The sequence below is a fragment of the Marinobacter sp. genome (assembly GCF_034669625.1).
GTDB lineage: Bacteria > Pseudomonadota > Gammaproteobacteria > Pseudomonadales > Oleiphilaceae > Marinobacter.
In genome coordinates this window covers 1-57,671 of sequence record NZ_JAXMOY010000016.1, presented here as the reverse complement: position 1 = coordinate 57,671, position 57,671 = coordinate 1, and the positions used below count along the sequence as shown (strand labels likewise).

53 protein-coding genes (1 of these 53 running past the window's edge) are annotated in these 57,671 nt (G+C 55.2%); 31 read left to right on the top strand and 22 right to left on the bottom strand.

Annotation, left to right across the window (positions count from 1 at the left end; all coding sequences use genetic code 11):
• The 6 genes from hpf to yjgA form a co-directional block, all read left to right on the top strand.
• Positions 1-76: the 3' end of a ribosome hibernation promoting factor gene (hpf, locus tag VOI14_RS13015; RefSeq protein WP_133004918.1), read on the top strand. 227 nt of this gene lie to the left of the window's left edge; 76 of the gene's 303 nt are visible here — the last part of the coding sequence; its start codon lies off the left edge, out of view; the stop codon is at positions 74-76.
• Positions 77-176: 100 nt separating this feature from the next.
• On the top strand, positions 177-647 hold the full coding sequence (gene ptsN, locus VOI14_RS13010) for a PTS IIA-like nitrogen regulatory protein PtsN (protein ID WP_323752478.1): 471 nt from the start codon (positions 177-179) through the stop codon (positions 645-647).
• A gap of 41 nt (positions 648-688) precedes the next feature.
• Positions 689-1,573 carry an RNase adapter RapZ gene (gene rapZ / locus VOI14_RS13005; RefSeq protein WP_323752477.1) on the top strand — a complete coding sequence of 295 codons (885 nt, stop codon included), beginning with the start codon at positions 689-691 and terminating at the stop codon, positions 1,571-1,573.
• Between the two features lie 6 nt (positions 1,574-1,579).
• Complete coding sequence (locus VOI14_RS13000; RefSeq protein WP_323752476.1) at positions 1,580-1,849, top strand: HPr family phosphocarrier protein; 270 nt, start codon at positions 1,580-1,582, stop codon at positions 1,847-1,849.
• An 86-nt stretch (positions 1,850-1,935) separates the two neighbouring features.
• Complete coding sequence (gene mgtE / locus VOI14_RS12995) at positions 1,936-3,297, top strand: magnesium transporter (protein ID WP_323752475.1); 1,362 nt, start codon at positions 1,936-1,938, stop codon at positions 3,295-3,297.
• 17 nt (positions 3,298-3,314) lie between these two features.
• On the top strand, positions 3,315-3,842 hold the full coding sequence (gene yjgA / locus VOI14_RS12990; protein WP_323752474.1) for a ribosome biogenesis factor YjgA: 528 nt from the start codon (positions 3,315-3,317) through the stop codon (positions 3,840-3,842).
• A gap of 13 nt (positions 3,843-3,855) precedes the next feature.
• Here yjgA and VOI14_RS12985 read toward each other — a convergent pair whose 3' ends face one another.
• The 7 genes from VOI14_RS12985 to VOI14_RS12955 are packed head-to-tail and all read right to left on the bottom strand — an operon-like array spanning position 3,856 to position 12,966.
• Entirely contained in the window at positions 3,856-4,677 is an 822-nt protein-coding gene (locus VOI14_RS12985; RefSeq protein ID WP_416361426.1) for a carbon-nitrogen hydrolase family protein, read from the bottom strand.
• Between the two features lie 18 nt (positions 4,678-4,695).
• Positions 4,696-8,415 carry a YhdP family protein gene (locus VOI14_RS12980; protein WP_323752472.1) on the bottom strand — a complete coding sequence of 1,240 codons (3,720 nt, stop codon included), beginning with the start codon at positions 8,413-8,415 and terminating at the stop codon, positions 4,696-4,698.
• A 42-nt stretch (positions 8,416-8,457) separates the two neighbouring features.
• A complete protein-coding gene (gene rng / locus VOI14_RS12975; RefSeq protein WP_323752471.1) occupies positions 8,458-9,939 on the bottom strand; it encodes a ribonuclease G in 1,482 nt (493 codons plus the stop codon).
• The gene (locus VOI14_RS12970; RefSeq protein ID WP_323752470.1) at positions 9,936-10,538 is read right to left on the bottom strand and encodes a Maf family protein; all 603 of its coding nucleotides are present in this window, start codon (positions 10,536-10,538) and stop codon (positions 9,936-9,938) included. The genes rng and VOI14_RS12970 overlap by 4 nt, the downstream gene beginning before the upstream one ends.
• A 6-nt stretch (positions 10,539-10,544) precedes the next feature.
• Positions 10,545-11,024: a rod shape-determining protein MreD gene (mreD, locus tag VOI14_RS12965; RefSeq protein ID WP_323752469.1), complete on the bottom strand. Its 480-nt coding sequence runs from the start codon at positions 11,022-11,024 to the stop codon at positions 10,545-10,547.
• Positions 11,024-11,926 (bottom strand): rod shape-determining protein MreC, encoded by a 903-nt coding sequence (gene mreC / locus VOI14_RS12960; protein ID WP_323752468.1) that lies wholly within the window; start codon positions 11,924-11,926, stop codon positions 11,024-11,026. The genes mreD and mreC overlap by 1 nt, the downstream gene beginning before the upstream one ends.
• Positions 11,923-12,966, bottom strand: coding sequence for a rod shape-determining protein (locus tag VOI14_RS12955; protein ID WP_133004906.1), 1,044 nt, complete (start codon positions 12,964-12,966; stop codon positions 11,923-11,925). Before VOI14_RS12955 ends, mreC begins: the two co-directional genes overlap by 4 nt.
• Positions 12,967-13,360: 394 nt before the next feature.
• On the opposite strand from VOI14_RS12955, the gene gatC reads away from it, so the two are divergent.
• The 3 genes from gatC (at position 13,361) to gatB (ending at position 16,641) form a co-directional block, all read left to right on the top strand.
• On the top strand, positions 13,361-13,648 hold the full coding sequence (gene gatC / locus VOI14_RS12950; protein WP_323752467.1) for an Asp-tRNA(Asn)/Glu-tRNA(Gln) amidotransferase subunit GatC: 288 nt from the start codon (positions 13,361-13,363) through the stop codon (positions 13,646-13,648).
• A 70-nt stretch (positions 13,649-13,718) separates the two neighbouring features.
• The gene (gene gatA, locus VOI14_RS12945) at positions 13,719-15,167 is read left to right on the top strand and encodes an Asp-tRNA(Asn)/Glu-tRNA(Gln) amidotransferase subunit GatA (RefSeq protein ID WP_323752466.1); all 1,449 of its coding nucleotides are present in this window, start codon (positions 13,719-13,721) and stop codon (positions 15,165-15,167) included.
• A 22-nt stretch (positions 15,168-15,189) separates the two neighbouring features.
• Positions 15,190-16,641 carry an Asp-tRNA(Asn)/Glu-tRNA(Gln) amidotransferase subunit GatB gene (gene gatB, locus VOI14_RS12940; RefSeq protein WP_323752465.1) on the top strand — a complete coding sequence of 484 codons (1,452 nt, stop codon included), beginning with the start codon at positions 15,190-15,192 and terminating at the stop codon, positions 16,639-16,641.
• A 115-nt stretch (positions 16,642-16,756) separates the two neighbouring features.
• On the opposite strand, the gene VOI14_RS12935 is transcribed toward gatB, so the two are convergent.
• On the bottom strand, positions 16,757-17,704 hold the full coding sequence (locus VOI14_RS12935) for a LysR family transcriptional regulator (protein WP_323752464.1): 948 nt from the start codon (positions 17,702-17,704) through the stop codon (positions 16,757-16,759).
• Positions 17,705-17,836: 132 nt separating this feature from the next.
• Between VOI14_RS12935 and VOI14_RS12930 the strand changes: the two genes are divergently transcribed.
• The 3 genes from VOI14_RS12930 to VOI14_RS12920 are packed head-to-tail and all read left to right on the top strand — an operon-like array spanning position 17,837 to position 21,759.
• Positions 17,837-19,252, top strand: coding sequence for an acetyl-CoA carboxylase biotin carboxylase subunit (locus VOI14_RS12930; protein ID WP_323752463.1), 1,416 nt, complete (start codon positions 17,837-17,839; stop codon positions 19,250-19,252).
• Between the two features lie 17 nt (positions 19,253-19,269).
• A complete protein-coding gene (gene oadA / locus VOI14_RS12925; protein ID WP_323752462.1) occupies positions 19,270-21,078 on the top strand; it encodes a sodium-extruding oxaloacetate decarboxylase subunit alpha in 1,809 nt (602 codons plus the stop codon).
• 18 nt (positions 21,079-21,096) lie between these two features.
• Entirely contained in the window at positions 21,097-21,759 is a 663-nt protein-coding gene (locus tag VOI14_RS12920) for a carbonic anhydrase (RefSeq protein WP_133004899.1), read from the top strand.
• A gap of 56 nt (positions 21,760-21,815) precedes the next feature.
• Here VOI14_RS12920 and rimO read toward each other — a convergent pair whose 3' ends face one another.
• Complete coding sequence (rimO, locus tag VOI14_RS12915; RefSeq protein ID WP_323752461.1) at positions 21,816-23,156, bottom strand: 30S ribosomal protein S12 methylthiotransferase RimO; 1,341 nt, start codon at positions 23,154-23,156, stop codon at positions 21,816-21,818.
• A 301-nt stretch (positions 23,157-23,457) separates the two neighbouring features.
• Here rimO and VOI14_RS12910 point away from each other — a divergent pair, with 301 nt between their 5' ends.
• From VOI14_RS12910 to VOI14_RS12895, 4 genes are all read left to right on the top strand, one after another.
• Positions 23,458-23,865, top strand: a complete 408-nt coding sequence (locus VOI14_RS12910) for a PilZ domain-containing protein (protein WP_323752460.1) — start codon at positions 23,458-23,460, stop codon at positions 23,863-23,865.
• Between the two features lie 173 nt (positions 23,866-24,038).
• Positions 24,039-24,953: a sulfate adenylyltransferase subunit CysD gene (gene cysD / locus VOI14_RS12905; protein ID WP_323752459.1), complete on the top strand. Its 915-nt coding sequence runs from the start codon at positions 24,039-24,041 to the stop codon at positions 24,951-24,953.
• A 1-nt stretch (position 24,954) separates the two neighbouring features.
• Positions 24,955-26,595, top strand: coding sequence for a sulfate adenylyltransferase subunit CysN (gene cysN / locus VOI14_RS12900; protein ID WP_323752458.1), 1,641 nt, complete (start codon positions 24,955-24,957; stop codon positions 26,593-26,595).
• A 167-nt stretch (positions 26,596-26,762) separates the two neighbouring features.
• A complete protein-coding gene (locus VOI14_RS12895; protein ID WP_323752457.1) occupies positions 26,763-27,779 on the top strand; it encodes a nucleoid-associated protein in 1,017 nt (338 codons plus the stop codon).
• A gap of 63 nt (positions 27,780-27,842) precedes the next feature.
• Here the strand turns inward: VOI14_RS12895 and trmH are convergent, their stop codons facing one another.
• Positions 27,843-28,577: a tRNA (guanosine(18)-2'-O)-methyltransferase TrmH gene (trmH, locus tag VOI14_RS12890; RefSeq protein WP_323752456.1), complete on the bottom strand. Its 735-nt coding sequence runs from the start codon at positions 28,575-28,577 to the stop codon at positions 27,843-27,845.
• A 345-nt stretch (positions 28,578-28,922) separates the two neighbouring features.
• Here trmH and miaB point away from each other — a divergent pair, with 345 nt between their 5' ends.
• The 5 genes from miaB to lnt all read left to right on the top strand — a co-directional run bounded on the left by miaB (position 28,923) and on the right by lnt (position 34,464).
• Complete coding sequence (gene miaB, locus VOI14_RS12885; RefSeq protein ID WP_323752455.1) at positions 28,923-30,269, top strand: tRNA (N6-isopentenyl adenosine(37)-C2)-methylthiotransferase MiaB; 1,347 nt, start codon at positions 28,923-28,925, stop codon at positions 30,267-30,269.
• A 359-nt stretch (positions 30,270-30,628) separates the two neighbouring features.
• The gene (locus tag VOI14_RS12880) at positions 30,629-31,615 is read left to right on the top strand and encodes a PhoH family protein (protein ID WP_323752454.1); all 987 of its coding nucleotides are present in this window, start codon (positions 30,629-30,631) and stop codon (positions 31,613-31,615) included.
• A complete protein-coding gene (gene ybeY, locus VOI14_RS12875) occupies positions 31,612-32,085 on the top strand; it encodes an rRNA maturation RNase YbeY (RefSeq protein ID WP_323752453.1) in 474 nt (157 codons plus the stop codon). The genes VOI14_RS12880 and ybeY overlap by 4 nt, the downstream gene beginning before the upstream one ends.
• Complete coding sequence (locus VOI14_RS12870; RefSeq protein ID WP_323752452.1) at positions 32,082-32,927, top strand: HlyC/CorC family transporter; 846 nt, start codon at positions 32,082-32,084, stop codon at positions 32,925-32,927. Before ybeY ends, VOI14_RS12870 begins: the two co-directional genes overlap by 4 nt.
• Positions 32,928-32,988: 61 nt before the next feature.
• Entirely contained in the window at positions 32,989-34,464 is a 1,476-nt protein-coding gene (lnt, locus tag VOI14_RS12865; RefSeq protein WP_416361425.1) for an apolipoprotein N-acyltransferase, read from the top strand.
• A gap of 3 nt (positions 34,465-34,467) precedes the next feature.
• On the opposite strand, the gene VOI14_RS12860 is transcribed toward lnt, so the two are convergent.
• Positions 34,468-35,022 carry a zinc ribbon-containing protein gene (locus tag VOI14_RS12860; protein ID WP_323752450.1) on the bottom strand — a complete coding sequence of 185 codons (555 nt, stop codon included), beginning with the start codon at positions 35,020-35,022 and terminating at the stop codon, positions 34,468-34,470.
• Positions 35,023-35,175: 153 nt separating this feature from the next.
• Here VOI14_RS12860 and leuS point away from each other — a divergent pair, with 153 nt between their 5' ends.
• From leuS to VOI14_RS12840, 4 genes are all read left to right on the top strand, one after another.
• A complete protein-coding gene (gene leuS, locus VOI14_RS12855) occupies positions 35,176-37,761 on the top strand; it encodes a leucine--tRNA ligase (protein WP_323752489.1) in 2,586 nt (861 codons plus the stop codon).
• Position 37,762: 1 nt separating this feature from the next.
• Complete coding sequence (lptE, locus tag VOI14_RS12850) at positions 37,763-38,341, top strand: LPS assembly lipoprotein LptE (RefSeq protein ID WP_323752449.1); 579 nt, start codon at positions 37,763-37,765, stop codon at positions 38,339-38,341.
• Complete coding sequence (gene holA, locus VOI14_RS12845; protein ID WP_323752448.1) at positions 38,338-39,345, top strand: DNA polymerase III subunit delta; 1,008 nt, start codon at positions 38,338-38,340, stop codon at positions 39,343-39,345. Before lptE ends, holA begins: the two co-directional genes overlap by 4 nt.
• Positions 39,346-39,603: 258 nt before the next feature.
• On the top strand, positions 39,604-40,239 hold the full coding sequence (locus VOI14_RS12840; protein WP_323752447.1) for an endonuclease: 636 nt from the start codon (positions 39,604-39,606) through the stop codon (positions 40,237-40,239).
• A gap of 109 nt (positions 40,240-40,348) precedes the next feature.
• Here VOI14_RS12840 and VOI14_RS12835 read toward each other — a convergent pair whose 3' ends face one another.
• The 8 genes from VOI14_RS12835 to bioB all read right to left on the bottom strand — a co-directional run bounded on the left by VOI14_RS12835 (position 40,349) and on the right by bioB (position 49,443).
• Positions 40,349-42,139: an acyl-CoA dehydrogenase C-terminal domain-containing protein gene (locus VOI14_RS12835; RefSeq protein ID WP_323752446.1), complete on the bottom strand. Its 1,791-nt coding sequence runs from the start codon at positions 42,137-42,139 to the stop codon at positions 40,349-40,351.
• A 226-nt stretch (positions 42,140-42,365) separates the two neighbouring features.
• Entirely contained in the window at positions 42,366-44,165 is a 1,800-nt protein-coding gene (locus tag VOI14_RS12830) for an acyl-CoA dehydrogenase C-terminal domain-containing protein (RefSeq protein ID WP_323752445.1), read from the bottom strand.
• A gap of 245 nt (positions 44,166-44,410) precedes the next feature.
• A complete protein-coding gene (locus tag VOI14_RS12825; RefSeq protein ID WP_323752444.1) occupies positions 44,411-45,130 on the bottom strand; it encodes a putative metalloprotease CJM1_0395 family protein in 720 nt (239 codons plus the stop codon).
• A gap of 16 nt (positions 45,131-45,146) precedes the next feature.
• Entirely contained in the window at positions 45,147-45,392 is a 246-nt protein-coding gene (locus VOI14_RS12820) for a flagellar basal body rod C-terminal domain-containing protein (protein WP_323752443.1), read from the bottom strand.
• Positions 45,393-45,443: 51 nt separating this feature from the next.
• Entirely contained in the window at positions 45,444-46,148 is a 705-nt protein-coding gene (gene bioD / locus VOI14_RS12815; protein ID WP_323752442.1) for a dethiobiotin synthase, read from the bottom strand.
• 5 nt (positions 46,149-46,153) lie between these two features.
• A complete protein-coding gene (gene bioC, locus VOI14_RS12810) occupies positions 46,154-46,987 on the bottom strand; it encodes a malonyl-ACP O-methyltransferase BioC (protein WP_323752441.1) in 834 nt (277 codons plus the stop codon).
• Positions 46,984-48,171, bottom strand: coding sequence for an 8-amino-7-oxononanoate synthase (bioF, locus tag VOI14_RS12805; protein ID WP_323752440.1), 1,188 nt, complete (start codon positions 48,169-48,171; stop codon positions 46,984-46,986). Before bioF ends, bioC begins: the two co-directional genes overlap by 4 nt.
• Before the next feature lie 213 nt (positions 48,172-48,384).
• Positions 48,385-49,443, bottom strand: coding sequence for a biotin synthase BioB (bioB, locus tag VOI14_RS12800; protein WP_323752439.1), 1,059 nt, complete (start codon positions 49,441-49,443; stop codon positions 48,385-48,387).
• A gap of 51 nt (positions 49,444-49,494) precedes the next feature.
• On the opposite strand from bioB, the gene VOI14_RS12795 reads away from it, so the two are divergent.
• On the top strand, positions 49,495-50,223 hold the full coding sequence (locus tag VOI14_RS12795; RefSeq protein WP_323752438.1) for a ComF family protein: 729 nt from the start codon (positions 49,495-49,497) through the stop codon (positions 50,221-50,223).
• On the opposite strand, the gene VOI14_RS12790 is transcribed toward VOI14_RS12795, so the two are convergent.
• The gene (locus VOI14_RS12790) at positions 50,220-51,329 is read right to left on the bottom strand and encodes an NAD(P)/FAD-dependent oxidoreductase (RefSeq protein WP_323752437.1); all 1,110 of its coding nucleotides are present in this window, start codon (positions 51,327-51,329) and stop codon (positions 50,220-50,222) included. The two genes, VOI14_RS12795 and VOI14_RS12790, sit on opposite strands and share 4 nt — an antisense overlap.
• A gap of 123 nt (positions 51,330-51,452) precedes the next feature.
• Here VOI14_RS12790 and VOI14_RS12785 point away from each other — a divergent pair, with 123 nt between their 5' ends.
• The 5 genes from VOI14_RS12785 to cmoB are packed head-to-tail and all read left to right on the top strand — an operon-like array spanning position 51,453 to position 55,050.
• Positions 51,453-51,875, top strand: a complete 423-nt coding sequence (locus VOI14_RS12785; RefSeq protein ID WP_323752436.1) for a hypothetical protein — start codon at positions 51,453-51,455, stop codon at positions 51,873-51,875.
• Positions 51,876-51,880: 5 nt separating this feature from the next.
• Complete coding sequence (locus VOI14_RS12780; protein WP_323752435.1) at positions 51,881-52,900, top strand: serine/threonine protein kinase; 1,020 nt, start codon at positions 51,881-51,883, stop codon at positions 52,898-52,900.
• Positions 52,901-52,919: 19 nt separating this feature from the next.
• Entirely contained in the window at positions 52,920-53,288 is a 369-nt protein-coding gene (locus VOI14_RS12775; RefSeq protein WP_323752434.1) for a kinase, read from the top strand.
• Positions 53,278-54,036, top strand: a complete 759-nt coding sequence (gene cmoA, locus VOI14_RS12770) for a carboxy-S-adenosyl-L-methionine synthase CmoA (protein WP_323752433.1) — start codon at positions 53,278-53,280, stop codon at positions 54,034-54,036. The genes VOI14_RS12775 and cmoA overlap by 11 nt, the downstream gene beginning before the upstream one ends.
• 21 nt (positions 54,037-54,057) lie before the next feature.
• Entirely contained in the window at positions 54,058-55,050 is a 993-nt protein-coding gene (cmoB, locus tag VOI14_RS12765) for a tRNA 5-methoxyuridine(34)/uridine 5-oxyacetic acid(34) synthase CmoB (RefSeq protein ID WP_323752432.1), read from the top strand.
• A 68-nt stretch (positions 55,051-55,118) separates the two neighbouring features.
• Here the strand turns inward: cmoB and VOI14_RS12760 are convergent, their stop codons facing one another.
• Both VOI14_RS12760 and VOI14_RS12755 read right to left on the bottom strand, forming a co-directional pair.
• A complete protein-coding gene (locus tag VOI14_RS12760) occupies positions 55,119-56,414 on the bottom strand; it encodes an adenylosuccinate synthase (protein ID WP_323752431.1) in 1,296 nt (431 codons plus the stop codon).
• 82 nt (positions 56,415-56,496) lie between these two features.
• The coding region (locus VOI14_RS12755; RefSeq protein WP_323752430.1) for an ATP phosphoribosyltransferase regulatory subunit at positions 56,497-57,671 on the bottom strand (1,175 nt) is incomplete at its 5' end.

Here is a 57,671-nt window from a genome sequence, read left to right as displayed (position 1 = left end):
CCTGGTCGACAAACTTGACCGCCAGATCCTCAAACATAAAGAAAAGACAGTTGCCCGGATGCAAGGTAACGGTTAACGCACGCTTTAGCGTGAAACCGAACCGGGCGTTTCAATAAGACGTGCTGCGGCAGGAGTATCCGGCCGCAGCCTTTTTTTTACGGAAATGAAGTCGATCTATGAGCGATTCATCCCTGACCATCGACAACATTCTGGCTCCAGAACTGACTCTGTGCTGTGTTGCGGCGTCAAGCAAAAAACGTGTACTGGAGTTTATCGCTGAACACATTCATCATCAGGATGAAAGTCTCAACGATACAGATATCTTCAACAATCTGGTGTCGCGAGAGCGCCTGGGCAGCACCGGCATTGGCGAGGGCATAGCCATCCCCCATTGCCGTCTGGACGGGCTGAATAGAGTCATCGGCGTATTGATGACACTGACCGACCCGGTTGACTTCGATTCCATCGACAACCAACCCGTTGACATAGTTTTCGCTCTGGTTGTCCCCAAAGAAGCGACTAGCGAACATTTGGAACTGCTCAGTCAGCTTGCTGAAAAGTTTAATGAAAGCTCTTTTTGCGAAAAACTGCGCCAGTGTCAGGATGCCGGCAGTCTGTATCAGGCCATGATCTCGAACCAGACCTGAAACGGGCGAAGCGAAACGCGCAGCATGAGAGGAATACCGTTATGAAGCTGATCATCGTCAGCGGCCGCTCAGGCTCGGGTAAAAGTACCGCACTGCATGTGCTGGAGGATTTGGGGTTCTATTGCATAGACAATCTCCCGATTGGCCTGCTCTTCCCTCTGACGCAAGAAGCCTCTACCCAAGACGCGACCACTCGCCTGCGTAAGATGGCGGTCAGCATTGACGCTCGTAACCTGTCCGGCGAGCTGGCGAATTTCGAGGCGATATACACGCAGCTGAAAAGCACCGGGATGGACGTCGAAATCATCTTTCTGGATGCCGACGAGCAAACTCTGCTGCAGCGCTTTCACGCGACCCGACGCAAACACCCGCTGAGCGACGAGAACACGTCTCTTCCGGAAGCCATTTCAAACGAGAAGACCCTCCTTGAGCCGCTATCCAGATTGGCCGACCTTTATGTGAACACCACCGGCCTGTCCATGTACGAGTTGCGTGACATGGTCAAGCAGCGGGTTGCAGGTCGGAAAGATCAGGAATTGGCTTTGCTGGTCCAGTCTTTTGGCTTCAAGCACGGTGTCCCGGTCGACTCGGATTATGTCTTCGATGTTCGGTGCCTCCCCAACCCTTATTGGGACACCAGCCTGAGAAAGTACACCGGCATCGACCAGCCGGTCATCGACTTTCTCGAGCGTGAGCCTTTGAGTCAAAAGATGGTCAACGACATCACTGGCTTTCTCGATTCCTGGCTCCCCTCGTTCGCCGACAGCAATCGCAGTTACATGACCATTTCCATCGGATGCACCGGCGGCCAGCATCGATCCGTGTACGTATCAGAACAACTGAAAAACCATTTCGCAAAAAAATACCGAAACGTACAAGTTCGCCACTCCGAGCTGCCCCATCTACAAGCCAGAGGGGAAATCTGATTCATCATGATCAGCCGCTCGGTCATAATCATCAACAAGCTCGGCTTGCACGCCCGAGCTACGGCGAAACTGGTCGCCACCGCCTCCGAGCACGACTCGCAAGTCTGGATCAGTCGCAACGACCGTAAGGTCAACGCCAAGAACATCATGCAAGTCATGATGCTCGCAGCCAGTCAGGGCACAACCGTCGAACTCATTGCCGAAGGTCCGGATGAGCAACAAGCCATCGACGCTCTGACCGCCCTGATTGCGGATTATTTTGGCGAAGGCGGCTGATTCTTCGCAATTCACCTACAACTCCCCCTCACCGAGGTCGCCTAACTCCGCTATAATACGGAGGTTTTCTGACCGTAGGTGGATCCATGTCTGATATTCTGGAACAAAGTCAGGCCCACCAGAGACTCCGCTCACTGAGCGAGGCTCTGGATAGTGGCGCGCTGAAGCAGGTTGCCCGCATCCTTAATGGCGGCCTCAGTCCCAGTGATATCGCTCACCTGCTGGAATCCTCTCCGCCCCGTCAGCGGGCGCTGCTGTGGAACCTGGTTGATAAACAACTGGAAGGTGAAGTTCTCCAGCACCTCGGCGACGACATCCGAGGCTACTTCCTGAGCAAATTTAACGCTCAGGAACTCGCGGACATCATTGAAGATTTCGAGTCGGATGACCTCGCCGACCTTCTTCAACAGTTACCCGACACGGTGATCCTGGAAGTTCTGGACACCATGGACGAACAAGACCGGCAACGGGTTGAGGAAGTTCTCTCTTACCCCGAAGACACCGCCGGCGGCTTGATGAACACGGACACCATCACGGTGCGCCCGGACATCAGCATCGACGTAGTACTGCGTTATTTACGGCGCCACCGCAGCCTTCCCCCCATGACAGACAGCCTGATTGTGGTTAACCGGCGGGATGAATTTATCGGCACACTCGCCATTACCCGGATGCTGGTATCCAACCCGGCGTCTACCGTCCGGGAAGTTATGGACACCGACATTGAGCCCATTCCCGTCACGCTGTCCGACACCAAAGTTGCCACCCTTTTCGAACGCTATGACCTGATTTCAGCACCGGTGGTCAACGAGCACAACAAGCTGCTGGGTCGCATCACCATCGATGACGTGGTCGATGTTATTCGTGAAGACGCGGACCACTCCCTGATGAGTTTGGCCGGTCTAGATGAAGACGAAGATACCTTTGCCCCGGTCATGAAAACCACCCGACGGCGCGCGGTTTGGCTAGGCATCAACCTGCTGACCGCCTTTACCGCCTCTGCAGTGATCGGCTTGTTCGAAGACACCATTGCCAAAGTGGTTGCCTTGGCGGTCCTCATGCCCATTGTTGCGAGCATGGGCGGCATTGCCGGCAGTCAAACCCTGACACTGGTTATTCGGGGCATGGCCGTCGGACAGATCAGCAGCGCTAACGTTGCGTGGTTGCTGAATCGAGAACTGCTCTCGGGTATCCTTAACGGACTTTTGTGGGCCGTTGTCGTAGCTACCGCGGCAATCCTTTGGTTCGGCGACTGGATGATCGGTGGCGTGATTGCGGCCGCTTTGGTGATTAATCTGGTTGCCGCCACCGTAGTAGGCACCGTTCTGCCCCTGTTCCTGAAGTCCCGTAATATTGACCCTGCCCTTGCCGGCGGTGTTATTCTGACAACGGTGACCGATGTTGTTGGCTTCATGGCCTTTCTGGGATTGGCCACCCTCTTCTACGCCTGACAGAATCGATAGACAACATGACTGACCATACTGATGACCAACTTCCAGAATATCTGGGGCCCAGCAAATCGCAATTGAAGCGAGACATGCATGAACTGCAGGATCTCGGCAAACGTATGCTGGAACTGAACGACGACCAACTGGCCACGCTGCCGATCAGCGACAGGCTTCAACGGGCGATTCTGGAATCACGCCGCATCACGCAGCGTGAAGCCCGCCGCAGGCATCTACAATACATTGGCAAGATCATTCGTCAGGAAGACGACCCTGAAAGCATCAGTAAAACCATCGATGCGTTTTATGCCGGCAGCGAAGAGCATACCCGCCGGCACCATCTCGCCGAGCGCTGGCGAGACAAGATGATTTCTGAAGGGGATTCAGTGGTCGGCGAGTTTATCGACTACTGCCCAAATGCAGAGGTTCAGCACCTTCGCAATCTGGTTCGGAACGCCCGTAAGGAAGTCGAAAAGCAGGCCCATACCGGGCAGGCGCGCAAGCTGTTTCGTGCGATCAGAGAATGGATTGACGAAGCCGAGCAGCACTAAAGCTGCCGGCCATTTATAAGCGCCGGTGCTCCCACACCGGCATACGAGTCCGCACTTGCTTCAAGTGATCCAGATTCAGATCCGCGAGAGCCACACCCGGGCCTTCGTCTATTTCGACGACCACTTTGCCCCACGGGTCACACACCAGACTATGGCCGTAAGTTCTTCTGCGGTCACTGTTCTGACCGCCCTGACCCGGTGCCACCATCCACACCTGATTTTCAATCGCCCTGGCACGAATAAGAGCATGCCAATGAGCATCGCCTGTCTGCCAGGTAAATGCACTGGGCAGACAAATCCAATCGGCCCCCTGCTCTCGAAGCGCCCGGAACAACTCTGGAAACCGCAGGTCATAGCATATGGCCATGCCTAAGCGACCCGCCGGCGTATCTATGGTGACAACCTGATCACCGGGCTCAAAAGCATTAGATTCCCGATATTGGCCATGGGCGTCTTCCACCATGGCATCGAAAAGATGAATCTTGTCATAGCGCGCGACCTCGTGCCCTTGATCGTCATAGACCAAACAGCATGCCCTCACCCGGCCTGAAATAACCGAGCCCTCCGGTCGGCGCGCCATCGGCATGGAGCCTCCGACAATCCAAAGCCCGAGCGTTCTGGCTTGCTCCGCCAGAAAATGCCTCACCACCGGGCTATCCCCGGCCTCCTGCTCACCGCAAGCTTGCATCTGGTTCGTGGCCAATATCGCAAAGTTTTCAGGTAACACCGCCACTTTGGCACCACGCTCGGCGGCTTCTTTGAGCAGGCGGGCGGCTTCCGCCAGATTGACGGCAATATCGTGACCACTGACCATCTGAATTGCAGCAACCTTCATCATATCCAGTCTCCCGAATTACTCACCTGTATCAAAAACACCTTTCAACTCAACCTTTGGTTCGCTCCAGTTACCTGTCACCGTATACGTGGCACTGGTCAGTTTGCTGAGCGGGTCTCCCAGTATCTTATCCAGAACAAACAAGGCCCCACCAATCGGAGCGCTGGCGCCCATCAGCAACGCAGCCAACGGCAGGTTCTGGGTGATCGGCAGCACCATCACCAAACGCATATTCAGATCTTCTGTCGCCATATTCGTGTTGCCACTGACTTTAAAGGCGCCAGAAGGCCCTACCAACTGTAGCTCAGGGTCCAGACTGAGCAAACCATTGGTAATGACGGCTTTGCCCGAGATGGCATCAAAGGCAACACCGGCCTCATAAAGATCCGAGAAATCCAAACTTAAGCGGCGCCATAACGTGTCAGTATTGAGGAGATTAAAAATCCGGAAGAGTTGCGCCGAGTTGTTTTGTTCGAGAATGACACCATCATCCAAACGCACACTGACGTTGCCACTAAGCTTTCCCAGTTCAAATTGGGCAAGACTGCCAGGCCAGTCAACATCCAGCTCGATCGTGGTTTCTTCATTGGTTAAGGGGATAGAGTTGCCTGTAATCGGCTCTAACCCCTTAAGCCCCCCACCCGCGAGCTGACCTTTAAACTGGGTCACTTCCCGGCCGTCGAGAATGCGCCAGGTCATATCGCCGGTCAACGCCAAAGACCCCACCTGCCCTTCAATGCCTGTTACATTTAACTGATGATCCTCAGGGCGGAGCTTGAACACCCAGCGCCCGGCGGGCTTACCGTCAACGGTCAAGGCAGAAATCTCGCCGTCTATGCTTGGCCAGCTGCCAATATCCAGCTCTCGGAAGGCCGCCAACTGCGCCTCCAGAGTCAAAAGCTCCGGTGCATCCTGTGATTCATCGTCTTCATTTTGCCGGTTCAAACTAAGTCTCTGAAAATCAACCTCAACAACGCCATCATTATCCGGAATAAGCACACGACCCACGGCTCGTTCAGATTCGGTATTCACAATCCAGCGATCACCCAAATCCAAAGCGCTTACCTGAATATCCGAAAGCCGGTGATTGCCAAGGTATAAATGGCCAAAGGTGAGGTCAAAGCCAGAGTCTTTCAGGTTCAAATTGAACGCCAGTCTATCCGCCCACTCGCCAATCACTTGCACGCCACCGTCTACGAAGGGATCAATCTGCACATCAAGTTGTGCGGTATCTACGGCTTCTTTGCCATGGGGCTCTGGCCAATCCACTGCCAGCCCAAACAGGTCCGACGACACCGAAATCGGAGACACTCCGTCCGGACCCACCGTCAGTCTCGCGTTGTATTCCAGCGAGCCATCCAGCCCAAACGAGCTATCGCCGCCAAGGTCAAATTGATGCAAAAAGGAGGGTAACGGAAGATCGCCGCTTTGCTGGATGTGTAACACATCGTCCTGGTCGCTTCGACCAAACCAGAGATTCACCGCCTGCCCCAAAAACTCCGCAGCTACAGGCCCACCGGAAAAGCCGGCTTTAGTGTGATAAGTCAGATCTGTGCTGATGTTGCGCCACGTCAGCCCGGCGTCAGGAAGGCCAAATTCAGCCCCCTCAGTTTGCACGCGTGCCTCAACAGTAACGGGCAGTTCGCCGCTCAAGGGCAAATCGATATGCAGCCCTAGCTGGAATTGCCCAAGAATGTCGGCCTCCGCGAGGGCGGAACCTCCCAGTTCACCAAGCGGACTATTACCCATCCACCAGGACACCGCGTCTCCCGGTACAGGCGCCGAAGTATCAATCTGTATTCGGGCCGGCGCTTCCATATGCCCCGGTACAATCTGCACCTGAGCCTGATCAATCGCCAAACCTCCGGTGCGTCCCTGCCGGAGCGTTACCAAGGTGTCTCCATTCTGAACTTCCACCCGGCCGGCGACATCGCTCACTAATGGCCATCGATCATCGTAGCGGACCTTGCCATTCTCAAACTCATACCACATCGAAGAGACAAACGACCCGCGCGGCGCGTCAGAGCCAATCTGGCCGTGGCCATAGTACTCGCCACTTAGTATGTCCGCCTCCTGAATGCGGGTAGAAAGCCATTCATAGAGCCCTTGATCCACAGCATGAGCGGGTACGAATGCGGCAAGCATATCCGCTTTGCCATTTTCCACCCCGACCCGCAAACCGAGGCTATCTTCACCCTGGCCGTCGACTTTTAGGTCAAATGCACCGGTAATCACCGTATCCTGCTGAAAATCAAATTGAAGTTGGTCTGCAAATACCCGAATTAGCGATCCTTCCTTCAACCACGACACTCGCCCCGTCATCGCATCAAAGGCCCACTCATCAACGAACAACAAAGGAAAATCCAGAGTAACCGGATCCTGAGCATTTAAATCAACAAAGCCACCGTTTGCCGACAGTTCGAAATAACCCTCGAGCCCGGTCGCACCGGGCGCGCCCTGCCAGGCCTGCACGCCCACATCCCGCAACTGCCCCGACAAACTGAAGTTTCCCGCTTGCTCAGGCAACAGCAACAGCATGTCGTCGACGTAGCCTTGCGGGCGATAATGTTCTAACGCAAGATTAGCCACCTCGGGCAACAACTGCAGATTCAACACCAGCCTTCTGAGCGGTTCCAACGGCAGTGCATCGGCTACCAAAGCCAAGCCCGGGTCTTGAGGCTGAATTCTAAAACTGAAAGGTTGTACGAAATCTCCGGCCCACTGCCACTGCAGTTGCTGGAACATCAGTGCCTCACCGCGCTTCCAACCGAACCGGGCGTGGATATGTTCCAGCGGAGCCAAGGACTGACTGTTCACACCCAATTGCAAATAAGGTGTTTCAACCTGACCCTGAACCTGCAACAGCTCTCCCTGCTCGAAAGTCATCCAGGCTTTACCCCCGAGATCGAAACCTTCCAAACGAATGCCTTTCCAGCTCAGGTCATCGACCAGCCCGTCGAACAACCGCCCAGAGTCCACGTCCAGATAGAGCTGGCCGGTAAAGTCACCCCGAAAAAAACGCTGGCCCACCAACGCAAAGCTGGCCAACTGCGTGGCGGTTCCGCTCTGCATGGCGCGACCTGCAGCCTGAAACAGCCCACGACGATACAGCAAATCCAGTTGGGGAATATCAATGTGGCGCAAATGGTCTTTACCGTCATCGAGCGTCAGGCTGACCCGTGTAATTCGCACCTCAGGGTCCGACAGCCAGGTTCCGGCATAATCCAGCCACTGCTGAAAACTGCCGTTTTCTCTTGCGGGGTCTTGCAGCAACTCGTCTATTGGTTGGCTATCGCCATCGATCGCGGTTCGCTTAAGAACAAGCGAAAGCCCATCTGCTTCGAAATCTTCAAACACGATGCGGAAACGCATAAGGGAGGACAGAAAATCCAGCTTCGCACTCAAGTGATCGAGATCTGCTACTACCTCACCGGTGTCGGGATTCTGAACCGTGATATCGCTTGCGGTTATGGAGGGGTTAAGCCACTGCCAAGAGGAAGACAGGCGGCCAATATTGACCTCGAATCCCGTCTGTTCGGTGAGCATTTGCGCGGTGCGATCGGAGAAGCGATCAATATTGGCCGTCAGCTGCCGGCCAATACCCGCATACAGCGCCAGCAAAACCAGACAGATGAGCAAAGCCCACCATACGCATGAAGCAATGCCAGCCAATACACGGCCTAACAGCCCTCCGGGTGGCGGGTCTGCTTGGACACTGCCTTCATCGCGGATCGACATCGTTATCGGTCAGCCCCTCTGAAATACACGGCTGCTCAGATCTCAGAGCAGTACCACATCATACTGCTCCTGGCTGTAGAAAGGCTCAACCTGGAATCGAATGGTCTTTTTGATGAAGGTCTCAAGGTCCGCCACGTTATCGGACTCTTCGTCGAGCAATCGGTCAACCACGTGCTGGGACGCCATCACCAGATAACTCTCTGCCTCGTAGACCCGGTTTACCCGGAGAATTTCCCGGAAGATCTCGTAGCAGACGGTTTCGGAGGTTTTCAGAAAGCCCCGGCCGTCGCAGATCGGGCATGGCTCACACAGCACCTGCCCAAGACTCTCGGTGGTGCGCTTGCGCGTCATTTCCACCAAGCCCAGTTCAGAAACGCCGGTGATCTTCGTTTTTGCATGGTCACGCTCGAGCATCTTCTCAAGCATTCGGTGCACCTGCCGCTGGTGCTCCGTGTCATCCATGTCGATAAAATCGATGATAATGATGCCGCCAAGGTTTCGGAGTCTCAGTTGCCGACTGATCGATCTGGCCGCTTCAAGATTGGTTTTGAAGATGGTTTCTTCAAGGTTTCGGTGACCGACAAAGGCTCCGGTGTTGATGTCGATGGTGGTCATCGCTTCGGTTTGATCGATAATGACGTAACCACCGGATTTGAGCTGAACTTTACGACTCAACGCTTTTTGGATTTCGTCTTCAACCGAGTAAAGATCAAAAATGGGTCGCTCGCCCGGGTAATACTCGACCTTGTCGGCAAACTCGGTGACGAACTCATGCACAAAATCCATCACACGCTGATAGCTTTCCCGACTGTCGATGCGTACTTTTTCCGTTTGCGGCCGAATCAAATCACGAATCGTACGGATGAACAGCGGCAGGTCCTGATACACCGCCGAGGGTGCCGGCGCTTTGGCGATGCGTTCATGCACAGATTGGCTCAGACGGTGCAGATAAACCATATCAGCGATGAGTTCTTCAGACTGCGCGCCTTCGGCCGCCGTTCGGATGATGTAACCACCATCAACTTCCTGATGTTCGGCAGACGCTTCTTCAATAATCGACTTCAGTCGAGCACGCTCGCTGTCATCTTCAATACGCTGGGAGATGCCAATATGCTTAACCCCTGGCATGAACACCAGATAACGGGACGGCACAGAAAGTTGCGTGGTCAGGCGCGCACCTTTGGTGCCAATCGGATCTTTGGTGACCTGAACGACTAAGGATTGGCCTTCCCGCAGGAGCGTTCGAATATCCGGAACCACTCTTGGTCCGTCACCTTCTTCCTCCGCTGGAGGCTGACTGGCCACAACATCCGAAGCATGTATAAACGCGGCTCGCTCAAGCCCAATATCAACGAATGCGGCCTCCATACCCGGCAACACTCGCACCACTTTCCCTTTGTAGATATTACCGACAATCCCTTTGCGGCTGGTCCGCTCGATGTACGCTTCCTGCAGCATGCCGTTTTCGACCAACGCCACTCGGGTTTCCACTGGCGTTACGTTGATCAGGATTTCTTCACTCATCGTTTACTCTCCTTAGTGCTCGGCCAGAACTGCGTCACGGGATGGCCCGCTTGGGCGAGTAATGCTGAGGTTTCCTGAAGAGGAAGCCCCACGACCGCACTGTAACTACCCTTGATGGAACTGACAAAAATGCCCCCCAGCCCCTGAATGCCATAACTTCCTGCTTTATCCATGGGCTCGCCGCTAGCGACATAGGCGCGAATCTCTGCGGCCTCAAGTTCCCGGAACGTGACATCGGTGACCACAACACGGGACCAGCACTCAGAACCTTTGGCCAGCGCCACGGCGGTTAACACCTGATGGGTGCTTCCAGACAACGCCTGCAGCATGCCCACAGCTTGCTCGGTCGACTCGGGTTTACCCAGAATTTCCTCATTGTGTATCACAGAGGTATCGGAGCCCAGAACCAGTTTCTCTGGATGCTCACGCGCGATACACAATGCCTTTTCCCGAGCCAGCCGCTCAACGTAGTGTTCAGGAGTTTCAAGCGAAGCAGGCGTTTCATCAATATCCGCCGGCTGTACTTGAAAACTTAAGCCTATCTGCTGAAGCAACTCAGCGCGCCGGGGGGAGGCGGAAGCAAGAATCAGATCAGGCATAGTGATTTATCCCAGTTTTCGATTGATATGGTCCAGCACACTACTTAACAGGGGCCAGATCAAGGCACTGGTTAGCGCAGGCCACAGATAACTGAAGCCAGTATTTTCAGCACCTACTACAAGCTGCTTAAGAAAATGCACCAGCATCTGATTGATGCCCAGCAACAAGAACACCATAAGACATTGCTGAGGCAGCGGGTACATACGAAGGCGCTGGTGCACGGTCAAAACCAGAAACGCAATCAAAGCCATGCCCATCGCGTTAACACCTAGCGGCGTAGATTCCAGGGTATCCAGTAACAGGCCAAGGCACCACGCCAGGATCACGCCGAATTGAGCGGGCGCGCGGAAACTCCAATAAAACACCACCAGTCCCAACCACTCGGGCCGGAACTCAAACCAACCCACCGGAAACAGTGAAATACTCAATACCAGAGAGATCAGAACCGAGACTAAAAACAGTGGATAGCTGATGACTGACAGCATCAGGGCGCCTCCCCTTGATCCAAATCCGATTCACTCACCGGCTCTTCGTTTTGCCGGGATTCCGGTTGAAATACCACCAGCACCAGGCGGCTCTGATTCAATCGCGCTTTCGGCGCTGCACCAATCGTGACAAAAGGCTCGCCCGGTTCTTTAACAATCTCGGTGATCTCAGCGACGGGATACCCGGAAGGGAACCGGCCGCCCAGACCAGAGCTGACCAGCACATCGCCCTCGCGAATATCAGCCGTATCGGGAACGTGCACTAAATCCAGTGTATTGGGTTGCCCGCTGCCCAGCAGGATCGCTCGAAGGCCGTTGCGCAGAACTTCCACGGGAACCGCGTGGCTGCCGTCAGATACAAGCAATACACGGGAGGTGAACTGACTGGCCTGAACCACTTGTCCCATCAGGCCCTCGGCATCCAACACGGCCTGGCCAACGGTAATACCGTCACTCTGACCTTTGTTGATGACGATTTCGTGGGTATACGGATCGGGTGAAACGCCCACCACTTCGCCGACGATGACCCGGTCATCCAGCACTTCGGCAGAATTCATTAAACGGCGGAGTTCGTTGTTCTCAGAAGCCAGGGCGGCATATTTCAGAGCCCTGCGTTCCAGAATAAGCAGGCGGGTTTGCAGTTCTTCGTTTTTCTTCTGCAGATCTTCGCGGTCTTCGAACAGACCGTCAAACCAATCGCCAAAACGGGACGGCATATTGCCGAACCAATAGGCGGGCGCCAACCCGGTCTCAATGGAGCTCCGGACGATCGACAGCCTATCAGAACGGCTATCGGCAGCGATTAACGCTGCCGATAACAGAATAACGAGGAGTAGCCGGAAGCCGGGTACCGGCCCCTGAACGAAGATGGTTTTAATGGTGAGCTCCCCCCACGGGATCAACCCTCCTGGGAGAACATTCCGATGCCACCGCGATCAATCACTTCCAGCGCTTTACCGCCGCCACGGGCGACGCAAGTCAGTGGGTCTTCAGCAATGATAACGGGCAGTCCAGTTTCTTCACTGATCAGCTTATCCAAACCTGCCAGCAGCGCACCACCACCAGTCAGCACGATACCGCGCTCGGCGATATCAGAAGCCAGCTCAGGCGGAGACTGTTCAAGCGCACTCTTAACAGTCTGAACAATTTGAGCCAGTGATTCTTGCAGAGCGTCCAGAATCTCTTCGCTGTTCAGGGTAAATGCGCGGGGAACACCTTCGGCCAGGTTGCGACCACGGACATCGATTTCTTTAAGCTCAAGCCCTTCATAGGCGCAGCCGATTTCATGCTTGATGCGTTCAGCCGTTGAATCACCAATCAGGCTGCCGTAATTACGGCGGACGTAAGTCACAATCGCTTCATCAAACTTGTCACCACCCACGCGAACGGAATCTGCGTAGACGATGCCATTCAAGGAGATGATGGCGATTTCGGTGGTACCACCACCAATATCGACAATCATGGAACCGCTGGCTTCTTCTACTGGCAAGCCTGCACCAATCGCCGCGACCATGGGTTCTTCAATCAGGAATACTTCGCGCGCGCCGGCACCGAGTGCTGATTCACGAATCGCTTTGCGCTCTACTTGCGTGGATTTGCTGGGCACACACACCAGCACGCGAGGGCTTGGAGTGATGAAGCTGTTTTCGTGCACCTTGTGGATAAAATGCTGGAGCATTTTTTCGGTGACCACGAAGTCGGCGATCACACCATCTTTCATGGGGCGAATAGCGGTGATATTTCCAGGGGTACGACCAAGCATGCGTTTTGCTTCGGCACCCACCGCTGCAACGGTTTTCTGGGAGTTAGTAGTTCTGATGGCGACAACGGACGGTTCGTCCAATACGATGCCACGACCCCGCACATAGATGAGTGTGTTGGCGGTGCCCAAGTCAATGGACAGGTCGCTGGAGAATAGGCCTCGGAGTCTTTTAATTAACATTCGTGTTGTTTCAACCTGAGAGTTGCGGTTGCTAAGAAGGATGCGGCAACTTTATCAGTGGGGCCTTGTGCAGGCAAGGCGCCATCGGGGATGCTGGCTTACTATTTGCACATTTTATAGGTTGTTTCGGGGCCAATCGGTGGCAGGTTTCTGCTAATATATCCGGCTTGTTCCAACAGGCGCAACGATGCCTTGGGGAACTGCTTTCCAAAAACCGCTCCTTCGGCACTTCCATGTGGCGCTTCAGCTCCGCCACCCATGGCTCCGGAAATTTTTGGAAAGCAGTTCCCCAAGGCATCCCCGGACATCGCAAGAGCACCCTTAAACTGCCGTAGCCGAGCGTCCGGGCATCATTGCATTAAATTGTATTCACACATGCTTTATTGGAGGCAACATGAGCATTTCCCGCGCGGACATTGAAAAAGTTGCCGTGCTCGCCCGCATCAAAGTGGATGACGAGCAGGTTTCGGCTCTGGAGGAGGATCTGGGCAACATTCTGGATCTGGTAGATCAGTTAAGTGCGGCGGATACCGACGCGGTGGAGCCCATGGCGCACCCTCTGGATGCCGTTCAGCGATTGCGCGCAGACGAGGTCACTGAGACCAATCAGCGGGAAGCGTTTCAAGCGATTGCGCCGGCGACCGAGGATGGGTTGTACTTGGTTCCCAAAGTTATTGAGTGAACGGTTTCACGTTAAGCAGCCGCTGCCATTCATCCGGCAATTTTTCTGACCATCATAGATTTCAGGATTGATGATGCATAACAAGTCCGTAGCAGAGCTTTCCAAAGAGCTGGAGAGCGGGAAGATTTCTAGTGTGGAGCTGACGCAACAGCTCCTCGACCGTCTGAAGAACGAAGACGGCAAGTACAACAGCTTTATCACCATCTCCGACGAGCAGGCGTTGGCCGAAGCCAAGGCCGCCGACGAAATGCGGGCCGCCGGTAAGGCGACAGCTTGGACCGGAGTTCCCTTTGCTCACAAAGACATTTTCTGCACCAACGGCGTTCGCACGACGTGTGGTTCGAAGATGCTGGAGAACTTTGTACCGCCCTATGACGCAACCGTAACAGCGAATTTCAAAGCGGCAGGTGCAGTGTGTTTGGGCAAGACCAACATGGATGAGTTCGCCATGGGGTCTTCCAACGAGTCCAGTTTCTTTGGCGCTGTGACCAACCCCTGGGGCGACAAGCGGGTGCCTGGCGGCTCTTCAGGTGGTTCGGCAGCAGCTGTCGCCGCGCGCTTGGTGCCAGCAGCAACCGGCACCGACACTGGCGGCTCTATCCGCCAGCCTGCGGCACTGTGCGGCATTACCGGCCTGAAACCGACGTATGGTCGGGTTTCCCGTTACGGCATGATTGCTTTCGCTTCGTCCCTGGATCAGGGCGGCCCTATGGCGCGCACAGCGGAAGACGCGGCGCTGATGATGAATGTGATGGCCGGGTTCGATCCAAAGGACTCGACCTGCATCGACCGCGAAGTGCCGGATTACACCGCCACTTTGAACGAGCCATTGAAAGGTCTGAAGATCGGTTTGCCGAAGGAATACTTCAGCGAGCAGTTGTCGCCAGCGATGGAAGAACAGGTCCGCAATGCGGTGCGCGAGTACGAGAAGCTGGGCGCGACGGTGAAGGAAGTTTCACTGCCGAATGCCAAACTGGCCATCGCTGCGTACTATGTAATTGCTCCAGCAGAAGCCTCCGCCAACTTGTCCCGTTTCGACGGCGCACGCTATGGCTACCGCTGCGAAAACCCGAAAGACCTGATGGACATGTACACCCGCACCCGAGCGGAAGGTTTCGGTAACGAAGTGAAGCGCCGGATTCTGGTGGGCAGCTATGCCCTATCGGCAGGCTATTTCGACGCCTATTATCTGAAGGCTCAGAAAGTTCGCCGCCTGATCCAGCAAGACTTCATCAACGCGTTCAAAGAGGTGGACGTGATGATGAGTCCGGTGTCGCCTTCCCCCGCTTTCGTTCAGGGCGAGAAGACCACCGACCCGGTCACCATGTACCTGGAAGACGTGTTCACTATCGCCATCAACCTGGCAGGCATTCCGGCGATGTCGGTGCCCGCAGGTTTTGTCGACGGCTTGCCGGTTGGCTTGCAGATTATCGGGGATTATTTCTCCGAAGCCCGTTTGCTAAACGCCGCCCATCAGTTCCAGCAGGTGACCGATTGGCACCAGCGTGAACCTCAATAAGCCCGGATAAGGAGACGAACACATGCAGTGGGATATCGTGATCGGGCTGGAAATTCACGTTCAGCTTGCCACCAAAACCAAGATTTTCTCTGGCTCCAGCACCGCCTTCGGCGCCGAGCCCAACACCCAGGCCAACGCCGTTGATCTGGCCATGCCAGGCACGCTGCCGGTTCCTAACGAGCAAGCATTCCGCTATGCGGTGATGTTTGGCTTAGCCACTAATTCCGAAATCGGCCGTCGTTCGGTATTTGAGCGCAAAAACTACTTCTACCCGGACCTGCCCAAGGGCTACCAGACCACACAATTGGCCCAGCCGATTGTGGGGCCTGGCCATGTCGACATCGACTTGTCTGACGGCAGCACCAAGCGGGTACGCATTCACCATGCACATTTGGAAGAAGACGCCGGTAAGTCCTTGCATGAGGATTATCACGGCATGTCCGGTATCGACCTGAACCGTGCCGGCACGCCGCTGATCGAGGTGGTCACCGAGCCAGACATGAACAGCTCCGAAGAAGCGGTGGCCTTCGCCAAGAAACTGCACAGCTTAGTGACATCGCTCGGCATCTGCGACGGTGACATGTCTCAAGGCTCTATGCGTTTTGACGTAAACATTTCGCTCAAGCCCAAGGGCTCAGACACCCTAGGCACACGGACTGAAACAAAGAACCTGAACTCCTTCCGCTTCATGGAGCAGGCCATCGCGCACGAAGTAGAACGCCAGATGGACATCCTGGAAGACGGCGGTGAGATCACTCAGGAAACCCGCCTGTACAACGGTGACCGGGATGAGTCTCGCTCCATGCGGAGCAAAGAAGAAGCCAACGACTACCGCTACTTCCCCTGCCCGGATCTGCTGCCGGTAGAAATCGACGACACCTTCATCGAAGACGCCCGCTCGCGCCTGCCGGAGCTGCCGGATGCCCGTCGCGCCCGTTTCAAGGAACAGTATGGTCTGAACGATTACGATGCCGGCATCCTCTCTGCCGACGCTAAACTGGCCGGCTTCTTCGAGGAGACTGTGGAGCACGGCAAGGATGCTAAACTGGCTTCCAACTGGATTCAGGGCGAGTTTTCAGCACGCTTGAATGCAGAAGAAAAGTCGGTAGCAGACGCGCCGATCACTGGTGCTCAGCTGGGAGCTCTGGTGATCCGCATTGCAGACAACACGGTATCCTCTTCTGGCGCGAAGAAGGTGTTTGAAGCTATTTGGACCGGCGAGAACGATAACGTGGATGCGATTATCGAAGCCAAGGGACTGAAGCAGGTATCAGACACCGGCGCTCTGGAAACTATGGTAGACGAGGTCCTGGCCGGCATGCCGGATCAGGTTGCCCAGTTCCAAGGTGAGGAAGACCCGAAGAAACGCAAGAAGATGCTCGGCGGCTTTATGGGACCTTTGATGAAGGCATCCAAAGGTCAGGGCAACCCTAAGTTGTTCAACGAAATTCTTCTTCGCAAGCTTGGTGGTTAACGGCTAGCTTTGGCAGGGGTCTTTAACTTAGGCCCCAGCCTGAGAGATTATGGGGAGGGGGCGGCTTTTAGCCCCCTCCCCAAAAAACAGCAGGCTAGGACCGAAAGCACCAAAGTCAGGAACCCATACGCCGAAACAGGTTATCGAACTCTGCAATATTCCGCTGAATGTAATCAATAAACGCCTTCATAGCCGGAGTCGGGTGCCGACCTTGCGGATGCACCACACACCAACTGCGCCGTAGCGGGAAATCGTTGATATCAAGGGCCATAAGAGAGCCTAAAGCCAACTCCGACAGAATACTCAGTTTGGGTATAACCGCCACCCCCAAGCCCGCCAGAACCGCGTGCTTAACTGCATCATTCGACCCCAGCTCCATCACCGGCTCCATTTTCAGACGGTGTTTTTGGCAATAAACCTCTAACGCCAACCGACTGCCGGAACCGGATTCCCGGATCAGTAGCTGACTGCTCAGAAAATCTTCGGGGCTAACCGCACTTTGCGCAAGCAACGGATGCCCAGCGGGAACAACCGGCACCAACTCATTGTCCAGAAAAGGCAATGAGGTTAACGGCTTACCTTGCGGGACCATCCCCATGATTACCAAGTCATCGCTGTTCTCGTTCAATCGCTCCAACGCAGTTGCGCGGTTAACCACCGCCACCGATACATTGACCTGCGGATTCTGTTCGAGAAACGAACGCAGCAGGTAAGGCACCACATACTGAGCTGTGCTTACCGCCACCAATCGCAGATCCCCAGCCACCCTTCCCTCGAGTGCTGCCAAGCGATTTTGCATATCCCCGAGCTCGTTAAACACCGTGCGCACGCACGCTGCCATTTCCTCTCCGGCCGCCGTGCAATACAGCTTACGCCCCACATACTCGAACATTGGCATCTCCAACGCCTGCTCGAGATGCCGAACCTGACTGCTGACGGCGGGCTGGGTTAATCCCAACAGCTCGCCTGCTTTGCTGTAGCTCCGCAAATCATAAACTGCCTTGAAAACTTGAAGCTGGCGAAACGTCAGCCGGCTAGCCAGTTTTTGGATACTCAGCGGCATAAATTCTCCTTCACCAGACCACCTATAAGTGATTCATTATACACAAACGAAATAATATCAATTTTTACTGATCACTCATTCTCGCTACTCTTTTAAAACCTTCATTCGGGACGACGAAACGAGGAATCTCCCATGTTGAAGAAAGTTCTGATCGCCAACCGAGGCGAGATTGCGGTGCGCATTGAGCGAGCCTGCGCTGAGATGGGTATCCGCTCGGTGGCTATCTACACCGAACCGGATCGTTACGGCTTGCACGTGAAGCGGGCTGATGAAGCCTACTCCCTGGGAGAAGACCCATTGGCCGGCTATCTGGACCCGGCACGGATAGTCAATTTAGCGCTGGAAACCGGGTGCGATGCCATTCACCCCGGCTACGGATTTCTGTCAGAAAATGCCCGATTCGCGCAGCTTTGCGAGCAGCACGGGGTGACTTTTATCGGCCCCAAATCTGACGTCATCCACAAAATGGGCGATAAAACCCAAGCCCGCGACAGTATGCGCGCGGCTGGCGTGCCGATTACTCCCGGCTCGGAAGGCAATCTGGCGGATCTTGATGAAGCACTCAAGCTGGCTGACGAGATTGGCTATCCAGTCATGCTCAAAGCGACATCCGGCGGGGGTGGCCGCGGGATTCGCCGATGCGACAGCGCCGAAGAACTGAAAACCCAGTATCCGCGAGTGATTTCCGAAGCAACCAAAGCCTTTGGCTCGGCCGAAGTATTTATGGAGAAGTGCATCGTCAATCCTCGCCACATTGAAGTGCAGATACTCGGAGACAGTCAAGGGAAGGCCATACACCTATACGAACGGGATTGTTCGATTCAGCGTCGTAACCAAAAGCTGATCGAGATTGCACCAAGCCCGCAACTCACGCCTGAGCAGCGCCAGTACATCGGCGGCCTAGCGGTCAAAGCAGCCGAGGCCGTGGGTTACGAGAACGCCGGTACGGTTGAGTTCTTGCTGACCGGCAATGAAGTCTACTTCATGGAGATGAATACCCGTGTGCAGGTGGAACACACCATCACCGAAGCTATTACCGGAGTGGACATCGTTCGGGAGCAATTGAGGATTGCCTCGGGCCTACCCTTGAGCTATCGCCAGGAAGACATCTCCTATCGCGGCTACGCCCTTCAATTCCGGATCAACGCGGAAGACCCCAAGAACGACTTTCTACCCAGCTTTGGTCGCGTAACTCACTACTACGCGCCAGGCGGCCCCGGAGTGCGGGTGGACACCGCCATTTACACCGGCTACGAGATTCCGCCCTACTACGACTCCATGTGTCTGAAGCTCGTGGTTTGGGCACTGACTTGGGACGAAGTGATCGCTCGCGGCAAACGTGCCCTAGACGATATGCGCCTGCACGGCATTACCACCACCGCCAATTATTACCAGCAGATTCTGGACCACCCCGACTTCCGGGCGGGCGAGTTTGACACCAGCTTTGTGCCGGATCACCCCGAACTGCTGAACTATTCGAAAAAACGTCACCCCAGTGCCGTGGCACTGGCGATTGCCGCCACCATCGCAGCCCATGCTGGCTGGTAATCTATAGGAGAGCGAACATGAGTAACGCGAAAAAAATCGAAATCACTGACCTTATCCTGCGTGATGCGCACCAGTCCCTGATTGCAACGCGCATGCGCACCGAAGACATGCTGCCGATTTGCGACAAACTGGATCAGGTCGGTTATTGGTCTCTGGAAGTCTGGGGGGGCGCCACCTTTGATGCCTGCGTGCGGTTCCTGAAAGAAGACCCTTGGGAACGTCTGCGCCAGTTGCGCGAAGCACTGCCCAATACCCGCCTGCAAATGTTGCTTCGGGGCCAGAATCTGCTCGGCTACCGTCACTATGCCGACGATGTGGTAGAAGCCTTCGTGCAGAAGGCAGCCGACAACGGCATCGACGTGTTCCGAATTTTCGATGCCCTGAACGACCTGCGCAACCTTGAAACCGCCATAAAAGCCGTTAAAAAAGCCGGCAAACACGCGCAGGGAACCATTTGTTACACCACCAGCCCGGTACACACGCCTGCCCTGTTTGTGAAACAAGCCGAGCAACTGAAAGCCATGGGTGCCGATTCGATTGCGATCAAAGATATGGCTGGCCTGCTGACCCCCTATGCGACTTACGAGCTGGTGAAGGCGATCAAATCCGCCGTTGACCTGCCGCTCGTGATTCACAGCCACTCAACAGCGGGCCTTGCGCCCCTTTGCCAACTCAAGGCCATCGAAGCCGGCGCAGACCGCATCGACACCGCCATTTCGGCCTTCGCCAGTGGCACCAGTCATCCGGCAACCGAATCACAGGTCGCTGCGCTGAAAGACACCGAGTACGACACCGGACTGGACCTTGAACTGCTTAGCGAGATCGCGGCTTACTTCCGGGAAGTGCGCAAGAAGTATCACCAGTTTGAGAGTGAGTTCACCAGAGAGGACGTCTCAGTTCAGATTAACCAAGTGCCGGGCGGCATGATGTCGAATCTGGCCAACCAGCTGAAAGAGCAAAACGCCCTCGACAAGATCAATGAGGTGTTCGACGAAATCCCACGGGTACGGAAAGACCTTGGCTACCCGCCACTGGTCACGCCTACATCCCAGATTGTTGGCACGCAAGCAGTCTATAACGTGCTGGCCGGGCAACGCTACAAAACCATCACTAATGAAGTGAAGCGCTACCTGCAAGGCGGCTACGGTCACCCGCCCGCCGAGGTGAATGCCGACATCCGCAAAAAGGCCATTGGCAACGAGGCGGTCAACGATGGCCGTCCAGCCGACCTGCTTGCCCCTGAGCTGAACAAATTGCGAGAAGACATTGGTAGTCTGGCCAACTCCGAGGAAGATGTGCTCACATACGCCATGTTCCCGGATCTGGGCCGCGAATTCCTGCAACAGCGCAAGGATGGCACACTCAAACCGGAAGAGCTCTTACCCGCCGAGCAATCGGGGCAAGGCCGATTGGGATCAGCAATGGCAACCGAATTCCGCATTGATGTGCATGGTGAAACCTACGAAGTAGCGGTCACCGGCGTTGGCAGCACCGAGCCCGGCAAGCGTAAATTGTATCTCTCGCTGGACGGTATGCCTGAGGAAGTGGTGTTTGAATCCTTGAACGAATACGTGGCCGAAACCGGCGGAAAAGGCCGCAAGCGAGCCACCGATCCGGGCCACGTCAGCACAGCCATGCCCGGAAATGTGGTGGATGTGCTGGTCCAGGAAGGTGATACTGTCACTGCTGGCCAGGCCGTTCTCATCACTGAAGCCATGAAGATGGAAACAGAAATTCACTCCAGTGTTGATGGCACCATTCAGGCGATTCACGTCAGCAAGGGCGACCGGGTCACTCCGGGGGAAGTATTGATTGAAATTGCCTGACCGGCAGAAGGAGACATTATGGATCACATTGTTCGCGGCGTACTGAACTTCCGCAAGAACGTCTACCCAGAGCACAAAGATCTGTTTGGCGCTTTGGCTGATAGCCAAAACCCAGACGTGCTGTTCTTTACCTGCTCGGATTCGCGTATCGACCCGAACATGGTCACTGGCTCACACCCCGGAGACCTGTTCATCTGTCGAAATGCTGGTAACGTCATTCCTCCGCACAGTAATGAAACCGGAGGCATGACCGCGTCCATCGAATACGCCGTTGCGGTTTTGGGTGTCCGCCATATCATCGTTTGTGGCCACACGGATTGCGGGGCCATCAAAGGAGCGCTGGATATTCCAGCGCTGAAGGGGCTGCCACACGTGAAAGAATGGCTGGGGCATTGTCGGTCAGCCATGGAGATCGTGCGTGAACGACACAGCATTGCAAGCGATGCGTGTCTGGACAGCAAGTATCTGAATGAAGCTATCGAGGAAAACGTGCTGCAACAGGTACAACACCTGCGCACACATCCTGTGGTGGCGGCCAAACTGGCCACCGGGAAGATCCAAATCCACGGCTGGGTGTATGACATCAAATCCGGGAACATTCGCTGCTGCGGTCGCGACAGCATGGAATTCAAGGACTTTGACCAGTATTACTCGGATTACATCGCTAACATCAGCGAATAATCGCCAGCACCACCAAAAAGGCCCCGACGTGTCGGGGCCTTTTGATTTCGTTCAACTTACACCAGAGACGCCCACAAATCGTGTTCGTCGGCGTGCTCAACCACCGCTTTCACAATCTGACCCGGCTCCACATCAGAAACGTCATTTAGATATACCATACCGTCGATTTCCGGAGCGTCGGCCTTGGATCGACCAATAGCACCTTCTTCGTCCACCTCGTCAATCAGCACCTCGATGGTCTTGCCGATCTTGGCCTGTAGCCTAGCCGCTGAGATTTCGGCCTGCTTCTGCATGAAGCGTGCAAGACGCTCTTCTTTCACTTCTTCCGGAACGGCGCCTTCCAGCTCGTTGGCCGGTGCGCCCTCAACCGCGCTATAGGTGAACGCGCCAACACGATCCAGCTGAGCTTCATCCAACCAATCCAGCAGGTACTGGAAATCTTCTTCAGTTTCACCCGGGAAGCCAACGATGAAGGTCGAGCGAATGGTCAACTCCGGACAAATGTCGCGCCATTTGCGAATGCGATCCAGCGTTTTGCTATCATGAGCCGGTCGCTTCATGGCCTTGAGCACTTTCGGGCTGGCGTGCTGAAACGGAATGTCCAAGTACGGCAGAATTTTCCCTTCGGCCATCAACGGAATGATGTCGTCTACATGAGGGTACGGGTAGACGTAGTGCAAACGCACCCAAACACCCAGTTCACCCAACGCTTCACACAACGCCTGCATTTTGGTTTTCAGAGGACGCCCCTGCCAAAAACCGGTGCGGTATTTGGTATCTACGCCGTAGGCGGAAGTATCTTGGGAAATCACCAGCAGTTCTTTGACACCAGCATCGACCAGCCGCTGTGCCTCATCCATGACATCACCAATAGGACGGCTGACGAGATCGCCGCGCATCGATGGAATGATGCAGAAGGTGCATCGATGGTTGCAGCCTTCGGAAATTTTCAGATAAGCATAGTGCCGAGGCGTGAGCTTGACGCCTTGCGGCGGGACCAGATCGATAAAAGGGTCGTGGTCCTTTTTCGGAGGCACGTACTGGTGCACGGCTCCAACCACTTCCTCGTAGGCATGAGGGCCAGACACCGCCAGAACGCCGGGATGGGCTTCACGAATCGTATCAGCCTCAGCACCCATGCAACCGGTTACGATCACCTTGCCATTTTCATTAAGCGCCTCACCAATCGCATCCAGGGATTCCTGCTTGGCAGCATCAATAAACCCGCAAGTATTCACAACTACGACGTCAGCGTCGTTATAGGTTGGTACCACATCGTAGCCATCCAGACGAAGCTGGGTCAGGATGCGCTCGGAATCAACCAGAGCCTTCGGGCAGCCAAGGCTGATAAAACCAACTTTTCCGCCCTGGGCGGCATTTTCTGTCTTCTCGGTCATAACGGTTCTTCGGGAATCCCGGAGCAATGCTCCTGATGAATGTAGGGGCGCGATTTTACATCAGCGGCTTGCCAACTGCAGCCTTACCGCTCGCACTAGATAAGGATAACTCGCACGAACAACTTAAAAGTTGCTCTAGTTTGTGACACCTTGTTTACAATTTCTGTTGCGAACCTGTCACAATTTGCTGCAGAATCAGAGCTGATCACTTTTCAAACAAATAAGAATACACCAAACCTTGGCGCAAGACATAATGGGACAAGCAACCTCTTTCGATACGTCAAATGCAAGACGAGTCACTATGAAGCCTCTCGATGCAAAACCTAACTTAAGAAACCAGCAGCGGGCAGACGTATCAACCGAAATCACCATCGAGAAAGTGGATGGCCACCAGCTTCAGTGCAAGGTCGCTAACATTTCCCGGACCGGCGTCATGGTCCAATGCGACGAGCTAACGGCGAAGTCCCTGATTCCTGGCATGCAACCGCCTGCCCCTAAAAACCCCGTTATCCTCACGACTCGCTTTCCGGTTCCGGTCCTCCCGACACAGTCGGTCATCATTGTGGCGGAAAGCAAGGTGGTGCATATACGTCGAGTGGCTCGGAATGAATTTCATATCGGCTTACAGTTCAACAGCATCGAAGGCAATGGATTCGACTTCATCGATCAATACATCGGCAAGCTTCTCGCAGAACCCAGACACCCCTGACTCAATAGCCGCCTCAAAGGGCCACCCCACACCGGCCCTTTTAATTCCTCGACAGATCACCTGCCATATCATTAGAACTTAAAAGTCTTAACGCGCACCTTCTTATACCCTATACCCCCCTGTTATAGTTGTCATACTGATTACAGCCATTAAAAGCCCCTCTGCGGCAACGGATGACCATGACCACATACAATCTCACCCATCTGAAACAGCTGGAAGCCGAAAGCATCCACATAATCCGGGAAGTGGCGGCCGAGTTTGATAACCCGGTCATGCTTTATTCCGTCGGCAAAGACTCTGCCGTGATGCTGCATCTGGCACTAAAAGCCTTCTACCCTGGCAAACCACCCTTTCCGCTGATGCACGTCGACACCACCTGGAAATTCCGGGACATGATCGAGTTTCGTGACAAGCAGGTCAGCCGCTATGGTTTGGACTTGATCGTGCACACCAATGAAGAGGGTGTGAAGCAAGGCATCGGGCCGTTTACTCACGGCAGCGCCAAGCACACTGACATGATGAAAACCCAGGCCCTGAAACAGGCACTGGACAAGTACAAATTCGACGCAGCCTTCGGTGGCGCCCGCCGGGATGAAGAAAAATCCCGTGCAAAAGAGCGCGTCTACTCATTCCGGGACGAGCACCACCGCTGGGATCCAAAGAATCAGCGCCCCGAGCTCTGGAACACCTACAACGGCAAGGTTAACAAGGGCGAAAGCATCCGGGTGTTCCCGCTTTCAAACTGGACCGAGCTGGATATCTGGCAGTACATCTATCTGGAAAACATCGACATCGTTCCCCTGTATTACTCGGCCGTGCGCCCGGTTGTTGAGCGTGACGGCACGCTGATCATGGTCGATGACGACCGCATGCCATTGAAAGAAGGCGAGAAACCGATGATGAAGTCGGTGCGTTTCCGCACACTGGGTTGCTACCCGCTGACCGGCGCCATCGAATCTGAAGCAGACACTCTGCCAGAGATCATTCAAGAAATGCTGCTGGCCACCAGCTCCGAACGTCAGGGGCGGGTCATCGACCACGATTCAGCCGGCTCCATGGAACAGAAAAAGCGGGAAGGGTACTTCTAAGATGTCACACCAGTCTGAACTGATCGCCGACGATATTCTGTCGTACCTGAAACAGCACGAGAACAAAGAACTGCTGCGCTTACTGACATGCGGCAGCGTTGATGACGGCAAAAGCACCCTGATCGGCCGCCTGCTGCACGACACTAAGATGATCTATGAAGATCACATGGCAAGCCTGAAAACCGACAGCGCCAAAATGGGCACTACCGGTGAAAAACTGGACTTGGCCCTGCTGGTCGACGGACTGCAGGCCGAGCGTGAACAAGGTATCACCATTGATGTAGCCTACCGCTATTTCAGCACCGATAAGCGCAAGTTCATCATTGCCGACACCCCGGGCCATGAGCAGTACACCCGCAACATGGCCACCGGTGCGTCGACCGCCCAGCTGGCGATCCTGATGATCGACGCCCGCCACGGCGTGATGACCCAGACCCGCCGCCACTCGTACATTGCGTCGTTGCTGGGCATTCGCCACATCGTGGTTGCGGTAAACAAGATGGATCTGGTGGACTTCAGCGAGGAGCGTTTCAACGAAATTCGCGAAGAGTATCAGGCATTTGCCACCAAACTGGGTCTCAAAGATATTCGCTTTGTGCCGCTTTCTGCTCTGGATGGCGACAACGTGGTGAATCGGAGCGAAAACACGCCTTGGTTTACTGGCCAGCCTTTGATGGAAATCCTTGAAACCGTTGAGGTCTCCCGTGACAAGAACCTGGAGCACTTCCGGTTCCCGGTACAGTACGTCACCCGACCCAACCTAAATTTCCGAGGCTTCTGCGGCACCATCGCTTCCGGCTTGATCCGCCCAGGCGAAACCGTGATGGCTCTGCCTTCACGCCGCACCAGCAAGGTCAAAGAGATTGTCACTTTCGACGGCAAGCTGGACGAAGCTTACATCGATCAGGCCGTCACCCTGACTCTGGAAGACGAGATCGACATCAGCCGTGGCGACATGCTGGTGAAAGCGGACGACGAGCCGGAAGTGGCGAATCGCTTTAACGCCAACATCGTGTGGATGACAGACGCTCCGCTGGAAACCGGTCGCCTGTACGACATCAAACTCGGCCCCACATTCACCTCCGGCACGGTGAAGAAGATTCACCATCAGACCGATGTGAACTCGCTGGAGCAGAACCCGAATCCGAGCCAGTTGCAGCTCAACGAAATCGGTCTGTGCGAACTGACCCTGAACCAGCCCATCGCATTTGATGCGTACCAGCGCAATCACGCCACCGGCAGCTTCATCGTCATCGACCGTCTGACCAACGTGACGGTCGGTGCGGGCATGATCGCCGGCCTGGCCGATGGTCTGGAATCTCTGGACCCGGTCACGGCAGAAGAGCGTGAGCGCCGTTTGGCTCAGAAGCCAGCCATCATTGCCTGTAGCGGCAAACAGGCCCCTGCTTTGGCTTTGGCGGTGGAGCGCGCGTTGTTTGATCAAGGCCGGACGGCTGTGGTGGTTTCTGAAGAAAACACCGGTGATGCGGATGAGCGTCGCCGCGTTTCCCAACTGCTTACCGCTCACGGGCTGATTGCCGTGGCTGTGAATCTCGGCACTGACATTGCTAACACCAGCGTGAATGCTGATAGCGAAGCCGAGATTACTGAGGCGGTTTCTGGGTTGCTTCGGGCACTGTGATCTGACTAATAACCCCTCTCCCTTGGCGGACAGCCTGCCAGGGTGAGGGTTTCTTTTGCTTATTACGAGTAATACTCGCCTCTCCGTACATTCTGCAAATGAATCCCTGCCCGATCCGTGGCATCATCTCCGCCATCTGAATCTCGTAAAACCGACAGGATCGTAATATGGCCATCAAACACCTCCGCACCGCTTTTGCCAGCCAATACCAGCCGGGCCAACCCGCTCGCCTTGTTGCCGGTGAGGCCTTGCAGGAGCCCGGTGGCGATTACGAAGCTCTGCACAAGCAAATGAAGCGTTTGTTTAACAACAAACCCGGCAAGAAATACGGACGTTTCTCCGAAGACGTTGGCGAGTGCCCGTTAAGTGCGTGGCTGAAAGACTACCTGGAAGATAAACAAACCTTCGCGGCCATGACCGACCGATTGTTCGGCCAGTGGCAGGAGCTTCTGAACGGCAGTCAGGAAGAATTCGACGGCCACCTGATGGTTGTGCACGATGCTCTGGCTGATTCGGAAGCGGTGTATCTGTTCATTCTGGAAACCGACAGCGCCATGCGCTTTGATGGCAGCCAGAAACTCGATGCCACCGACGTTCTGAGCCTGTCCCGCCTGGACTTGGCGGTTCGCATTGAGCTGGATGACTGGCGCGATGGCAAAGACGGCGACAACTACATGACCCTCGTCCACGCCCGCGGCACGGGTGACCCCGGTGAGTTGTTCATTCGTTTGTGCGCGTTCACCAACAGCGTGGATGTTGAGAAAGAGACCACCACGTTCCTCGATGCGGTAGAAGCCTTCGCCAAAACCAGCGAGCCGGAGAAAGCCGGTGAGGTGCGCGCCAAGGCTTACGAGTTCTGCAAAGACCAACATGCTTTGGGTGAACCGGTGGCGATTGAAGCCTTGTCCAGCTATCTGGATGAAAGCCAGCCTGAACGGTTCAAGGAATTCGCCAGCCAGACCGTGGAAATGCCGGAAACCGGTGTGCTGCACCCGGACCACCGCAAGGTCAAGAAACTCGTGCGGATAGCCGGTTCTGGCGGCGGCATGAGCGTTTCGTTTTCATCAGACTTAGTGAATCAGGCGGTGTATTATGATCGTGACAAAGATGCGCTGACGATTACGCGTTTGCCTAAGGCTTTGCGCGAGCAGTTGCAGCGGTATCTTGAGGCTCGCGAAGACTAATTTCGGTAGCCTTCGAGGTTTGGGGGGCGGGTTGCGGGGTGAGGATTCTTTTTGGGACACTGATTACTCTTCTGCTACTGGCTCTTTTTCATCGTCCCATCTGGGGCGGTTGGCTCTTAGCTTTCGGACATCCTGCATCCACCCTACGCCATCGATCAAGTCGCCGGTTTCGTGATCTATGGGTGGATACGGCAGGTTTCGGTCGTCGCAGTATCGTTTCACCGTGGGCTGGCACCAGGAGAACAGCAGGCGGTTGTATTCATCATCCGGCATCCGCCGCTGATCAAACATCCCCGCCAGTTTCCGTTGCCTCTGAGCTTCCGACAGGATGATTGAGCAGGCCGCCGACACGTTCAGCGATTCCACCATCCCCATCATCGGCACCACGATGTGCTCATCTGCCTGCTCTGCGGTAACCGGGTTCACTCCGTCCACTTCATTGCCCATCACAATCGTACAGGGCACGGTGAAATCCACTTCCCGAAAATCCACTGCCCGGTCCGACAACTGCGCGGCGTAGATTTTATGGCCCTGCCCTTTCAACTCAGCCACCGCCTCTTTCATGGTCGGGTGGGTATGGGTCGTCACCCAGTGATAGCTGCCACCGGCTGTTTTCCTGAACGCTCGAAAACCTTCTTTCGGCCACACTACATGCATATTGGCCAGCCCAAAGGCATCACAGCAGCGAATGATGGCTGACAGGTTTCTGGGTTTATGCACCTGATCGGTCAGCACCCGAAGGTCTGGTTGGCGGGTGTCGAGGATGTGTTTAATTCGGGCGAGGCGTTCGGGGGTCATGTTAAAAATTTCGTTCAGTTTTAGGAGCGGTCAAGGAGCAATTCACTGTCGCAAGGACGCCCGCTCCAACAGTTTGGGAAGGATTCTGGGGTGGGTTTTCCAAAAAATTCGTAGGCCATGGATGGCCGGAGAGAAGCGCACATGAATGTGCCCGTAGCGGTTTTTGGAAAACCCACCCCAAAAGCCTTCTAACACCAAAGCGGCAAATAATAGCACAGTGTTTGGTAAGGAATACCGAGACAACGGTGGTTGAAGTTTAATCACACCGGTATAATGCTCCGTCCAATTTTTGCCAGCGCCAAAACACCACATCCGGCGCAACATACACCAAACCGCGTGAGACCCATGGCCAAGAAGCTGTACATCAAAACCCACGGCTGCCAAATGAACGAGTACGACTCCGCCCGCATGGCAGACTTACTCAAAACTGGCGAGCCCGTCGAAATGACCGACTCACCAGAGGACGCCGACATCCTGCTGCTGAACACCTGCTCCATCCGTGAAAAAGCACAGGACAAAGTGTTCCACCAACTCGGCCGTTGGAAAAAGCTCAAAAGCAATAAACCCGACACCATCATCGGCGTCGGCGGCTGCGTGGCGAGCCAGGAAGGTCAGGCCATCATCGACCGGGCACCGTTTGTCGACATGGTCTTCGGCCCGCAAACCCTGCACCGCCTGCCAGACATGATCACCGAAGTGCGCGCCAAGGGTAATGGCGTTGGCGTGGTTGATGTCAGCTTCCCGGAAATCGAAAAATTCGACAACCTGCCGGACCCCGGAGCCGACGGTCCTTCCGCGTTTGTCTCCATTATGGAAGGCTGCAGCAAGTACTGCACATTCTGCGTGGTGCCTTATACCCGCGGAGAGGAAGTCAGCCGCCCGGTGGACGATGTCATAGCCGAAGTCGCACACTTGGCTAGCCAAGGCGTTCGTGAAGTCAATCTTCTGGGTCAGAACGTAAACGCCTATCGTGGCGAAACCCACGATGGCGATGTAATGGACATGGCCGAACTGGTCGAAATGATCGCCACCATCGATGGCATCGACCGAATCCGCTACACCACCTCTCATCCAGTGGAATTCAGCGATTCGCTGATCGAAGTTTACGAGCGGGTACCCGAGCTGGTCAGCCACCTGCACTTGCCGGTGCAAAGCGGTTCCGACCGCATTCTAGCGGCCATGAAGCGCGGCCACACAGCGTTGGAGTACAAATCCAAGCTGCGCCGTTTGCGCAAGATTCGCCCGGACATCAGCTTCTCTTCCGATTTCATTATTGGTTTCCCCGGTGAAACCGAAAAAGACTTCGAAGACACCATGAAGCTGATCAACGACATCGGCTTTGATATGTCGTTCAGTTTCGTTTATAGCGCCCGCCCGGGTACTCCGGCAGCCGATCTGCCTGACGATACGCCGATGGAAGTGAAGAAGCAGCGCCTGAAGATCCTGCAAGATCGTATCAACCAGACAGTGATGGATATCAGTCGCAAGATGGTCGGTTCGACTCAGCGCATTCTGGTAACCGGGCTTTCCAAGAAAGATCCTGGTGAGTATTCAGGCCGTACCGAGAACAACCGGATTGTGAACTTCCGCCACGACAACCCGGAGATCGTTGGCCACTTTGTCGATGTGGAGATTGTCGAGGCTTACGCAAACTCTTTGCGTGGCGTGCCTGTGGATTCGGCGATGTATTGAGTTTTGGCTCCCATGTGTTGGGGGCTTGGGGATGGGAGGCGGGTTGGTGAGGCCTCCCAAAAACCGTTCCTTTGGCACATCCATGTGGCGCTTCTGCTCCGCCATCCATGGCTCCGCACATTTTTTGGAGGTCTCACCAACCTATCTCCTCCCAGCTTCACGATGGCATGAAAGAAATTCAAAGACCTGAAACCGCAAAAGGGTAATAGGCCTACACTTGTTTTTCTTTATCGAGCCTGCACATTATTTAAACAAAGGCTGAATGCAAGGCATCCAGCCCATAGCACCAAACACAGACATGCTATCTCCCCGAACTCAGGCGCCACAGCCCGACGGGAGTAAACCAATACGGAGTAAGATTGAACACTCAAGACAGCAGACAATTTGACCTTCACCCCGTAGACCAGCGAAGGCTCACCACGCTGTGCGGGCAATTTGATGAACACCTGAAGATGATCGAAAAGCGTCTACAGGTAAAAGTTGGCCGCCGCGGCCATCACTTCCGGGTTGAAGGGGCAACTGAAAACGTCGCTGCTGCCACGGAAGTTATTCGTCATATGTACCGGGAAACCGAAGCCGTGGACGATATTCAGCCGGATACCGTGCACCTGTTCATTCGGGAAACCGGGCTGGAAAGGCTGCCGGACGAGGTGCCCTACAATGAAGGGCAAATCACGGTTATCAAAACTCCCAAACTGACCGCCAAGCCCCGGGGCCAGAACCAGCAGAAGTATGTGCACAGCGTTCGAACCCACGACATCAACTTCGGTATCGGGCCTGCGGGCACGGGCAAAACCTGGTTGGCGGTGGCCTGCGCCGTTGAGGCTTTGAAAGACGAGCAGGTAAAACGCATTCTGCTGGTACGTCCTGCCGTCGAAGCCGGCGAAAAGCTGGGCTTCCTGCCGGGTGACCTTGCCCAGAAAGTAGACCCGTACCTGCGGCCGCTTTATGACGCCCTTTACGAAATGCTCGGGTTTGAGCAAACCACTCGGTTAATCGAGAAAAGTGTGATCGAGATTGCGCCCTTGGCGTTTATGCGTGGTCGTACGCTCAACAACTCCTTTATAATTCTCGATGAAAGCCAGAACACCACTCGGGAACAAATGAAAATGTTCCTGACCCGGATCGGGTTTGGTTCTACTGCTGTCATTACCGGTGACACCACACAGGTGGACTTGCCACGCGGACAGGACTCGGGACTTATTCATGCTGCCGGCGTTCTAAACAACGTAAGAGGCATCGGGTTTACCCGTTTCGAATCAAAAGACGTGGTTCGCCACCCCTTGGTTCAGCGTATCGTCGAAGCTTACGATTCATTCAACGATGGAAGTGACCCACGCTCATGAGTCAGTTGACGGTCGATTTCCAGAATGCGTTTGAAGGCGAAGGGCTACCCGACGAGTCCAGCTTTCAGGCTTGGGCGGAACTCGCTTGGCAAGGCGAAGATGAGTCCGAGGTTACGATTCGCATCGTTGACGTCGAAGAAAGCCAGACTCTGAACCTTCAGTACCGTGAAAAGGACAAACCCACCAATGTTTTGTCCTTTCCATTTGAAGCACCAGCGGGTATAACATTTCCTCTGGCCGGTGATCTTGTTATTTGCGCGCCGGTTGTTGAAAAAGAAGCCCAAGAGCAGCATAAACAACCTGCGGCCCACTGGGCTCATATGGTAATACACGGCATGCTGCACCTTCAGGGTTACGACCATATTGAAGACAGTGATGCCGAGGTTATGGAAGGCCTCGAAATCCAGCTGCTTGCGCAGCTCGGGTTTGCCAACCCTTACGAAGCAGAGGAAACGGAAACAGACTCATGAGCGACGATCAGTCGAGTCGCAGTCAGGGCAACAAGTCCTGGCTGGAGCGTATTTCACAGGCCTTTTCCAGTGGGCCGGAGTCCGTAGAGGACGTACTGGAAATCCTGAGGGATGCAGAATCCCAGGAAATCATCGACACCGACTCAATGAGTATCATTGAAGGTGCGATGCAAGTGATCGATATGCGCGTGGAAGAAATTATGATTCCACGCTCTCAGATGATCACCGTCAAAGCCTCTCAGGAGCCCAAAGAGTTCCTTCCCGATATCATCGCCTCTGCCCACAGCCGTTTTCCGGTGATCGGTGAAAGCCCGGATGACGTTCTCGGCGTGCTGTTGGCCAAAGATTTATTGCCGCTGGCCCTCAACGATGATCTGGATTGGTCCCATATCCGAGAAATCCTCCGCCCGCCGACCTTTGTGCCTGAAAGTAAGCGCCTGAACCAGCTGCTCAAAGAGTTCAAAGAGAACCGCAACCACATGGCGATCGTGGTCGATGAGTACGGTGGCACAGCCGGCCTGATCACTATTGAAGATGTTCTCGAGCAGATCGTGGGTGAGATCGAAGATGAGCACGATTTCGACGAAGAAACCCACATAAAGGCTCGAGGTGATGGCACCTATGCGGTGAAAGCGGTCACCCCGATCGATGATTTCAACGAATTTTTCGAAACCGGCATGGACGAAGAAGAGTTCGATACCATCGGCGGATTGGTTCTTAAGGAGTTTGGTCACCTGCCAAGGCGTGGTGAAACGGTTGAATTCGGCGGCTTGAAGTTTACCATAGCCAACGCCGATAACCGTGTCATCCGTTTGCTGCAGGTAACCCGAAGTGTCTCATGAGTCAGGCCTAAGCCACCCTTTAAATCTCAAGTTTACGACCAACCCTTGGTTCAGCTCGGCGATCCTACTGATCGCCGGCGCTGTTCAAACACTGACATTCTCGCCGTTCCACCTGTGGTGGCTCGGACCGCTGTCTGCGTTTCTGATTCTTCTGGCAACACTGCACCAACCTGCTAAAAAACTGTTCCGTGCTGGCTGGCTGGTGGGGTTAGGGTTGTTTGGCTCCGGCGCCAGCTGGATCTACATCAGCATCAGCGAGTACGGCAACACGCCCATCGTAGTCGCCATTATTTTGATGGTTTTATTCGTTGCGGGGCTCGCGTTGTTTCATGGATTGGCTTTCTGGTTCTGGGGCAAACTGGCAAAACAAAGCCTGATCCGTCGCCTGATCCTATTCCCCGCCATTTGGCTGATGGGCGACTGGCTACGAGGCTGGCTGCTCACCGGTTTCCCCTGGCTCTATCTGGGCACCGCCCATACTGACGGCCCTCTCGCCGGCCTCGCGCCAGTCACCGGCGTCCACGGGATAACCTTCTGGGTAACCGCCACAGCCGCAGCTGCGTATGCGTTCTGGTGGATGCTGAGGGTCGGCCGCACTAAAGCGGCTGTAGCAACCCTGATTGCCGCCCTATTGCCTTGGTTCATTGCCCCCGCGCTGAATAAAACCGATTGGACCGACATCAGTGACGAACCGGTCAGTTTTGTCACCATGCAGGGCAACATCCCCCAGCAGGTCAAGTGGGATCCGGACTTCCTTCGGGATCAGATTGTCACTTACTTGGGAATGACCGAGGAACATTGGCAAGCAGACATCATCCTATGGCCCGAAACCGCCATTCCGATCCCTCAGGACCAGGCCGGCCCCATCTTCGCCCACATTCAGGAACGATTGGGCGAAAACAGCACCCTGATCACCGGCATTCCCTGGTATGGCTACAGTGAGAAAAAGGCAGGCAACACCTTCCACAACAGCATCATGGCGATGGGCAACGGTGAAGGTATTTATCACAAACAGAAACTGGTGCCATTCGGAGAATATGTTCCGTTGGAAGGTCTGCTTAGAGGCCTGATCGGCTTTTTTGATCTTCCCATGAGCAGCTTTACGCCCGGCCCCAAAAATCAGTCGCCTTTGCAAGCTAATGGCACCAACGTGATGCCGTACATTTGCTACGAGGTGGCTTACCCGGATTTTGTTGCCTTCAACGCTCGCAACACCGGTCTGTTGCTGACCATCAGTAACGATGGCTGGTTCGGTGACTCCATCGGCCCCCTGCAACACCTGCAGCTGGCCCGCATGCGTGCACTGGAAACCGGCCGCTATATGCTTCGGGGTACCAATAACGGCGTCACCACCATCATCAATGAAAAGGGTCAGATGACCGAGCGCATCCCCCAGTTTAAGCGGACCGTCTTGACCGGCGAAGTGTTCACGGCCACCGGCAGCACGCCCTATATGCAAACCGGCTCCTGGCCAGTGCTCACCTTGGCATTGATTCTGATCGTCTTCGTCCGTGAACGAGTGATACCGAAGAACTGACCTTCAGGCTTTGTCAGCCTTGTTTGGCCAGCGACTGGTCACCCGTTCAAAATAATGGGAGTCGCAGGCCTCACAAGGCTCCAGATGACTGGTTTTTGTCAGGCATAGCATGTGATTGCAATTCAGACACTGAAACATCCCGGCAGTGGCCACTTCACCTGCAATGTACTGCCCCACTTCGTCGTTTTCGAGTTTCTGCTTCAGTGCCAGCGTGTCGACCAGCGTCTGATCCGCCACCGACAGTAACCGATCCGCCAGAGTTTGCTCGAGCAACGACATATCCAGTTGCAACCATTCTTTCAGGCCTTCCCCGGTTTCTTCGACAAAGTGCATCAGATGCTCCAGGTCTCTTTCGAGATAAGCCCCCAGCAGATCGGCCTCCTCCCGGGTCATCTCTTCCAGTTCGTACTCGAACTCGACGGCCTTCTGAACTTCTTCCTCCAGTGTCTGCAACGAGGTTTCCTGAAGCAGGTTTAATCGGGACTGCACACGCTCAAGCATTCTGTCATAGGCATCGAGGGCCTTGCCTGAAAGATGATTACGCTCTGGTTCGGTCATGGTCGTCCTCTCATCTTCTGAAAAACTCCAACATTAGGAAGTCTGGCACAAGTCCGACAAATTGGCAGACTACCTGTTAAGCCGCGGGTGCGTTAGAATGTTCGGCCTTTTCGAACATCATTCTGACACAGGGTAATTTTGGTAATGGCAGGACTGGACGAGCAATACAATCCACGCGATGTAGAACAGACCGCCCGTGACTTCTGGGAAACCAACGAAACCTTCAAGGTTGTAGAAGATACGAGCAAGCCCAAGTACTACTGCCTGTCTATGTTCCCGTACCCGAGCGGCAAGCTGCACATGGGTCACGTTCGCAACTACACCATCGGCGACGTGATCTCCCGCTACCAACGCATGCAGGGCAAAAACGTTATGCAGCCCATGGGCTGGGATGCTTTCGGCCTGCCCGCTGAAAATGCCGCCATTGCCAACAAAACCGCTCCCGCAAAATGGACTCGCTCCAACATCGAATACATGAAGAACCAGCTCAAGCAGCTGGGCTTCGGTTACGACTGGGGCCGTGAACTGGCCACCTGCGACCCGGAATACTACCGCTGGGAACAATGGTTCTTTGCCCGCCTTTACGAGAAAGGCCTGGTGTACAAGAAAATGTCCACCGTTAACTGGGACCCCGTGGACCAGACCGTACTTGCCAACGAGCAGGTTGTGGACGGCCGCGGCTGGCGCTCTGGTGCTCTGGTTGAGCAGAAGAAAATTCCTCAGTGGTTTATCCGCATTACCGATTACGCCGAAGAACTGTTGAACGATATGGACGACCTGGATGGCTGGCCCGAGCAGGTCAAGACCATGCAGCGCAACTGGATCGGCAAATCGACCGGCACCGAACTGACCTTCCCGCTGAAAAGTCGTGAAGACGGTCTGACCGTCTACACCACCCGCCCGGACACTCTGATGGGCGTGAGCTACATGGCTGTCGCAGCCGAGCACCCATTGGCCAAAGCGGCCAGCGAGCGTCATCCGGATGTGGCCGAGTTTGTCGAGCAATGCCGTAACAGCAAAGTGGCTGAAGCTGAAATGGCCACCATGGAAAAGAAGGGCATCGACACCGGATTCAAAGCGATTCACCCGCTGACTCAGGAAGAAATTCCGGTCTGGGTCGCCAACTTCGTGCTGATGGATTACGGTACCGGTGCCTTGATGGCGGTGCCCGGTCACGATGAACGTGACCATGAGTTCGCGCTTAAGTACAAACTGCCGGTCAAGCAGGTCATTGCCCCGAGCGATCACGAAGAGATCGATGTTCAGGAAAAAGCCTACACCGAAAAAGGCATTCTGGTTTCCTCTGGCAAGTACAGCGGCCTGACCAGCGACGAAGCATTCGTAGAAATTGCCAGTTTCCTGGAAGAAAACAACATTGGTAAGCGCACAATGAACTATCGCCTGCGCGATTGGGGCGTTTCACGCCAGCGTTACTGGGGCGCACCCATTCCGATGATGACTCTGGAAGACGGCACCGAGATGCCAGTTCCGGACGACCGCCTGCCAGTGCGCCTGCCTGAAGATGTGGAAATGGATGGTGTTCAATCGCCCATCAAGGCAGACACCGAATGGTGCAAAACCGACTACAACGGTCAGCCAGCCACACTGGAAACCGATACCTTTGACACCTTCATGGAGTCGTCTTGGTACTACGCCCGCTTCTGCAGCCCCAACTATGATCAGGGCATGCTAGACCCGGCAGCCGCCAACTACTGGCTGCCTGTTGACCAGTACATTGGCGGTATCGAACACGCCATCCTGCACCTGCTGTACGCACGTTTTTTCCACAAGCTACTGCGTGATGTCGGTCTGGTCGACAGTTCCGAGCCGTTCAAGCGCCTGCTGACCCAGGGTATGGTGCTGGCTGAAACCTATTACCGCAACGAAGACAACGGCGGCAAATCCTGGTACAACCCGTCCGAGGTTACGGTCGAGCGTGATGGCAAAGGCCAGGTAGTACGCGCTGTATTGAAGTCTGATGGTCAACCAGTCGAGATTGGCGGCGTCACCAAGATGTCCAAGTCCAAGAACAACGGCATTGACCCGCAGTCGATCATCGATGAGCACGGAGCCGATACCGTACGTCTGTTCATGATGTTCGCTGCGCCCCCTGAACAATCTCTGGAGTGGTCCGACAGCGGCGTTGAAGGTGCTCACCGCTTCCTCAAGCGGCTATGGCGCATCGTTCATGAGCACACCAGTAAGGGTGAAGTCCCGACACTGGATGTTGCCGGCCTGACGGGCGCGCAAAAAGATCTGCGCCGTAAGACTCACGAAACCATTGCCAAAGTCAGTGACGACATCAGCCGCCGCTTGACCTTCAACACCTCCATTGCTGCAACCATGGAGCTGCTGAACGAAGTCAGCAAACTCGCCGATGATGAACCGCAGAGCCGTGCCGTTCGGCAGGAAGCTCTGGATGTGGCCGTACTGGTACTGTCACCGATCGTACCGCACATCTGCCACAAACTCTGGCACGCGCTCGGGCACAGCGAAACCGTCGTCGATGCAAGCTGGCCAATTGCCGATGAGAGCGCCATGGTGCGCAGCGAAATCGAAGTTGTGCTGCAAGTAAATGGCAAGGTACGCGCCAAACAGAGCGTGCCCGCCGACATCAGCAAAGACGACTTGGAAAAGCTGGCGCTTGAGAACGAAAACGTACAACGCTTTGCCGAAGGCAAAACCGTTCGCAAAGTGATTGTCGTTCCCGGCAAGCTCGTTAACGTGGTGGCTAACTGATATGAGATGGGTGCCTCTGTTACTGAAAACACTTCGGTTGCCGCTACTAGCGGCACTGACCGTGACCGTCGTTTCCGGCTGCGGTTTTCAGCTACGGGGCACCTCGCCGGTACCGGCGGCTTTGCAGCCTCTGGCCATTGATTGCCCGGAGTCCTTGCCGGCTAGATTCTGTGAGTCGGTTCGGGAACAACTGTCTCTGGGCGGCATTGAGTTACAGCCCATCGAGACCGCCGATTACCAACTGAAACTTCGGAACTACAGTAAGGATCGCCGGGCGTCAGCAATCACTGCGCAGGCCTCTGCCGCCGAGTACGTTTTGCGCCACAGCGTAACCCTTGAACTATTCACGTCCAACCAGGTGCCGCTCATAGCAGCAACTGAGCTGACCTCTAGCGAAACCTATCGCTACGACGAAACCAACGTGCTCGCCAAGCAGCGAGAAGAAGAAGAGCTTCAACAGCAGCTTGGTGACCAACTTGCCCAGCAGGTTATTTTCCGGTTGGTGCCGATAACGCAAGAGCGAATTGACGCCGCCCTAAAGGCGCATTCAGCCAACGAAAAACCTTCCGAGTCACCATGAAGATTCAGGCCGGCCAACTCCCTCAAACACTGAAGAAGGGTCTTGCACCGGTTTACCTTGTCTCGGGTGATGAACCCTTGCTGGTTGAGGAATGCTGCGACCAGATACGCAAGAGCGCCAAAAACGCGGGCTACCGTGACCGTCTGACGTATCACGCTGATCAACAGCTGGACTGGGGCTCAGTGGCTAACGAATGTAACGCTATGTCTCTGTTTGCGGAGAAGCGGCGTATCGAAATCCACTTGCCCACCGGCAAACTGGGCGACGGCCGAAAGGTCATGGAGCAAATTCTCCAATTCCCTCCGGACGACGTCATCCTGCTGCTGATCAGTGCCAAACTCGACGCGGCAGAAACCAAACGTAAATGGTATAAAGATTTACAGGCCAATGGAGTCCATGTTCCGGTTTGGCCCGTGGATTCGGATAAATTTTCCGGCTGGCTTCAGCAGCGGGCCAGCAACCAGGGCCTGCACATTACCCGTGGCGCTCTGGCGATGCTGGCCGAACGCTTGGAAGGCAACTTGCTTGCCGCGAGTCAGGAGCTGGACCGGCTAACCCTTCTCTCCGACGGTAAAACCATCGATGAAGAAACCATCGAGATGGCGGTACAAGACAGCGCACGGTTCAACGGTTTCGAGCTGGTAACCGAATTGCTCGCCGGTAAAGCGGCTCATGCTGGCAAAATCATCGGAATCCTGCAGCAGGAAGGTGAAAATCCGCTGGGCTTGTTGAGCGTGCTGGTTCGTGATCTGCATTTAATCATAGAACTGAAGACCGCCTTACCTCCCGGCGACAATCCGGCGGGCTTTCTGAAAAAACGCGGGGTGTTCCAACCCAAGCGGGCGGGCGCTATTCAACAGGCCGCGCGACGACTCAGCCTGATGCAACTGCACCGCGCCATCAGACTGTGCAGTATTACCGATCGTGCCGCCAAGGGTTACGGCGACTTATCACCATGGCACCATCTCAGGGATTTGTCGGCTCTGCTTGCCGGCGCCAACTGAGTCGGCACCCAAGGCACCTCACTACACGCGCTCGCCTGATACCCCAGCCACACTGCAATACCCATCGAAACTTGCTGACACGCCTCACAAGGTGAGTAACAAACATACACATTAACCAAGCCAAACGCGGTTTCCGCTGACCATCACTGTGTCATACTTCACATCAATAAATGATCACACTGTCATAATTCCTGCGACTTGATCGTTTAGCTATCAGCCAGATCAGGCACTCGATGTACACGGTGAGGCATATGGACCATGAAAAAAATAATAGCCATACCCACGACACTTGCTATCGCTCTTTCAGCCGGCATGGTTATCGCTCAGAACACTCGATTCAGTGATCCGGAATCGGTGGTCAAAAATGAGTTTTGGGGCAACCTTTATGCTGACGGCGGGACGTCTTTTTTCTGTGATGAGCCGTTCAAATCCAAAGGTTTTGTGATGACTGACGGGCACATCTATCCGCTCGCCGATATTCGTTCCGCTTTGGATTGCGGGACCACATCGCAGTGCAAGCGGGATAATCGCTACCGCCAGATCTCGTCAGATTTGCACAACATGGTTCCGGTTCGCAGCCGCGTGGAGCTAAAACGCCGAACAGCGCGTTATGAGAATTTGAGTCAGGCCATCGATAGAGATGAGTGCGGCATCCGTACGAATAATCAGTTCTTTGAGCCGCCGGAGCGCATTAAGGGTGATGTCGCTCGTACGATGGCGTATATGGTCGACACTTACGGCTTGCCGTGGCTGGGCGCGTCTCCGGTGTTCCAGAGCTGGAGCGAGCTTGATCCGCCGGATGATAAGGAGCAGACCAGGCACCGTAGCGTTGCAGAAATTCAGGGTAATGAGAATCCGTTTGTGATTAATCCGGACCTGATCCATCGCCTGTAGTAACAACTTCGGCGCCCTAGGGTATGCGTGATACAGTTTGTTTATCAGTACCCACAAAAAAGCAGGCCACTAGGGCCTGCTTTGTACGTACCGGATCTACGAAATCGGTTTAAATTTCGTTCGCATCCAGCGCCATCATGGCATCGCTGCCACTGCGGATGCCTTCAGCCAGTGACACGGCCTTCGGCAGTAGTCGCTCGAAGTAGAAACGTGCGGTTTTCAGCTTACCGGTGTAGAAGCCGGAGGTGTCACCTTCTGCCTTCGGTGCAGCAGCTTTAACCGCTTTCGCCCACATGTAGGCCAGCGCGGTGTAGCCGAACATATCCAGGTAGTCGACTGCCGCAGCGCCAACGGCGTTGGGGTTTTCAGCAGCCTGTTTGATGACGTGTTCAGTGGTGTCAGCCAGTCGCTCCAGCGCAGCCGCCAGCGGCTCCAGGTAGGGGCGCAGCGCTTCGTCAGCGCTGTTTTCTTCGATGAATGCACCCACGTCTTCTGCGAAAAGTTCGAACAATTTGCCCTGGCTCGCCACCACTTTACGGCCCATCAGGTCCATCGCCTGGATACCGTTGGTACCTTCGTAAATCTGGGTGATACGGCAGTCACGAACCAACTGCTCCTGACCCCACTCACGGATGAAGCCGTGACCACCGAAGACCTGCTGGCCAATGATGGTGGTTTCCAGACCGCGGTCGGTCAGGAAGGCTTTGGCAACCGGAGTCAGCAAGGCAACCAAGCCTTCGGCGTGTTTGCGCTGCTCGTCGTTGTCGGAGTACTTGGAGATGTCCAACCACTTGGCTACGTATGTAGAGAAAGCACGGCCGCCTTCAACGTAGCTCTTCATGGTGAGCAGCATGCGACGAACGTCCGGATGAACCAGGATCGGGTCAGCGGCTTTTTCAGGCTGCTGGGCACCGGTTGGAGCACGGCTCTGGATACGCTCGTTGGCGTATTCACGAGCGCTTTGCAGTGAGGCTTCAGCCGCGCCAATACCTTGGATGCCTACACCCAGACGCTCGTAGTTCATCATGGTGAACATGGCGTTCAGGCCTTTATTTTCTTCGCCAACCAACCAGCCTTTGGCGCCATCAAAGTTCATTACGCAAGTAGCGGAACCTTTGATGCCCATTTTCTTTTCAATAGAACCACAGCTGAATTGGTTACGCTCGCCCAGAGAACCGTCGTCATTAACCATGAACTTCGGAACCAGGAACAAGGAGATACCCTTCGGACCTTTAGGTGCATCCGGCAGTTTGGCCAGCACCAGGTGGATGATGTTCTCCGCCATGTCGTGCTCGCCCCAAGTGATAAAGATCTTGGTGCCGGTTAGGTCGAAGGAGCCGTCGTCTTTCGGCTCAGCCTTGGTACGAATAATACCCAGATCAGTACCCGCATGCGGCTCGGTCAAGCCCATGGCACCAGACCAAACGCCAGAGTACATGTTCGGCAGGTACTTTTCTTTCAGTTCCTGGCTGCCGTGGGCGTTCAACGCCAGGCATGCGCCAGCGGTTAGCATGGGAGCCAGGCCGAAGGCCATGTTGGCGCCCTGCATCATTTCTTCAAATTGCGCGACCAGAGTTTTGGGCATACCCATGCCACCGAATTCCGGGTTACCGCCCAGACCATTCCAACCACCTTCAACGATGGTCTGATACGCCTCTTTAAAGCCTTCCGGACTGGTGACTTCACCTTCGTTCCACTTACAGCCTTGCTCATCGGCTTCGCGGTTCAGCGGGGCAAGAACGCCGCTGGTGATTTTTCCAGCTTCTTCCAGAATGGCATCGGCCGTTTCCGGATCTACATTTTCAGCAATTCTTGGCAGTGAGGCCCACAAAGCAGGCGCATCAAACATTTCGTTCAACACGAAACTCATATCACGAAGGGGGGCTTGATAATCAGCCATGTATAGCTCTCCAGAAAATCAGTCAGTCTTTTCGGGGGCATGCTCAAAACGGCCCTCACAAGAAGGCTCAGCGACGTCCGCCCGATCGGCAATGTGTCCGCAAAAAAATTATTATAGTGTGGGCCGGTATTCTACATTAATACCGACCCTAAACTCATGAAAAAAGCCCGTCTCCTCACAGAGAACGGGCTTTTTTTGCACTATCAATCAGATAGCAACCTCAGCCTTAAAGGGCGAAGTTTTCTTCCGGCATATCCAGCAGCGTATCTGCGCCGGCCAGCATGGTTACAGCGTGAGTCCTGGTACGCGGCAGCATGCGGGTGAAGTAGAAGCGTGCAGTCTGAAGCTTAGCGGTGTAAAACGCTTCTTCACTGGTACCTTCTTCCAGCTTCTCCTGAGCAATCTTGGCCATCTGGGCCCACAGGTATGCAAACACGGCGTAGCCAGAGTACATCAGGTAATCAACAGAAGCAGAACCAACTTCTTCACGGTTCTTCATGGCGGCCATACCCACTTTCATGGTCAGGTCGCCCCACTCCTTGTTGATCGCAGCCAGCGGCTCAACGAACTGCTTCAACTGCTCGTTGTCGGCATTTTCCTTGCAGAATACGTGAACCTGCTTGGTGAAGGTCTTCAGAGACTCTCCTTGAGTCATCAGAACCTTACGGCCCAACAAATCCAGCGCCTGAATGCCGGTGGTGCCTTCGTAGATCATGCCGATACGGGCATCACGTACGTTCTGCTCCATGCCCCATTCGGAGATGAAACCGTGACCACCGAATACCTGCATACCCAAGTTCGCTGCTTCGTAACCGATTTCGGTCAGGAAGGCTTTGGCGATGGGCGTCAGGAAGCCCAGTGCTTCGTCAGCTTCTTTGCGCTCTTCCTCAGTCTTACCACGACCTACGACGTCAGCTTTCTGAGCGGTCAGGTAGATCAGTGCGCGAGCACCTTCAGCCACGGCCTTCTGAGTCAGCAGCATACGACGCACGTCCGGGTGAACGATGATCGGGTCAGCAATGCCTTCTGGGTTCTTGGCGCCACTCAGTGAACGCATCGCCAGACGGTCTTTCGCGTAAGCCAGTGATCCCTGGAACGCCAGTTCTGCAGCACCCAGACCCTGAATCGCGGTACCGATACGGGCGGTGTTCATGAAAGTGAACATGCAGTTCAGACCTTTATTTTCAGGCCCGATCAACCAACCTTTGGCACCGTCGAAGTTCATTACGCAAGTTGCGTTACCGTGGATCCCCATCTTGTGCTCGATGGAACCACAGGAAACGGCGTTACGCTCACCGGCAGAACCGTCTTCGGCTGGCAGGCACTTAGGTACGATAAACAGGGAGATGCCCTTGGTACCTTCAGGCGCACCTGGCAGACGAGCCAGAACGATGTGAATAATATTCTCGGTCATGTCGTGCTCACCGGCAGAGATGAAGATCTTGGTGCCGGAAATGCTGTATGAACCGTCTGCATTAGGCTCTGCTTTAGTACGCAGTGTGCCCAGGTCAGAACCACAGTGAGATTCGGTCAAGCACATGGTGCCCGTCCACTCACCGCTGATCATCTTGGTCAGGTAAGTCTGCTTCTGTTCTTCAGTACCGTGTGCTTCAAGAGTATTGATTGCACCGTGGCTAAGGCCCGGGTACATACCCCAAGACCAGTTAGCGGTACCGTTCAGCTCGCTCATCACGATGCCGAGGGAATCGGGTAGACCCTGACCACCGTAATTGGCGTCAGCGGCCAGTGAAGGCCAACCGCCTTCAACAAACTGGTCGTATGCTTCTTTGAAGCCAGTCGGCGTTTTAACGCCGTCTTCGCTCCAGGTACAGCCTTCACGGTCGCCGATTGCGTTCAGTGGAGACAACACCTGCTCAGCAAATTTCGCACCTTCCTGGATGATGGCATCCACCATATCCGGAGTTGCGTCTTCAGCGCCTTCCAAATTGGCGTAGTGGGTCTCGCTGTCGAGCAGCTCGTTCATTACAAATTTGATATCACGCAGGGGCGCTTTGTACTCAGGCATTGAATCCACCTCAATTATGGTTGCAGCTGAAGTTGGTGCAGCTATGACCGTGGTTTGCTCAGACACCATGAAGCTTCCGCTCCAAGGTCTTAATTAAACACTTGTTTGAAACATACGTTTTGGAGCACAGAATTGTCAAGAGAATTGAGTCAATTTTGTCGTGCTTTGTGTGCACAAACGTAACCAGAGCAGGCTAGAAATAGCGATACGCCGTTCGTATTCAGACTGTTATGGCAGGAAAGGAATCAAACAAAAATCGAGGTCGCAGCGTCCGAGTCAAACCCGTAACCCTGCATGGCGGAGATGTTTTGATAGGCTTCTGTAGCCTGGCGGGACGGGGATTCCTGAGAGTTGCGGCCCGGCTCAGCTTCTTCTGCCCCACCATTAATGCTCGCCTTGTCGCTTTCACCACTGGCGAGTTCTGCTTGTGCCTGCAACATCGTCTGCATGGCCTGGGCGGCTACAGCGCGATCTTGCGATGACGGCTCGGCGGGCGCCATGGCAGCGAAGCGAACAACCCGCATCTTTTCGATCGTCGCCTGGGGATCACCCGCGACCGGTGACACATCAATAGGCACTTCACCGCCAACTGCGTACTGAGCGCCATCGGGGCCACGCTCATACGAATACGAGATAGCTCCGGCATGTTGTCCACCCACCGCTTGATGCGCGGCCTCGTGAGCACGTACCTCCCGGTCTCGGGCTTTGAGTTCGGTGAGTTCTTTCAGTTCGGATTCAGTCAGTCCCTGAGGGTTCTCTTTTTCTTGCCCCGTTTCTTCAGTCGACGAATCTGCCGATTTACCTTCAGAGGCTTGCTCTGGAGCGCGCACCGACCGACCTTCGTCGCCAGGGGATTTTTCACCGGGTGTGTCCAAAGCGCCAGAGACTGCCGAACCGCGGGAGTCGGGCCCTGAAACGCCGCTTAAAGAGGGGTAAACAGAAGAAGCGGATGGCAGTATGTTCACGGGTGAAATCTGCCGCTCACACCTTAATATCCAATAGAGTGCCTATGGTCTCATCCGCCGTTTTCACGACTTGCGCCGAAGCCTCGACACTGCGTTTGTACAAATTAAGCTCAAGCATGGGCTCAGCAAGGTTGCCAGCACCCTCAGCGCTCCCTTGCGGGCCGTCTGCTCCACCACGGGCGATCTTTCGAGCGGCATTGTCCATCCCGGCCATTCCGTCTTGGATGCCCTGAATACCAATACCGAGAGTGTTGTTGATCATGGAGGGGTGTCCCCGTGGTAGACAATTAACCTAATTAACGCACATGCCTGATCAATTTTCAATCAACGGAGAGACATTTAAATAACGAGCCAAAACCGCCGGCATATCGGCAACCGGCACCTCATCTATCCACGGTAAAATACCCAAACAGGGTGCATCAAGATGCGTTACCAGATAATTCAGCGTTTCCTGCTCACAACTCATCGACTCCGCCTCGGGATGATTGGCGACCCAACCGGCCACTTTCAAACCATCAGCACGAATCGCTTCTGCCGTGAGCATGGCATGGTTGATACAACCCAGCTTAAGCGGCACCACCAGAATAACCCCCAGACCCATCTCGCGAGGCACCGAAGCATAGGTCTCCCGATCGTTCAGCGGCACCCGCCAACCGCCAGCCCCTTCCACAAGCATCAAATCCGCCGGACGCATCTGAAGACCACGGCAAAATCCGATCAGACGCTGAGCACTAACCTGTTTACCTGCTTGAAGCGCCGCCACATGAGGGGCAATCGCAGGCTCTAAAGCGATCGGATTAATGGCATCATAGGCGATGGATTCCGTGATCGCGGCCTGAAGCATCAGAGCATCTTCATTGCGAAGCCCCTCCGGGGTTTGATCACAACCTGAGGCGATCGGCTTCATGGCGATGGTACGTTTACCCAGAGCCTTCGCCGCTTCCAGTATCGCGGCACTCACGATGGTTTTACCCACCTCTGTATCTGTACCCGTTACGAAATACGTTTTCTTCGCCATCTTATTTATCCTGCTGTGGGCTTTTGCCAATACAACCAACCGGCCTCGTAGGTCGCTAGAACAACTCCAGACCCCTCCCCCGGATACGCTCTACACATGCCCCTAAAACGTCCGGGAGCCGTCACCGTTCGGCGCCTTTCTTTACCTTTGAACACCGCGCCCAAATGCTTCAGCTCTCGATTCAGTGCCATCGGCGATTCATAGGACAAACGGATCGGCGCCAATTCCAGTGTCGAGCCGGGCAAAATCGCTCCGGTTAAACGGCACCATTCCGTCGCTGGCACAAAACGATTCACATGAGGCTGTCCTGGGTCCGCTTTAGCCCACGCCTGCTTGAGCTCCCGTAAAGTGCCATCTACCAAGGTAGACATCGCCAGAAAACCACCGGGCCTCAGCACTCTCTGGCATTCTGCCAGCACAGCCTCGGGGCGCCGACTCCACTGCACCATCAGGTTACTGAAGACCAGATCAACACTCCCATCCGCTAGCGGCAATTGCTCCGCATCGGCGTTGAGCCAGTTAACATGCTCCGACGCGGTGGCGGCCTCCGCCTGTTTCAACATACCAGGCGACAAATCAGCCCCGGTGACAGGCGCCTCGGGATAGCGTGTCATCAACTTGCGGGTAAACCAACCGGTGCCGCACCCCAAATCAAGAACGGCTTCCGGCAGCAATGCTTCAGGGATGCGCGACAACATAGCGTCGCCCATTATCTTCTGCAAACGAGAGGCGCTGTCATAAGTTTTGCTGGCACCCCCAAACCCCGACGCAATCGAAGCCTTGCTCCCCGTACCTCCGTCTACGCTAGCCACTAAATTCAAATCATTAAATATGTTCATCCGGCCACCACCTGCCCGGAATCACATGCCGCGAGCAACCCCCGACAACCCGACAGAGCTGCCAGCAATTGATCGACATGCTCTCGGGTATGCGAAGCGCTCAAAGTCACCCGAAGCCGAGCCTGCCCCTCGGGCACCGTTGGCGGCCGAATTGCCGTCACCATAACGCCCTGTTGCTCCAGCGCCTGACTCAACGCCAACGCCTCCTCATTGCCACCAATCATAATCGGCTGAATGGGCATATAAGACGGCATCAACTCATAACCCAGCGCTTGCGCGCCCTCTCGAAAACGCACAATCAACTCATTCAAATGGGCCCGCCTTTGATCATCGGCCTCGATCAGATCCAGACTGGCACAGGTCGCAATCGCCATCGCCGGCGGCATAGCCGTTGTGTAGATGTATGTTCGGGCCTTCTGGACCAGATAGTCCATCAGTACTGCCGGCCCAGCTACAAACGCACCACTGGTGCCCACAGCCTTACCCAAGGTGCCAATCAGAACCGGCACCTCATCCTCCGACAAGCCCGCTTCCAGCACACTTCCGCGACCCTGCGGCCCCAACACACCGATACCGTGGGCGTCATCCACCACCAACAACGCATCGTGGGCCTTGCAGACTCGAGCTAATGCTTTCAACGGCGCCACATCGCCGTCCATGCTGAAGACCCCGTCGGTCACCACCACCTTGTGACCCGAAGTGTCAGCCAACATAGCTCCCAGCGCCGCAACATCCCCGTGCGCATAACGCCGAACCCGGGCCCGGCTGAGAATACAGCCATCGATGATAGAGGCATGATTTAGCCGATCCGAAAAAACCGTATCGCCCCGCCCCACCAACGCTGAAAGCACACCAACATTCGCCATATAACCGGTGGAAAAAAACAATGCGCTACTGCGCTGGGCAAAGTCAGCCAACCGCTGCTCCAAGCGGTGATGAGCATCGTGATGACCACAGACAAGATGTGAAGCGGCCCCGCCGAGCCCGGTCTCCGGCAAGGCACTCTTGAGCGCATCTATGTTTTGAGGGTGATTGGCGAGACCCAGATAATCGTTGCTACAGAACGACAGCAACGCCTGACCATCCGCGATTAACTCCGGCTGTTGCGGGCCAGAAACCAAACGGCGGGTTCGATACAGGCCTGCCTGTTTCCGTTGTTCTATCTCAAGTGCAAAATCACGCATAAAGACGACACCAAACGGTCAGTGCGAAGAAAAAGCGGTCAATACGGGCCAGAACAATCAACTGACTCCCCGAACAAATTAGGAGTGAAGGTCTGGCGCTGCTTTTCGGGACTGTTGAAGGCCAAGGACGGCCTGAAACAAGCGCACATGGATGTGCTCGTAGCGTGTCCCGAAAAGCAACACCAGACCTTCACACACCACCAATTTCAGAAATTAGGCAGATTCCCGAGTAGCGTCATAAAACATATGACGGGTAGCCTCATACTCGACAGCCTCAGCAAGCACCTCTCCCTGCTGCTCCTCAGTCGCACACTGCTCACGCTGCTCGGGACGAATCCCCAGTTTGCGGAACAACTGCATATCCGCATCCGCCTCCGGATTAGAGGTCGTCAGCAACTTCTCTCCGTAGAAAATCGAATTCGCACCAGCTAGGAAACACAGCGACTGCATCTGCTCATTCATCTGCTCACGACCGGCCGACAGCCGAACATGAGACGCCGGCATCATAATCCGCGCCACCGCAATCATCCGGATAAAATCAAACGGTTCCAGATCCTCCACATCTTCCAACGGCGTGCCCTTCACCTTCACCAACATATTCACCGGCACACTCTCAGGATGCTGCGGCAAGTTCGCCAACTGAACCAACAAACCAACGCGATCCTCCTCATCCTCGCCCATACCCAGAATCCCGCCGCAGCAAACCTTCATCCCGGCCTTGCGCACGTTATCCAGCGTATCCAAGCGGTCCTGATAGGTGCGCGTGGTAATGATGTGGCTGTAGTACTTCTCCGAGGTGTCCAAGTTATGGTTGTAATAATCCAGACCCGCTTCGGCCAACTCCTGAGCCTCTTCCTCTTTCAACATGCCCAGCGTCATACAGGTTTCCAGACCCAGCGATTTGACCTGCTGAACCATGTCCAATACGTACGGCATATCTTTCTTTGAGGGGCTGCGCCAAGCCGCGCCCATACAGAACCGTGAAGCGCCTTTCTGCTTAGCCGCCTGTGCTTCCGCGACCACTTTTTCAATTTCCAGAAGCTTCTCTTTCTCTAGGCCTGTGTTGTAATGGCCGCTCTGAGGGCAGTATTTACAATCCTCAGGGCAAGCACCGGTTTTGATGGACAGTAGAGTGCTAACCTGAACCTCATTAGGATCAAAATGCTCTCGATGCACCGACTGGGCACGGAACAAGAGATCATTAAACGGGAGATGAAAAAGCTCTTGAGCCTCCTGAAGGCTCCAGTCGTGGCGCAGCGCAGTAGCGGTCATGTTCAAGTCCTGTTAACCTTAACAAGGTTTTTGGTTTACGGATAAACCACGATGATAAACAGACTAAAACCGCTGTCAACCTATCTAGGCAAATTGGTTAACAGCGAAGCTACAGCAGGTCGCTGTGTTACCTGCCTCGATACGCCGGCCAATCAAGGCCTCTGCACGGCCTGCCGAGCAGACCTTCCACACAACCGGCTGCACTGCGACACCTGCGCCCTCCCCCTGGCTTTTGCAGGCCCCGTCAGGCTCTGTGGCGAATGCCTGGCGCATCCACCACCCTTCACACGTTCGTTGATCCCTTGGCGCTACCAGTTCCCGGTCGACAGCATGATCGGCCGCTACAAATACCATGGCCAACGCAAATTCGCGCGGCCCCTGCTGGCTGATTTCAGCGACTATCTGGAACAAACACTGACTGACTCCGAACGTCCGGAGCTGTTGGTTCCCGCGCCCATGCATTGGCTGCGCCGATGGCAGCGCGGTTTCAACCAGTCACAGGACATTGCAGAATATGTGGGGGCTCGCCTGAAGATCCCGGTAGGAAGCAAAACCGTTCGGCGAAGACGGCAGGTGCACGCGCAAAGAGGCCTTAACAGAACCGAGCGCCTAACGAATCTGAACAAGGTGTTTGAGGTTTGCACCCCGATGCCGGAACGGGTCGCCATAATCGACGACGTGGTAACAACCGGTGCTACCTCTCGGGCTCTGGCCCGGGCATTAACCGAGGCTGGAGCGCGCGACATTCAAATTTGGGCCTTGGCTCGCACACCGGGTTAACCCAACTTCTGTTTTACAAAATCAGCGATGGCCAAGCAAGAGGTCAGGCCAGGCGACTCAATGCCAAAAAGATGAACCAGTCCCGACACCCCATGGTCCTCAGGCCCATCGATCCGGAAGTCAGCAAAGCCGTCCTCAGGCCCGGCCAGCTTGGGCCGAATGCCAGCATAAGCGGGCTGTAGCCGACTCGCATCGAGCGATGGCCACCACTGGCGAATGCCCTCTACAAAAGCCTGCATCCGATTTGGATCCACGGTGTAATTCTCCGTTTCAATCCACTCAACATCTGGCCCAAAGCGGGCCTGCCCGGCTAAATCCAACGTCAGGTGAACGCCAAGCCCGCCCGGTTCCGGCAAGGGGTAGATCAACTGATTGAATGGGTGCTTGCCGCTATAACTGAAATATACGCCTCGGGCTAACCACTGTTCTGGCTTGGCACTGTCAGGCAGACCCGACCAGCCTTGGGTAAGACCCGGCGCCCCCAACCCTGCTGCATTCACCACTTCACTGGCCATCAAGGTGACCGGAGCATCTCCACCGACCGTGAGCCGATGGCCATCGGGTGAGCTATCTGCAGCAAGAACCGGGCTGTTTAGTACCAGTTGCCCGCCGGCATCTTCCAGCTCACCCAGCATCGATAGCATCAAACCGTGGCTATCGATGATGCCGGTCTCAGGTGACCACAACCCAGCAAAGGCCCGTATATCGAGGCACTGCGCGTTCACTGCATCGCCGGTAACCTGTTGCAAGCTCACGCCATTACCTTCAGCTTGCCGGCAAATGGCCTCCAGCCTCGACGCCTGACGATCGTCGGTAGCAACGATCCATTTCCCGCACTTACGGTGCTCCACCTTCCGAGTGACGCAATACTCGTAGAGCAGCTCGCGGCCCCGAACACAAAACGACGCTTTCAGGGAATCCCTGGGGTAATAGATACCCGCGTGAATCACTTCGCTATTTCGGGAAGAAATACCCTCGCCAAATCTGGCGCCTGCTTCGAGGACCAGGACGTCGCGCCCTGACTGGGCAAGCGCCCGGGCAACCGCCAACCCCACCACCCCGGCGCCAACAACCACCGTTTGCACTTTGTAGCTTTCGTAACTCACTTTGCAGCCCTGCTATTCAATCAACAACCTGAAATTAACCCAGATAGCCCTGCGTTACATTACCTGAGCTTTCAGAACCGTTATACTTTACCGCAAGCGTAACGGGTGCACGGAGCATGGGATATGTCGGACAGGAAGCAGTTTCTTACGGTGATGATTGTCGCCGCACTCTTTGTGGGCTGGATTGGCTGGCGCGGCTTTGAAGTCACTAGCCTCAATGACCAACTGAAAGCCGACAAAGTAGTTTCCAGCTACCCCTATCAACACCGGGTGCTGCGCGTGGAAGGCGATACGGCAACCATCAGTTCGCTACGGTCCCATACGGTTTCAACACAACGAGCGTTGTCGGTGATCTTTCCCCGCATGAAACATTTGTCGGACACCCATCGCGACTGGCAAAAGGCTGAGCGCGAACTCGCCCAGGTTCAGGCTCGGGCCGGCGACATTGTGCTTTCATCGCCCGCCATTAAACGCGTGCGCTGGGAACTTGATGAAAACTGGTACCACCTGCAATCCATGCAATCTCAACAAAACTCGGCCCTCTGACTACTATGCAACATGAGCCTTCTGACATAACTGCTTCTACCCATCCGTACGACACTCTGACGCCGGAAACCATTCTCGACGCCTTGGAAGAAGCCGGCTTTGCCGTCAGTGGACGACTCTTTGCCCTGAACAGTTATGAAAACCGGGTGTATCAGATCGGGCTGGACGAAGGCCCTCCGGTCATCGCGAAGTTCTATCGCCCTGGCCGCTGGTCTGATGCTGCCATCCGTGAAGAACACGAGTTCACACTCGACCTTCAGGCCGCAGACATTCCCGTGGTCGCCCCACTGTCGCTGAACAACGGTAACTCGCTGGGTCGCCATGGCGAGTTCCGGTTCGCCGTTTTCCCTCAGCGCGGTGGACAAGCCCCAGACACCAGCATCCCCGACACGCTCTATCGTCTTGGCCAATGGTTGGGCCAGATCCACAACCTGGGCGCAACCAAATCATTCGAACACCGCCCGACGTTTGACCTGATTCACGGTCTGGAAGAACACAACGCACTACTCATTAACGGCGGCTGGATTCCTGATGACCTGCGACCGGCCTGGGACAGCCTGATCCCGGATTTAATGGCTGGCTGCAAACAACGGATGGACGACGCCGGTGACGTCGCCACGCTCCGAATCCACGGTGATTGCCATGCTGGCAATATTCTATGCCGAGATGAATCGATGCTGTTTGTCGACCTGGACGACTGCCGCACCGGCCCGGCCGTTCAGGATATGTGGTTGCTTCTGAACGGTGAATTCACCGAACGGGGCAGCCAACTCGGGGAACTGCTCGAGGGCTATGAGACCTTCCGGGATTTTGATCGTCGGGAACGTCACCTGATCGAGCCACTTCGCTGCTACCGCCAAATCGCACACTGTGCCTGGCTGGCGCGGCGCTGGGAAGACCCGGCTTTCCCCCGGTTTTTCCCGTGGTTTGCACAACCGCGCTTCTGGTCCGACCAGATCCTTTCCCTGCGCGAACAACTCTCGGCCCTGCAAGAGCCTGCTCTTGCGCTCCCAGGCCAATTCTGAACACTGACAAGAGGTAAACATGAGCGAAAGTGAAAGCCGCTATTCGACGCGAGCCCTTATTCTGACAGCGGTTATCGCCATCATCGGCACCGTGGTGGCTCTGGAAGCCGGGGGCCGCATCAAGCATTCAGACAACAAAGACCACGTTCCGGTCGGCGACTTTCAGGCCATTCACCTGGATCCGGGCGAAGAGTTCCGAATGTCCCGAAAGTCCTCAGAGCTGCACGCAGTCTGCGAAAACGGCTACCTTGCCATTGCTGCCGACGTAGACCCGTCCTTCCGCGGCGTTCTGGTGGATTACAAGAACCGTGGCGTACGCTGTGCCCGACCCTCGCCAACCGACCGGGACCCGGCAAAGCCTAAAGTCGAGGATAGCGATGAGCAGTAAAAAACCGACGCAGGCGCCACAAATGACTGACCGCCTGTTCGCGACCGAGCGCAATCCTGAAGACTTTCGTTTTGATGCTTCGGTGGCTCGGGTATTTCCGGACATGATTCGCCGCTCGGTGCCCGGTTACACCACGATCATCCCGATGATCGAAGTCATCACCGAACAGTACGTGCAACCCGGCTCCCACTGCTACGACCTGGGCTGTTCACTGGGCGCCTCGACACTGGCCATGCGACACGGTATCCCCTATTCCGATTGCACTCTGGTGGGCGTGGATAACTCCAGCGCCATGATCGAGCGCTGCGAACACTATGTTGCATTAGATGACCAGGAACTGCCGGTCACCCTGCGCTGCGAGGACATTCTGACCACAGAACTGAGCCAAGCTTCGGTCACTACCCTGAACTTTACACTTCAGTTTGTACCGCCTGAACGACGGAAAGATCTACTCACACGGATCGCCAGCGCCACCCTACCAGGCGGTGTATTGGTTCTGTCGGAAAAGATCCGTTTCGAGTCCGAGACGGAACAGGACACCCAGACTCAGCTGCACCACGAGTTCAAGCGCGCCAACGGCTACTCCGATCTGGAGATCAGCCAGAAGCGTGCAGCGATTGAAAACATCATGATTCCCGAGACCCTGACCACGCATAAGCAACGGCTTCTCGACGTAGGTTTTGACCAAGTACTGGTGTGGTATCAGTGTTTCAACTTTGTTTCCATGCTGGCCATCAAGAACCCCTAACCCCCGGATACCGCAAGACCTATGGCTGCTTTCGACTGGCGCACACATTTCTCCCCGTTTCTTGATTACCTGAACAACAGCGACCAGACAGCTTGGGCAGAGGTTCTTACCGACCAGCTGGTCCGCCGCTTTGAAGACAACCCCCACGGCGACATGGCTCGCTGGCAGGCGGCACTTGAAGCCCTGCCCACGAACCTCCCAACAAAAGTTGACCTTACCTCGTCCGCCGTCACCGTGACGACTGACCAACCCTTGGGTGAACAAAACGCAGAAAGTCTGGAGCTGGGCCTGCGCGGGTTGATGCCCTGGCGCAAAGGGCCCTTCAACTTTTTCGGCACCCACGTTGACACCGAATGGCGCTCAGACTGGAAGTGGGATCGGGTTGCCCCGCATCTGGCTGACCTTAACGAACGCACAATTCTGGATGTCGGTTGCGGCTCTGGGTATCACTGCTGGCGCATGGCCGGTGCCGGCGCGCGGCAGGTCGTTGGGATCGACCCCGGATTGCTGTTCATGTTTCAGTTTTTAGCGGTCAAAGGTTATCTCGGGGAGTCAGCTGTCGACTTACTGCCGATACGCATGGAAGATCTGCCGGAAAATCTCGAGCATTTCGATACCACCTTCTCGATGGGTGTGCTGTATCACCGACGCTCTCCAATTGACCATCTACTGGATCTGAAAGGCACCTTGCGCCGCGGTGGCGAGCTCGTTCTGGAGACACTGATTGTGGACGGCCCTGAAGGTTTCAGTCTGGTGCCGGAAGACCGCTACGGGCAAATGCGCAACGTTTGGTTCTTACCCAGCTGCCCGACCCTGATTCGATGGCTCGAACGCGCGGGCTTCAAAAATGCCCGCGTCGTCGATGTCAGCGACACCACCACCGAAGAGCAACGAAAGACTGACTGGATGCGGTTCAATTCTTTGGCAGACTTCCTGGACCCAAACGATCCCACGAAAACCGTTGAAGGTTACCCGGGCCCGAAACGTGCAACGATCATTGCCGAGAAACCCTGACGATCTATTCGCGACATAAAAAAACCGCCTGAAGCTTACGCTAAAGGCGGTTTTTTTGACTCAGAAGCTTATTCCCCGAACGGGTGCCTCAGAGTGATGGTCTCTACGCGGTCAGGGCCGGTAGAAATGATATCGATCGGCGCTTCGATCTGTTCCTCAAGGAAGCGGATATACGCTTTCGCGTTCTCCGGCAGCTCCTCAATGGTGGTCAAACCAAAGGTGCTTTCGCTCCAGCCAGGCAACTCTTCGTAAATCGGCTCGATGTCTTTAAAGGTATCGCAGCCGATCGGTGGTCGGGTGATTTCGCCGTCCGGTGTTTTGTAACCAACACAAACCTTCACCGTCTCCAAACCGTCCAGAACATCCAGCTTGGTCAGGCAGATGCCGGACACGCTGTTGATCTGGATCGCGTGACGCAATGCCACGGCGTCGAACCAACCACAGCGACGGGAACGGCCAGTGGTCGTGCCGACTTCGTTACCTTTGACCGCCAGGTGCTCACCCATGTCGCAATACAGTTCCGTCGGGAACGGACCTGATCCAACGCGGGTCGTGTAGGCCTTGGTAATACCCAACACGTAATCCAGATACAAAGGGCCAAAACCGGAACCCGTGGCGGTGCCGCCGGCGGTGGTATTGGAAGAGGTTACGTACGGGTAGGTACCGAGATCGATATCCAGCAGAGAGCCTTGAGCGCCCTCAAACAGGATGTGTTCACCACGCTTGCGGTGGCCGTGCAGAATATCGGTCACGTCGGCAGCCATCGGCAGAATTTCTTCCGCCATCTGCTTCAACTCAGCCAAAGCCGCATCGATGTCTTCGGCTTCTTCCTTGAAATATTCAGTCAGCACGAAGTTGTGGTAAGACATGATCTCGCGAAGCTTAACTTCAAAGTCTTCCATGTTGTGCAAGTCGCCAACACGAACACCCCGGCGAGACACTTTGTCTTCATAAGCCGGCCCAATACCACGACCCGTGGTACCGATTTTATCTTCGCCCTTCGCTCGCTCACGCGCCTGATCGATACGAACGTGGGTTCGCAGAATAATCGGGCAGGCAAGACTGATTTTCAGGCGATCACGCACTACAACGCCATTGGCTTCAAGTTCACGAACTTCTTTAAGCAGCGCTTCCGGTGAAAGCACGACGCCGTTGCCAATCAGGCAGTGGACACTCTTCCGCAGGATGCCCGACGGGATCAGGTGCAAGGCCGTCTTCTTGCCCTCGATGACCAGCGTGTGGCCGGCATTGTGACCGCCCTGAAAGCGCACCACTGCTGCCACTTTTTCCGTCAGAAGGTCGACGATCTTGCCTTTGCCTTCATCACCCCACTGGGTACCCAGCACAACAACATTTTTACCCATGATTCTCTCTCACATCAGGCGGCCCGAAGGAACGCGCCTTGCACATTTACTCAGGAATATTCGTTGGACACTGGAGCAAAGATCAGCCCAGCATCTCCACAACCCATTGCCCATCTTTTTTCACCAGCTGACGATCACAACCTTGCAACACGGGATCTGCAGATTCGTCACCGGGTAACTGCCTAATGACCGTCTCGGTCATTCGTAAGCCGGAAATAACGCCTTCAAGTGCTGAATCTTCAACGGCGGGCGCCCAAATAGCTCCCGATCGATGGTGTACACGCTCACCCAGAGCCACCAACGCGCGAATGTCCAGACTGAATCCGGTAGCGGGACGCGCACGACCAAAATCACTACCAATGGCATCGTAACGACCACCTTTGGCAACGGAGTCACCATGACCGGGCACATAGGCCGCAAACACCAGACCGGTGTGGTAGTTGTAACCACGCAGCTCACAAAAATCGAAGCCCAGACTGACTTCCGGGAAATCACGAGTGAGCATCTCGACCACCCGAGTCAGTTGATCCAGAGCCGCGTCGAGAGCCTCGGAAGCACCGCCCAGGATCGATCGTGCCTGATCCAGCGCTTCTACTCCACCGTTCACACGAGCAAGCTCGCGCAACCGCGCGCCAGATGACCCGGGCTCACAGCCACCAAGCAACCGATCGAGCTCTGGCACCGACTTTCGAGCCATCGCGTCAAATACAGCCGCTTCGGTGTCTTTATCGAACCCAGAGCTGGCAATCAGACTTTCATAGATTGATACGTGCGCCAGATCCAGATGCACTCGAGGCAATCCGGCAACCCGAAGGGCTTCCAACATCAAGCTGATGATTTCCAGGTCCGCCGCTTCCGAGGTGCTGCCAAACAATTCGCAGCCCGCCTGAATCGGCGTTCGGCCGGTCAGCATATGACGAGGACGGGTGTGCAACACATGCCCCGCGTAGCATAGGCGGGTAATGCCTTCCTGGCCCAGCGTATGTGCATCAATCCGAGCGGCCTGCGGCGTCATGTCCGCACGCACACCCATCATGCGACCGGTGAGTTGGTCGGTCAGTTTAAACGTCTGCAACTCCAGGTCGTGTCCGGTTCCTGTAAACAGGGACTCTAGATACTCGATCAGGGGCGGGATAACCAATTGGTAACCCCAGCGTTGGCAGGTGTCCATTACATCCCGGCGCAGGGACTCGATCCGTCCGGCCAGCGGAGGAAGAATGTCTTCAACTCCATCTGGCAGTAACCAGCGATCAGATA

Excerpts from the sequence above, each read along its gene's own strand:
- ptsN (WP_323752478.1), top strand. The coding sequence starts at position 177 with ATGAGCGATTCATCCCTGACCATCGACAACATTCTGGCTCCAGAACTG.
- rapZ (WP_323752477.1), top strand. The coding sequence starts at position 689 with ATGAAGCTGATCATCGTCAGCGGCCGCTCAGGCTCGGGTAAAAGTACC.
- VOI14_RS13000 (WP_323752476.1), top strand. The coding sequence starts at position 1,580 with ATGATCAGCCGCTCGGTCATAATCATCAACAAGCTCGGCTTGCACGCC.
- mgtE (WP_323752475.1), top strand. The coding sequence starts at position 1,936 with ATGTCTGATATTCTGGAACAAAGTCAGGCCCACCAGAGACTCCGCTCA.
- yjgA (WP_323752474.1), top strand. The coding sequence starts at position 3,315 with ATGACTGACCATACTGATGACCAACTTCCAGAATATCTGGGGCCCAGC.
- VOI14_RS12985 (WP_416361426.1), bottom strand. The coding sequence starts at position 4,677 with ATGAAGGTTGCTGCAATTCAGATGGTCAGTGGTCACGATATTGCCGTC.
- VOI14_RS12980 (WP_323752472.1), bottom strand. The coding sequence starts at position 8,415 with ATGTCGATCCGCGATGAAGGCAGTGTCCAAGCAGACCCGCCACCCGGA.
- rng (WP_323752471.1), bottom strand. The coding sequence starts at position 9,939 with ATGAGTGAAGAAATCCTGATCAACGTAACGCCAGTGGAAACCCGAGTG.
- VOI14_RS12970 (WP_323752470.1), bottom strand. The coding sequence starts at position 10,538 with ATGCCTGATCTGATTCTTGCTTCCGCCTCCCCCCGGCGCGCTGAGTTG.
- mreD (WP_323752469.1), bottom strand. The coding sequence starts at position 11,024 with ATGCTGTCAGTCATCAGCTATCCACTGTTTTTAGTCTCGGTTCTGATC.
- VOI14_RS12955 (WP_133004906.1), bottom strand. The coding sequence starts at position 12,966 with ATGTTAATTAAAAGACTCCGAGGCCTATTCTCCAGCGACCTGTCCATT.
- gatC (WP_323752467.1), top strand. The coding sequence starts at position 13,361 with ATGAGCATTTCCCGCGCGGACATTGAAAAAGTTGCCGTGCTCGCCCGC.
- gatA (WP_323752466.1), top strand. The coding sequence starts at position 13,719 with ATGATGCATAACAAGTCCGTAGCAGAGCTTTCCAAAGAGCTGGAGAGC.
- gatB (WP_323752465.1), top strand. The coding sequence starts at position 15,190 with ATGCAGTGGGATATCGTGATCGGGCTGGAAATTCACGTTCAGCTTGCC.
- VOI14_RS12935 (WP_323752464.1), bottom strand. The coding sequence starts at position 17,704 with ATGCCGCTGAGTATCCAAAAACTGGCTAGCCGGCTGACGTTTCGCCAG.
- VOI14_RS12930 (WP_323752463.1), top strand. The coding sequence starts at position 17,837 with ATGTTGAAGAAAGTTCTGATCGCCAACCGAGGCGAGATTGCGGTGCGC.
- oadA (WP_323752462.1), top strand. The coding sequence starts at position 19,270 with ATGAGTAACGCGAAAAAAATCGAAATCACTGACCTTATCCTGCGTGAT.
- VOI14_RS12920 (WP_133004899.1), top strand. The coding sequence starts at position 21,097 with ATGGATCACATTGTTCGCGGCGTACTGAACTTCCGCAAGAACGTCTAC.
- rimO (WP_323752461.1), bottom strand. The coding sequence starts at position 23,156 with ATGACCGAGAAGACAGAAAATGCCGCCCAGGGCGGAAAAGTTGGTTTT.
- VOI14_RS12910 (WP_323752460.1), top strand. The coding sequence starts at position 23,458 with ATGAAGCCTCTCGATGCAAAACCTAACTTAAGAAACCAGCAGCGGGCA.
- cysD (WP_323752459.1), top strand. The coding sequence starts at position 24,039 with ATGACCATGACCACATACAATCTCACCCATCTGAAACAGCTGGAAGCC.
- cysN (WP_323752458.1), top strand. The coding sequence starts at position 24,955 with ATGTCACACCAGTCTGAACTGATCGCCGACGATATTCTGTCGTACCTG.
- VOI14_RS12895 (WP_323752457.1), top strand. The coding sequence starts at position 26,763 with ATGGCCATCAAACACCTCCGCACCGCTTTTGCCAGCCAATACCAGCCG.
- trmH (WP_323752456.1), bottom strand. The coding sequence starts at position 28,577 with ATGACCCCCGAACGCCTCGCCCGAATTAAACACATCCTCGACACCCGC.
- miaB (WP_323752455.1), top strand. The coding sequence starts at position 28,923 with ATGGCCAAGAAGCTGTACATCAAAACCCACGGCTGCCAAATGAACGAG.
- ybeY (WP_323752453.1), top strand. The coding sequence starts at position 31,612 with ATGAGTCAGTTGACGGTCGATTTCCAGAATGCGTTTGAAGGCGAAGGG.
- VOI14_RS12870 (WP_323752452.1), top strand. The coding sequence starts at position 32,082 with ATGAGCGACGATCAGTCGAGTCGCAGTCAGGGCAACAAGTCCTGGCTG.
- VOI14_RS12860 (WP_323752450.1), bottom strand. The coding sequence starts at position 35,022 with ATGACCGAACCAGAGCGTAATCATCTTTCAGGCAAGGCCCTCGATGCC.
- lptE (WP_323752449.1), top strand. The coding sequence starts at position 37,763 with ATGAGATGGGTGCCTCTGTTACTGAAAACACTTCGGTTGCCGCTACTA.
- holA (WP_323752448.1), top strand. The coding sequence starts at position 38,338 with ATGAAGATTCAGGCCGGCCAACTCCCTCAAACACTGAAGAAGGGTCTT.
- VOI14_RS12840 (WP_323752447.1), top strand. The coding sequence starts at position 39,604 with ATGAAAAAAATAATAGCCATACCCACGACACTTGCTATCGCTCTTTCA.
- VOI14_RS12835 (WP_323752446.1), bottom strand. The coding sequence starts at position 42,139 with ATGGCTGATTATCAAGCCCCCCTTCGTGATATGAGTTTCGTGTTGAAC.
- VOI14_RS12830 (WP_323752445.1), bottom strand. The coding sequence starts at position 44,165 with ATGCCTGAGTACAAAGCGCCCCTGCGTGATATCAAATTTGTAATGAAC.
- VOI14_RS12820 (WP_323752443.1), bottom strand. The coding sequence starts at position 45,392 with ATGATCAACAACACTCTCGGTATTGGTATTCAGGGCATCCAAGACGGA.
- bioD (WP_323752442.1), bottom strand. The coding sequence starts at position 46,148 with ATGGCGAAGAAAACGTATTTCGTAACGGGTACAGATACAGAGGTGGGT.
- bioC (WP_323752441.1), bottom strand. The coding sequence starts at position 46,987 with ATGAACATATTTAATGATTTGAATTTAGTGGCTAGCGTAGACGGAGGT.
- bioF (WP_323752440.1), bottom strand. The coding sequence starts at position 48,171 with ATGCGTGATTTTGCACTTGAGATAGAACAACGGAAACAGGCAGGCCTG.
- bioB (WP_323752439.1), bottom strand. The coding sequence starts at position 49,443 with ATGACCGCTACTGCGCTGCGCCACGACTGGAGCCTTCAGGAGGCTCAA.
- VOI14_RS12795 (WP_323752438.1), top strand. The coding sequence starts at position 49,495 with ATGATAAACAGACTAAAACCGCTGTCAACCTATCTAGGCAAATTGGTT.
- VOI14_RS12785 (WP_323752436.1), top strand. The coding sequence starts at position 51,453 with ATGTCGGACAGGAAGCAGTTTCTTACGGTGATGATTGTCGCCGCACTC.
- VOI14_RS12780 (WP_323752435.1), top strand. The coding sequence starts at position 51,881 with ATGCAACATGAGCCTTCTGACATAACTGCTTCTACCCATCCGTACGAC.
- VOI14_RS12775 (WP_323752434.1), top strand. The coding sequence starts at position 52,920 with ATGAGCGAAAGTGAAAGCCGCTATTCGACGCGAGCCCTTATTCTGACA.
- cmoA (WP_323752433.1), top strand. The coding sequence starts at position 53,278 with ATGAGCAGTAAAAAACCGACGCAGGCGCCACAAATGACTGACCGCCTG.
- cmoB (WP_323752432.1), top strand. The coding sequence starts at position 54,058 with ATGGCTGCTTTCGACTGGCGCACACATTTCTCCCCGTTTCTTGATTAC.
- VOI14_RS12760 (WP_323752431.1), bottom strand. The coding sequence starts at position 56,414 with ATGGGTAAAAATGTTGTTGTGCTGGGTACCCAGTGGGGTGATGAAGGC.